The following is a 57,671-nucleotide window of genomic DNA, read 5'->3' on the forward strand; positions in this document are numbered from 1 at the left end:
GCCACCGCATCAGCGTCCTGTTCGCCATGCTCCGCGACGGCACCTTCTACGAACCCAGAACCCCACGCCTCGCTTGACGAAAGACATAGAGGCACCCCCCCCCGTGCGCCTGGCTCGTACGAGCTCCAGCCCTTCGTCGCTCCTCCTGGGCCGTACGGGATCAAGCTCCCAGTTGCAGTCCTTCGGCGGCCTCCTCCACCAGAGCCATGCCGAGCCTGCTGACGCGCACGGAGAACGGCGCTCCGGCCACCCGCAGCCCCGTGAAGCCGATCTCCCCGAGCGGCGCGGTCCGCACCGGCCGCAGGGTGACCGACCTGGCGGGGGCATCGGGCCGGATGCCCGCGAGCGAGGTCAGCAGCAGGACCGCGGCGGCGGCCGCCGTGGCCGAGGGACGGCAGGCCGCAGGATGCGGCACGGGTGCGCTGCCGTCCGTGCGCTGCTCTCCGGCGAACATCTCGGGCAGTCGGTGCCCGAAGGCCTGGGCCGCCGCCAGAACGCCCCGCAGGAGCGCGCCCGCCTCCTTCTCGTGTCCGGCGGCCGCCAGACCCGCTACGGCGACCGCCGTCTCCGCCACCCGCACCGCCCCGGCACGATGCCCGAAAGGGTTGAAGCCCGCCTCCTTGGCGGCCAGTCCCCGCAGTCCCCAGCCCGAGTCCATCGCAGGTCCGCCGAGCAACCGGGCGAGCTGCCCGGTCTGCGCCTCGTCGAGCAGTCCGGGCGCCTGCTCGCCACCGCCCGCCAGCCCCGTGTCGAGGAGATGCACGGCGGAAGCGTCGAGGTGGGTCAGAAGGCGCCCGTCGGGGGTCTTGCCCGCGGCGGGTCTGCCGCCGCTGGGGTCCTCGACCCAGAAACCGCTGCGGAACGCCGAACGCAGCTGCCCGGCCCACTGCCGCAGCTCGGCGGCGCCGGGCCGGCCGAACGCGTCGAGCAGATCGGCACCGAGCACTGCCGCTCGGTGGGCGTACGCCTGGATCTCGCAGCGCACGGGCCGTCCGGGCAGCGGGTCGCACAGGTACGTGCCCTCGCCCACGGCGGTGCGCAGCCAGGTCAGGCAGTCCGCGGCCGCGGGCAGCAGCTCCTCCGTCTCCTGTGCCGGAAGGCCCCATCGGCGGGCTTCCGCGAGGACCACGGGAAAGAGCAGGGTCGCCTCCGTGCCCGTGCACCCGGGCGGAAGGTGCGGGCCGGCGTCCCTGCGCGGACCGGGGATCATGCCGGACTGCGGCCCCGGGCCCGCCCGCTGGGTGCGGGCCAGCGTGCGCAGGGTGCTCGCGGCGAGCCGGGTGCCCAGGGGCAGCACCATGCGGGCGGCGACGAGCGCCTCGGCCGGGGCCAGACCGGAACGCCAGGGCGTGCCTGCCGCGAGGTGGAGGTCGGCGGGGTGTGTCGGGTCGCGCAGCAGGAGAGCATGCAGGTCGTCGATGCCGGCGCGCATCAGTTCCGCGACACCCGGGGTGTCTGCCCTGGCCCGCGCCGGTGCCAGTGGGCTCGTCGCCGCGCGGCCCGCTGCCCGCAGCGGGCCCGCGCCGTCCTGGCGTACCCGCAGTTCCACGCTCGTCGTGCCGCCTGGGGGCAGCTCGAACTCCCAGCGCAGCAGACCGGCGGAGGCGAGCGCTTCGGCGGGTGGCGGGTCCGCGGTGACCGACGCGCTCGTGGCCCCGCTGGACCAGCGCAGACCTGAGCCACGCACGCTCGCGGGCCGCTCGCCGCCCGCGCGGCCCCGGGCGATCTGGCCCAGGTCGGCGAGGTCCGTCCCGAGGGCCACCTCCACGGGGAGTCTCAAGGGGCGCAGCGACGTGCTGCGCAAGGTGATCCGCTCCGTGCCGTCCGCGTCGCGCACGCGTTCCACGAGTACGTCGGGATCGGGCCCGGTGCCCGGTGAAGCGCGCAGGACGCCCACGAAGCGGGCCCGGTCCGCGGCGGTCATCAGTGCCTGGACGGCGAGCGGTTCGCGACCGGCGACCCGGACCTGGCAGCGGGAGAGCAGGCGCCTGCCGGCGCGGTAGAAGCCCTCCAGGCCGCGACCGGTCAGCTGCCCCTGGGCGGTCGAGATCGCCAGCCCGGGGAGGGCGACGCAGATCAGGGCGTCGTGGGTGGGAGGCAGCTCGGAGGAAGGGCGGGGGGCCGGCTGCCGCGCCGCGCCCCGGGAGCCGCCGCGGACGGGCGCGGCGACGCGCGCGGGCGGAGGAGCGGGAACGGACGGGACAAGGCGTGCCTCCCGGACCGTCGTCCCGCGCCACGCCGGCCCGGCCGCCCACGTCTCGGAAGGGAGCACGGCCCCGGTGGGGGCGTCGCCGGTGGGGCAGGGCGGCGTCTGCTGGTGCATGGGACGGCTTCCTCTGCGCTCTGTGGGCCCCGGGCGGGCGGGGCGCCTGGCGTCGGCCCGCAGGGGGCCCGGGAACGGCGGCGGGGTGGCCCGGCCGGGCGCTCCGCCACTCAGGTGAACGCCGGGGAGCCGTCCCGGGTCACGCCCGCGACGGGGGAAGCCGACCGAATGGCGGCTGGGCGGAACCCACCGGCCGACGGGGCCGCCGACGGCCGGCCGCCGATCCTCGTCCTGCGCGAGGCGTGCCGCGCTTTCTGCCGGCGGCAGCGTTCCGGCCGACGAGAGCCGGACCACGCTGCGCCGTCCGCCACCCCGTCCTCCCGCGCCCGTGGGCCGATCGCCCGGTTCACTGTCGCCCGTAGGCCCGTGGCCTGGCTGATCCTGCGGAGCCGACCGACCGTCCAGGCCCGGCTCCCCGCACGTGGCGGGCTTCCCGTGCGCGCCCGGCCGCTTCCGCTCGTCCCGCCTCCCGTGCCGGCCCCGCCCCTCGCGCTCGCCGAGTCTGCCAGGCGGGCCGGAGAGCCGGTGACCGGGCCGGTGACCGGCCGGTTTCCCCTGGGCCGCCGGGCAGGGCTTGAACCACCGCCTCTGGATCGACCGGAGCGGGTTCATACGCCGTCCTCGGGCCTGCCGGCGCGGGGCTTGCCGGTCGGCCGGCATCCGCGGCGGTGGTGTACGTCCCCCTTGGTCCGGGATCCGGCGCGCGGGCGGGTGCGTCCAGGTGACCTGGAGGCCCCGGGGCGCGGGTGACCGCTGTCGGTGCGGGAGGTGGCCGGGCGAGGGCCGTCCGCGCCGCCACCGTCCGGGACGGGTGCGCCGCCTCGCAGTCGGCGCCGACGCCCCGAGGACTCGCCCTTCACCGCCGGTGAGTGACTGCTGTCACCGGCGGTCACCAGCGGCCGCGCCGGGCCTTCCACGGTTTCTGCCCCTTCCGCGTTCTCCGCCTTCGGCACCCCGCCCGCGTCCACGGGGGATTTCGCCTCCCCCACTTCTTCCGCCTCCCCCACGTCTTCCGTCTCACCCGCCCCTTCCGCTGCCGCGTCCGCGACGGCCGCGTCCCGCGGGGCCATGGCGTCCGCTCCCTCCGCGTCCGCGACAGACACTGCCTGCGCAACCGTGTCCCGTCCCGCAGCCGCCTCTTGTCCGGCGTCCTCGCCCGCGCCGAGCGTTTCGGCGTCCGCCGACCACTCCCGTCCCACCCGTTCCGCACGCAGGCAGCGGCGGACCGATTCCGGGTCCAGTTCCTCGTTGCAGGCCTGGTGCAGCAGGCGGGCGAAGAGGTAGTCGGGGTCCGCGCCGAGCGCCATGGCGAGGGCTTCGCGAGCCTCCAGGTCGTCGCCCAGGGACCAGGCGACCCAGCCGGCGAGTGTCAGCGGCGCGGCCGCGTGCTCCCCGTAGGTTCCGACACAGCGGCGGGCCAGCGCCCGCCACAGACGGAGCGCCGGAGCCGCTTCCTCCCCTTCCATCCACTCGGCCGCCCGGTCGCGCGTCGTCCGGTCCTGCAGGCCGAGGATCAGGAAGGCCGCTTCCTCGTCCTCCAGCAGTCGGTCGTCGCGCAGGTCGGAGGGGAGCGCACCGGCGATGCCGGGCGCCTCGGCGAACCGCCACAGGACACGCTCGGCCAGGTCGAGGGTCTCCTCGGCCACCGCGACACGGCTCGCCTCGTCGAGGATCCTGGGCACCAGGGCCCTGCCCGCCTTGTCCAGCGCGGTCTCCTGCGCCCGTGCGGCAGGGGTCTCCCAGGGAAGCAGCCTGGCCCGCAGCTCGCGCAGGCTGCCGCGCACCTGGATGCCCGCGTACGTCGCCGCGGCGGCCAGGACCGATGTGCCGGGCAGTCCCATGGGCCATCCCTCGTCGGGGCAGCACCCGTCGGTCGGACAGCAGTAGGACCAGAAGCGGCCCCCTGAGATGCACAGGGCCTCGATCACGGGGACATCGAGGCGGCCGCACTCCGTGCGCAGTTTCTGCGCCAGCGGCTGCAACCGTCGTACGACGTCGGGCGGCGACTCACCGCTCGCGGGCTCCTGGCAGAGGAAGGCGACCATCTGCTCCGGTTTGGCGCCTCGGCGCTCGCTGCCCGTGATCAGGCCGTGGGCCAGTTGCCGGGCCGCCGACGGCCAGTCGCCCCGGCTCGGCGGAATACCGAGCCTGGCTCGGCCGCCGAACCGGCCCCGGCCGTCCTTGTCGTGCAGGGCGACCAGAACGATGCTGTCGTCCGGCCGGTAGCCGAGCAGATACGGGAGGGCATCGGCCAGCTCGGCCGGAGTACGCAGGGTGACCTGGTGTTCGGGGCCCGGTCCGTCGTAGGTGATGTGGCCGTTTCCGAAGGGTCCGGTCGTTTCGCTGTGGTTCGTCATGCGGCGACGATCTCGCGGAATTGAATCTTCCGGTTTTGCCTGTGGATAACTGCCCTGTGGACAAGTCCGACCAGCGTCACGTCGGCACAAGCCCGGCCGCGGCCCAGGTCCGCGGCCCCGCCGCTCCGGACAGCCCCTGCCTCGTCCGGCCGTCTCCCAGCCCCGGCGGCCTCCCGCTCTCTCCGGTGACCGGCGCCGTCCCGCTGTCTCCGATTGTCAGTGCCGTCCTGTTGTATGGGACGCATGGAGCACACGAGCAACGCGGAACTCCGGGCGGCGGCCGACGCGGTCCTCGCCCGCCTCGTCGGCGACGGCACGGGCACGGCCCGGTTGCGCGAGGACCAGTGGCGGGCGATCGAGGCGCTGGTCGCCGAGGGGCGCCGGGCGCTGGTCGTCCAGCGCACCGGCTGGGGCAAGTCCGCGGTGTACTTCGTGGCCACCTCTCTGCTCCGGGCGCGCGGAAGCGGCCCCACGGTGATCGTCTCCCCGCTGCTGGCGCTGATGCGCAACCAGGTCGAGGCCGCCGCCCGCGCCGGCATCCACGCCCGTACGATCAACTCCGCGAACCCGGAGGAATGGGACACCATCCAGGCGGAGGTCGCACAGGGCGCGGTCGACGTCCTGCTGGTCAGCCCGGAGCGGCTCAACAACCCCGACTTCCGGGACCAGGTCCTGCCGAAGCTCGCCGCCGCCACCGGTCTGCTCGTCGTGGACGAGGCCCACTGCATCTCGGACTGGGGGCACGACTTCCGCCCGGACTACCGGCGGCTTCGGACCATGCTCGGTGAACTCCCGGCGGGTGTCCCGGTGCTGGCCACCACCGCCACCGCCAACGCCCGCGTGACCGCCGACGTCGCCGAGCAGCTGGGGACGGGTGACGCCTCGGGCACGCTGGTGCTCCGCGGGCCCCTGGACCGGGAGAGCCTCAGCATGGGCGTGCTGCGGCTGCCGGACGCCGCACACCGGATGGCCTGGCTGGCGGACCACCTCGACGAGCTGCCCGGCTCCGGGATCGTCTACACGCTCACCGTGGCCGCCGCCGAGGAGGTCACCGCCTTCCTGCGGCACCGCGGGCACGCCGTCGCGTCGTACACCGGCAAGACGGAGAACGCCGACCGGCAGCAGGCCGAGGAGGATCTGCTGGCGAACAAGGTCAAGGCACTGGTGGCCACCTCGGCCCTCGGTATGGGATTCGACAAGCCGGACCTGGGCTTCGTCGTGCACCTCGGTTCCCCGTCGTCGCCGATCGCCTACTACCAGCAGGTGGGCCGGGCCGGCCGCGGTGTCGAGCACGCGGAAGTGCTTCTCCTGCCCGGCAAGGAGGACGAGGCGATCTGGGAGTACTTCGCGTCGCTCGCCTTCCCCTCCGAGGAGCTGGTGCGCAGGACCCTCGACGTGCTCGCCCACGCCCCGGGACCGATGTCGCTGCCGGCTCTGGAGCCGCTGGTCGAGCTGCGCCGTTCGCGCCTGGAGGCCATGCTCAAGGTGCTCGACGTGGACGGGGCGGTCAAGCGGGTCAAGGGCGGATGGATCTCGACGGGGCTGCCGTGGACCTATGACGCGGAGCGCTATGACTGGGTCGCGCGGCAACGGGCGGCCGAACAGCAGTCGATGCGCGAGTACGCGGCGACGACGGGCTGCCGGATGGAGTTCCTGCAGCGCCGGCTGGACGACGAGACCGCCAGGCCGTGCGGCCGCTGCGACAACTGCGCGGGGGCCCGGTTCACCGCCGACACCTCGGCCTCGGCGCTGGACGCCGCGCGCGTGGACCTGGGCCGGGCCGGGGTGGAGGTGGAACCGCGGCGCATGTGGCCGACCGGCCTCGCGGCGATCGGTGTCGCCCTCAAGGGGCGCATCCCGCCCGCCGAGCAGGCCTCCGAAGGGCGGGCCCTGGGGCGTCTGTCGGACATCGGCTGGGGCAACCGGTTGCGGCCCATGCTCGCACCCCACGCGCCGGACGGCCCCCTGCCCGAGGACGTGGCCCGGGCCGTGGTGGGGGTGCTGGCCGACTGGGCGAAGGCACCGGGTGGCTGGGCCACGGGCGCGGCGGACGCGCAGCCGCGCCCGGCCGGTGTCGTCACCGTCGCCTCGCGCACCCGCCCCCGGCTCGTCCAGTCCCTGGGCGCGCACATCTCCCAGGTCGGCCGGCTGCCGCTGCTGGGCACGGTCGAATACGCCGGGGACGCGCGTCCCGTGTCCCGCAGCAACAGTGCGCAGCGGCTCAAGGCCCTCGACGGTGCGCTCACCGTGCCGCCCTCGCTGGCCGCGGCACTCGTCGAGTGTCCGGGGCCGGTGCTCCTGGTGGACGACTGCACCGAGACCGGCTGGACCCTCGCGGTCGCCGCCCGGCTGCTGAGGAAGGCGGGGGCCCAGGGAGTGCTGCCTCTGGTGCTGGCCGTCCAGGGCTGAGCGCACCCCGGCTGCGGCAGCCGGGCGACGGCCGCACCCGTCCGGCGGCCGGGTCCGGGTGCCGGGTCATGCTTCTCACGGTCCGTGGCGCGTGTGTGCCCGCAAGGCGCGGTACATGCTCCCCACCGGCGGTGGAGGCGTGACCGGCCGTGCACTTCCAGGCGTCGCGAGGCCGGTCGCTGGGTAGGGATATAAGGCACGGGTCAGCCGATAACGGTCGGTGACCCCAATTGCTCGTTGCCGCAACCCAGTTCGACAGGAAGAATTGAAGTCCGCTCCCCGCGCGGCCCCGGCCCGGTCCGGTAGGGCTCCGCCGCGGTGTGCACTCCCCTGAATCCGACCCCGCCCGCAGTATGGGCGCGTAGCCGAAGGGAGGAACGTGACCTTCGGATTCGCTCCGTCCTCGGCGGCCTCGTTGTCGACGACCGCCGCCTCGGCCCATCGTGTGCTCGAACCCGCGGAGTGGGCCGCCGCGGGCATTCCCCTGCTGCGCAACCCCCGGGAAGTCGTCAGCGGACTGCACTCCCGGCACCGTCCGGGGCCGGCCACCGCCGTGGTCGCGGTCCTCGATCCGGACGAGCGGCTACGGGCGAGCGCGTCGTTCATCCGCCGCCCCTCGCCCGCCGACGGCTGGATGTTCCGCAACGCGCTGCTCGCCCAGTTGCGCCGCGTCGTACCGCACGATCTGCGGCGCCGTACCCCGGTACGCACCGCGGTGCTGCTTAACTGCCGCGAGGGCGACGGGCGTTGGACGGAGGAGGACGGCGCGTGGATGTGGGGACTGCGTGACGCGTGCACCTTGCACGGGCTGCGCTGCGGGGCGTACATCACGCTGACCAGGGACGGGTGGCAGGTCCTCGGTGAGGGGCGAGGCGGCCGCAGACCGAGCGCCGTCTCGACGCCCGAAGCCCTCGGCACGGCGGAGGCACCGCCGCCGTCACCTCGTACCGGAGGCGCGGCCTCCGAGGTACTGCGCCGCGCAGCGGCCCGCTGACGCCGACGCCGAACCCCGGCACCACCGTTCCGCGCCGCCCGGCGTGCACGGACGTCCGCGACGGCGACCAGCCCGCGCCCGCCCCGCACTGCGTCGTCCCCTGCGCGCGGGCGCAAAAGACCGATGCCGCCGGGCAGGACGGCCGGGCACTCCCGGACCGCCCTCCATGCCGAAACAGCCGCCGCGCGGTGCTCCGCGACGACGGCTGTCACCCCCGGTGCCGGACGGGCAGGGGTCCCGGCCGAGCTGCCGGGAACCCCTCAGACGCCTGCGCCCAGTACCGAGTTGATCTGCTGCGGGTCACCGCAGACGATCAGCAGCGCTCCGGCCCGGGTGTGGGCCAGCGGCAGGGCGGCGGCGACGGCGTCGCCGGTGCCGCCGTTGACGGCGACCACGACCACCGGCCGGGAGGCGGCACGCGAGATTCCGGCGGCGTCCGTGTAGAAGACGTCGTCGCCCGCGTCGTGCTGCGCCCAGTAGGACGGTTCACCGAAGGACAACTCGTGGGCGGCCCAGGGGTGCGGGTCGCCGGTGGTGATCACCAGCACCTCCCCGGGGGCACGACCCGACTCCAGGAGCAGGTCGACCGCTTCCTCGGCGGCGTCGAGGGCACCCTCGGCCGAGGCGGGGATCAGCTGGATCTGCGGAGCCGCCGAGGCGGCAGGGACAGCCGGACCCGAAGGGGCGGGCTTCGTCGCGGCGACGTCCCGCGGCGTACGCTGCGCCGGCGGCGCGGGCCGCACGGGGCCGGGACGACCGGGACGCGACGGAGCCGCGGGACGGGGGCCGGGTACGGGACGGGGGGTCGGCGCGGTGCGGCCGGTGGCCGGAGTGGCGCGGGGACCCTGGGCACTCTCGTGAATCTGAGGCTCCTCGGGAATGAGAGGCATGAGCTGATATTTATCAAACGTTGGTACGGCCCGCGTGAGCGGGGGGCACATCCGGGCAAGCGGCCCCGTCAGAAGTCGAAGCCGAGCTGGCCCTCGATCTGCGGAACGTTTCCCTCCAGCCAGACCCGGGCCTTCTTGAGGTGCTGCCAGCGCGGCAGCGCATCAAGATACGCCCACGACAGCCGGTGGTACGGGGTGGGCCCCCGCTCCTCCAGCGCGGCCTTGTGCACAGGCGACGGATAACCGGCGTTGGCCGCAAATCCGAAGTCTGCATGGTCGGCGCCCAGTTCGGCCATCATTTTGTCGCGGTGCACCTTGGCGATCACCGAGGCCGCCGCGACGGCCACGCACGACCGGTCACCCTTGATGACCGTACGAACCCGCCAGGGAGTGCCGAGGTAGTCGTGCTTGCCGTCGAGGATGACCGCGTCGGGACGGACGGGGAGTCCTTCCAGGGCGCGCACGGCGGCGAGCCGCAGCGCCGCCGTCATCCCCAGCTCGTCGATCTCCTCCGGTGCGGCGTGCCCGAGGGCGTACGCCGTCACCCACTTCTCCAGTTCCACGGCGAGTTCCGTGCGCCGCTTGACGGTGAGCAGCTTGGAGTCGGTGAGCCCCAGGGGAGGCCGGCGCAGTCCGGTGACCGCGGCGCAGACGGTGACGGGACCGGCCCACGCACCCCGCCCCACCTCGTCGACACCTGCGATGACCTTGGCTCCGGTCGTTGCGCGAAGGGAGCGCTCGACGGTGTGAGTGGGTGGTTCGTACGGCATGGCGCCCTTAGCGTACGCCGCCCTGATCCCGATGCGACACCCCGGTTTCCCCCCGCGGTCACAGCGCTGCCGCAGACCCGGTGGTCCGGGTCGCTGCCTTCGCTCATGCACACCTTCGCGCGCGATCCTGCGCAGCTGGTACGGCAGCGAGGGGACCGGGCGTCGGCCGCGCAACTGACCCTTCACCGGCCCGCTCCGGCGTCATTGCGGCACCGTGCGTGACCGATCCCCCTGGAGGAAACGGCTCCGCGGATCCGCTCCACAGGGCTCGGGTCGCATTCGTGAATCGCGCAGCGAAGGGTGTGGGACGCGGCACGGAGCAGAGCTGTCCCGGGGACCCGCCGGGCACAGCGGGCGCGGAAGCGGGTCAGGCCTGGACGGGCAGCCAGTCGGGCAGCGCCTCCGTGGAGCGCACCCATTCGGCGGGCGGACTGCCCGCCTCGCCCCCGGCGAGCACCCCGCCGACGATGGCGCAGGTGGTGTCCACGTCGCCGCCGGCCTGGGCCGTCCTCCAGAAGGCCTCCTCGAAGTCGCCGAGGCACCGGGCGGCCGACCAGAGCGCGAAGGGCACCGTGTCGTGGGCCGTCGTCCGCCGGCCGCAGCCGAGGACGGCCGCGACCGTGCTCGCGTCGCTGTAGTCGAGCATGTCGCGGGCGCGGCGCAGCCCGGCGCCGACGGCGCTGCGGGCGGGCACCAGGGCGATGACGCCGTCCAGGAGCGCTTCGGGGCGCGGCGGCCCGTCAGGGGCCGCAGCGAGGGCGGCGGCCACGGCGACCGCCATGGCGCCCACGACGGCCTCACGGTGCTGATGGGTCGGGTACGCCGAGATCTCGGCCTGGTGGGTGGCCTGCTCGGGATCGTCCGCGTACCAGGCGCCCAAGGGGGCGATCCGCATCGCGGCGCCGTTGCCCCAGGAGCCCTGTCCGTTGAAGAGGGCCGCGGCCAGTTCCCGCCAGTCCCCGCCCTCCCGGACGAGACGCAGCAGGCGGTTCACCGCGGGACCGTACCCCCGGTCGAAGTCGTGGTGGCGGGCGAAGGAGCCGGCCAGGGCGTCCTGGTCGATGCGGTGGTGGGCGACGAGGACGGCCACCACGGAGCAGGCCATCTCGGTGTCGTCGGTCCACTGCCACGGGCCGGGCGGCAGCTCACGGCGGTGAAGGAGGGGGTAGTTCGCCGGCACGAAGAACTGCGAGCCCAGCGCGTCCCCGACCGAGAGTCCGCGCGTGCTGGCCAGGGCGCGCTCCAGGCGCCCGCCGGGAGAGGAGTCTGAGGTCATCGCTCGCCACTCTATCCAGTGATCCCGTACGGTTCCGGGTCCCGCCACCGCGCGAACGGCCGGTCCATGGCGTACCTGCCGTCGTCACCGAGAACGAGCATCCGCATCTCGGCGTTCCCCGGATTCGACAGCGCCTCGAATTCCGCGACGGTCCAGTGGAACCACCGCATGCAGAACAGGCGCATCGCCAGGCCGTGGGTCACGAGGAGGACGTTGGGCGGGTGGTCGGGGGCCTCGAAGCTGCGGAAGAGGCTCTCCAGGAAGCCGCCGACCCGGTCGTAGACGTCGGCGCCGGACTCGCCCTGGGCGAAGCGGTAGAAGAAGTGGCCGTAGGCGTCCCGGTAGGCCTTCTGGAGGCGTACGTCGTCGCGGTCCTGCCAGTTTCCCCAGTCCTGCTCGCGCAGCCGCGGCTCCTCGCGCACCCGGATGAGGCCGGGGTCGAGGTGGAAGGCATGGAGGGTCTCGTGGGTGCGGCGGTAGGGGGAGACGTACACGCTCACGCGTTCGCGTCCGAACAGTTCGCGCAGTTCCTTGCCGGTGTCCTCGGCCTGCTGCCTGCCCCGCTCGGTGAGCGCCAGCGCGTGGTCGGGCTCGCGCTCGTAGACGGAGTCATCGACATTGCCCGTCGACTCGCCGTGCCGGACAAGAACGATGCGCCGTGGTCGTGCCATGCCAAAACACTAGATCGGGCGACGGCCGTTCGGAGAATCGAGCGGCCCTCGTACGGTGTAGGTCACATGTCCGGGCTCATGACCCGTACGGTTCGCGTCCGCGCTCCCGGGCGGGTCGGGTCACACGGTCCAGGTGGGCTCCAGGTCCACGACGGCGCCCGTCATGGCCGCCACATCGGCCTCCGTCTGGGCACGCAGCGCCAGTCGCTCGACACGCTCGGTGCGGTACTTCCCGTGCTCGGCGGAGGACTGCCACATGGACAGGACGAGGAATTCGCTGCCCGGCGCCTCACCGAACAGGCCCCGGACCATGCCGGGCGAGCCGGCCATCGCCGGGTTCCACACCTTCTCCTGCATCAGGGTGAAGTGCTCGGCGCGCTCCTCATGGACCCTGCAGAGCGCGACGCGGACCAGGTCGGCGTCCGTGAAGCGCGGCTGGAACCCCGTCTTCACGTCGAATCTGTGATCGAAAAGCCGGACCTGCGCGTCCTTGAACGTTCCGGCCTGGGCGGCCGCCAGCCGGTCGTGGGAGCGGGCCATGAACGAGTCGTAGAAGGCGCGGCTCTCCCAGAAGGCGAAGACGTGGGCCACCCCGTCCCGTCCCCGGCTCCAGCCACCCCCCTGCCCCCGAAACCCCGGCTCTCCCAGAAGCCCCGCCCACTTCCGCTGCCCCCGCTCGAAGCCCCGGCGGTCCACCACGGTGCAGCGAATCCACTTGACCAGCACCGCGCCATCGTACGGCCCTGGGGCGTGGCGCCGGTCACTCTCCCGAAGACAGCGCCCGCACGGGCGCACCGATCGGCATGGCACGATGGACAACAAACGTTCGCACGCCGGAAGTTGGGCAGGCGGCGCGCCGGAACGGGGCAACGGGAGCACGGGGAAGGGGGAGTCCGGTGAGCGGGCTCAGCAAGGGAATCCGCAAGATCGAGGTGGCGCTCAAGTGGGATCCCAGTCCGGCGGGGCAGCCGCCCACGGACCTGGACATCGTGGCCGGCACCTACCTGGCGGACGATCCGTACGGCGCGGCCGACTATCTGGTGCACTTCGACAGCCGCTCCCCCGACGGCACGATCTACCTCAACCGGGACAGCACCGACGGCAAAGGCTTCGGCTGGGACGAGGTCATGACCCTGGAGCTCGAGCGGCTGTCCGAGCGGTACGCGCGCGTGGTCGTCGGCGTGGTCATCCAGCAGCGTTCCGCCCCGCGCACGTTCTCCGGGGTACTCGACGCGGGGCTGCGCATCCGGGAGGGCTACACCGTGCTCGCCGAGGACGACTTCGGCGGCGTCCCGTCGGCGACGGCGGCCGCCGTGGCCGAGTTCGCCCGCGACGGCTCCGGAAGCTGGCAGTTCCGCCCGGGCGTCCTCGGTTTCGAGGACGACCCGGCGGAGTTCACCCGGACCATGGGCGCCGTGCATCGGCGCTGATCGGCCGGTGGGACGGGTAAGGGGCGTCGGCCATGGCCGACGCCCCTTACTTCATCACATGCCCGTCAGATCAGCTGCAGCCGCTGGTCGAGCCGCAGCCCTCGCAGATGTAGCAGGAACCGGCGCGCTGCATCTTGGTGCCGCAGGAGAAGCAGAGCGGGGCGTCGGCCTGGATGCCCAGCTGCATCTCGACCAGCTCGGCGCTGGTGTGCGCCTCCTTCGGGGCGGGTGCGGCCGCCTCGGCCTCGGCCTTCGGCGTGGCGACGGCCTTCAGGTCGGTCTGGCGGGGCGCCGACTGGGCGAGCCCCTCGACGTCGACCTCCTCGTCGATCGGCTCGTAGGAGCCGGTCTCCAGGTGGCGCTGACGCTCCTCGGCGGAGTGGATGCCGAGCGCGGAGCGCGTCTCGAAGGGCAGGAAGTCCAGCGCCAGACGGCGGAAGATGTAGTCGACGATCGACTGGGCCATCCGCACGTCCGGGTCGTCGGTCATGCCGGCCGGCTCGAAGCGCATGTTGGTGAACTTCGAGACGTACGTCTCCAGCGGCACGCCGTACTGGAGGCCGACGGAGACCGCGATGGAGAAGGCGTCCATCATGCCCGCCAGGGTCGAGCCCTGCTTGGACATCTTCAGGAAGACCTCGCCGAGACCGTCGTCCGGGTAGGAGTTGGCGGTCATGTAGCCCTCGGCGCCGCCGACGGTGAAGGAGGTGGTGATGCCGGGACGGCCCTTCGGGAGACGCTTGCGGACCGGGCGGTACTCGACGACCTTCTCGACCTTCGGCTGCTTCTCCTCGGCGGCCTCGGGCTTCTTGTCGGAGTCCTTGGTCTTGGCGGAGAGCGGCTGGCCGACCTTGCAGTTGTCGCGGTAGATCGCCAGCGCCTTGACGCCCAGCTTCCAGGCCTCGAAGTAGATCTCCTCGACCTCCTCGACGGTCGCCGACTCCGGCATGTTGACCGTCTTGGAGATGGCGCCGGAGATCCACGGCTGGATCGCGGCCATCATGCGGACGTGGCCCATCGGGGAGATGGCGCGCTCGCCCATGGCGCAGTCGAACACCTCGTAGTGCTCCTGCTTGAGACCGGGGGCGTCGATCACATTGCCGTGCTCGGCGATGTGGGCGACGATCGCCTCGATCTGCTCCTCCTGGTAGCCCAGGCGGCGCAGGGCCTGCGGGACGGTGCCGTTGACGATCTGCATCGAGCCGCCGCCGACCAGCTTCTTGAACTTGACCAGCGCGAGGTCGGGCTCGACACCGGTGGTGTCGCAGGACATCGCGAGGCCGATGGTGCCGGTCGGGGCGAGGACGGACGCCTGGGAGTTACGGAAACCGTTCTTCTCACCGAGGCGCAGCACGTCCTGCCAGGCCTCCGTGGCGGCGGCCCACACCGGGGTGTCCAGGTCGTCCATGCGCACGGCGGTGGCGTTGGCGTCGGCGTGCTGCTTCATGACGCGCTGGTGCGGCTGTGCGTTGCGGGCGTAGCCGTCGTACGGTCCGACGACCGCGGCCAGCTCGGCGGAGCGCTTGTAGGCGGTGCCGGTCATCAGGGAGGTGATGGCACCGGCCAGCGCGCGGCCGCCGTCGGAGTCGTAGGCGTGGCCGGTCGCCATCAGCAGGGCGCCGAGGTTGGCGTAGCCGATGCCGAGCTGGCGGAAGGCGCGGGTGTTCTCGCCGATCTTCTGGGTCGGGAAGTCCGCGAAGCAGATCGAGATGTCCATCGCGGTGATGACCAGCTCGACGACCTTGGCGAAGCGCTCGGACTGGAAGGACTGGTTGCCCTTGCCGTCGTCCTTGAGGAACTTCATCAGGTTCAGCGAGGCGAGGTTGCAGGACGTGTTGTCCAGGTGCATGTACTCGCTGCAGGGGTTCGAGCCGTTGATCCGGCCGGACTCCGGGCAGGTGTGCCAGTGGTTGATCGTGTCGTCGTACTGGATGCCCGGGTCGGCGCAGGCCCAGGCGGCCTCGGCCATCTTGCGGAAGAGGGACTTGGCCTCCACCTCCTCGATGACCTCGCCGGTCATCCGGGCGCGCAGACCGAACTTGCCGCCCTGCTCGACCGCCTTCATGAACTCGTCGTTCACCCGGACGGAGTTGTTGGCGTTCTGGTACTGGACGGACGTGATGTCGTCGCCGCCCAGGTCCATGTCGAAGCCCGCGTCGCGCAGGGCGCGGATCTTCTCCTCCTCCTTGACCTTCGTCTCGATGAAGTCCTCCACGTCGGGGTGGTCGACGTCGAGGATGACCATCTTGGCGGCGCGGCGGGTGGCACCACCGGACTTGATGGTGCCGGCGGAGGCGTCGGCGCCGCGCATGAAGGAGACGGGGCCGGAGGCGTTGCCGCCGGAGGAGAGCAGCTCCTTGGAGGAACGGATCCGGGAGAGGTTCAGGCCGGCGCCGGAGCCGCCCTTGAAGATCATGCCCTCTTCCTTGTACCAGTCGAGGATCGACTCCATGGAGTCGTCGACGGACAGGATGAAGCAGGCCGAGACCTGCTGGGGCTGCGGGGTGCCCACGTTGAACCAGACGGGGCTGTTGAAGCTGAAGATCTGGTGCAGGAGGGCGTACGCCAGCTCGTGCTCGAAGATCTCGGCGTCGGCGGGCGAGGCGAAGTACTTGTAGTCCTCACCGGCCTTCCGGTACGTCTTCACGATGCGGTCGATCAGCTGCTTCAGGCTGGTCTCGCGCTGCGGGGTGCCGACGGCACCGCGGAAGTACTTGCTGGTGACGATGTTGACCGCGTTCACCGACCAGAAGTCGGGGAACTCGACGCCACGCTGCTCGAAGTTGACCGAGCCGTCGCGCCAGTTGGTCATGACGACGTCACGGCGCTCCCAGCTCACCTCGTCGTACGGGTGTACGCCGGGGGTGGTGTGGATGCGCTCGATGTGCAGCCCCTTGTTCCCAGCCTTGCCGCCCTTGGCGCGGGAACCTCGTGCCGGACCGCTCGCCGTCTCTGTCATGCCGCCTCCCTGATACGGGCGAAAACGCCCTGAAGTGCCCCGATGTTCCGGGACACGATGTTCTGTCTGGTGCTGCGGGCACCCCTGTCGCTGCCGCCCGCAACCGTCTTCCTCGCCGCCGCACAGCCGGACCCGGACCCGCGGTCCGGACCGGCCCGCCGATCAGTCGGCGGCGCGTGCGGGCAGGGGGACCTCAGCCGTCCCGCCGCGCCCGCGATCGTCTTCCTGGCTCCCCGTGACGGCGCCGTCGCCGTCCTCCTCCTGCGCGCCGGGGCGTCGCGTTCCTTCCCTCAGCTCCGCGATGGCGGCCTCGAAGTCCTCGAGCGAGTCGAACGCCCGGTACACGGACGCGAACCGCAGGTAGGCGACGAGGTCCAGCTCCCGCAGGGGGCCGAGTATGGCGAGCCCCACCTCGTGAGCGGCCACCTCGGCGCTCCCGCTGGCCCGCACCGCTTCCTCGACCCGCTGCCCCAGCTGGGCCAGCGCGTCCTCCGTGACAGGCCGCCCCTGGCACGCCTTGCGCACGCCGTTGATGACCTTGGTGCGGCTGAAGGGCTCGGTGACTCCGGACCGCTTGACCACCATGAGCGAACACGTCTCGACGGTCGTGAACCGGCGAGAGCAGTCAGGGCACTGGCGGCGCCTGCGGATCGACGTGCCGTCGTCCGTCGTACGACTGTCGACGACACGGCTGTCGGGGTGCCTGCAGAAGGGGCAGTGCATGGACTCCAACCCTCCTCACAGCAGACTCAATGGCTACGCAGGACCTCATGGGCCCCGCCGAAGCAGCCCCAAGCATAGGCGATGCCGGGAGGACCGAAGACCCGGGGGAACACAACTTGTGGGCTGCTGTAGCTATCCAACCACTAGATGTAGGGATTGGCCGGTACGTGCCCCACGGGGCAGGCGTGTCGCGGAAGGACGGCCCCGGCCCGTGGAGCCGCCCCGGGCCCGCGCGGCGGAGGAAGACACGCCGACGCCCGCCGGCACCGCCCGAGGGCGTACGGAGATACCGTGAACGCGGCACGGAGGACGCGTAGGACTGTCCGGCAGATGAGCGACCGGCACCCTGTCGACGGGCCGCCGGATGGCAGACTGGGGCAGCGGTCCGAAGGGGCCGCACCCCGGCGGTGAAGAGTACAGCAATGGACCCTTTTGCCTGCCGGGAGCCGCGCCACCTATACACCCAGACACATGATCAAGCCAGACCATTCGCGGTTTTTCACTCGAACGTGTGTTTGGCGCAACCTTTCGAAAGCAACTACCGTTGTGCCGGAGGGAGACCATCGAGAGGGGCCGACGTGACCACCACCGCAGACAGTGCCACCATCACTGCCCAGGACCGCCCCCAGGGCCGACTCGAGCCGGTGCATGCGATGAACGAAGCCGCGAACCCCGAGGGACACAAGCGCTCCCTGCCGGGGCGACCTCCAGGCATCCGGGCCGACAGCTCGGGCCTCACCGATCGCCAGCGCCGGGTGATCGAAGTCATCAGGGACTCGGTGCAGCGGCGGGGCTACCCGCCGTCCATGCGCGAGATCGGCCAGGCCGTGGGGCTGTCCAGCACCTCGTCGGTGGCCCACCAGCTGATGGCGCTGGAGCGCAAGGGCTTCTTGCGTCGCGACCCGCACCGCCCGCGCGCGTACGAGGTCCGCGGCTCCGACCAGGCCGCGACGCTGCAGCCCACGGACACCGTGGGCAAGCCGGCCGCGTCCTACGTCCCGCTCGTCGGGCGGATCGCCGCCGGCGGCCCGATCCTCGCCGAGGAGTCCGTCGAGGACGTCTTCCCGCTCCCCCGGCAGCTGGTCGGCGACGGTGAGCTGTTCGTCCTCAAGGTCGTCGGCGACTCGATGATCGAGGCCGCGATCTGCGACGGCGACTGGGTGACCGTCCGCCGCCAGCAGGTCGCCGAGAACGGCGACATCGTGGCCGCCATGATCGACGGAGAGGCCACGGTCAAGCGCTTCAAGCGCGAGGACGGCCACGTCTGGCTGCTCCCGCACAACGCGGCGTACGAGCCCATCCCCGGTGACGACGCGACCATTCTCGGCAAGGTGGTCGCAGTCCTGCGGCGCGTCTGAGACCAGCGCCGGACGGGCCCACCGACCCGCCCCTGACCGGGCCCCGGAACCCCTGCGCCGGTTCCGGGGCCCTGTGCTGTCCGGCCACCGACAGCCCGCGGCCCCTGGCCCGCATGCCGGCTCCGGGCCGGCTTGGCTCGAGGGCCACGCGCACGACCCCAGGACAGGTGCGGACAGACGTGGACCCGTCGCGGGGTAGCCTGAGCGGCGCCGGGCGCCGCTCAGGCTACCCCGCGATCACTCCCCGACCTGCTCGCCCTCCGCCTGCCGCGCCGCCGCGTCGATGGCCGCGAGCGACTTCCGCACCTGGTTGCGGTCGGTGGTGTACCAGAAGTCCGGCAGCGAGGCCTTCAGATAACTCCCGTAGCGGGCTGTGGCCAGCCGCGGATCCAGGACGGCGACCACCCCCCGGTCCCCCGACGCACGGACGAGGCGCCCGGCGCCCTGGGCCATCAGGAGCGCCGCATGCGTCGCGGCGACGGCCATGAAACCGTTCCCCCCGGCTTCCTCCACCGCCTTCTGGCGGGCGCTCATCAACGGGTCGTCCGGACGCGGGAACGGGATCTTGTCCATCACGACCAGCTGGCAGCTGGGTCCTGGGACGTCGACGCCCTGCCAGAGCGAGAGGGTGCCGAACAGGCAGGTCTTCGGATCGGCCGCGAAGTTCTTGATCAGCTCGCCCAGCGTCTCCTCGCCCTGGAGGAGGATCGGGAACTCCGGGACGCGCGAGCGCAGCTCCTCCGCGGCGAGCTGGGCCGCCCGCATCGACGAGAACAGGCCGAGCGTCCGCCCGCCGGACGCCTGGATCAGCTCCGTCAGCTCGTCGAGCATGTCCCCGCGGTCGCCGTCCCGCGCGGGGCGCGCCAGGTGCTTGGCGACGTACAGGATGCCCTGCCTGCGGTAGTCGAACGGCGAACCGACGTCCACCCCCTTCCACTGCGGCACGTCATCGCCCTGCGTGCCCTCGGGGGCGAGGCCCAGTGAGGCGCCGACGCCGTTGAAGTCGCCGCCGAGCTTCAGGGTCGCGGAGGTGAGCACCACGGAGCGGTCGGTGAAGAGCTTCTCCCGCAGCAGGCCCGACACGGACATGGGGGCGACGCGCAGCGAGGCGCCGAAACGGTCGTGGCGCTCGTACCAGACCACGTCCCATTCGGAGCCGTTGGTGATCCGCTCCGCCACGTCGTGCACGTTCTCCACGGAGGCGAGCGCCTGTTTGCGGACCGCGTCCTCGTCCTGGACCGACTTGTCACGGGTGGCGCCGATGGCCGAGATGACGGTGCGGGAGGCGTCCCGCAACGCCATCAGCGCATAGCCGAGATCCTCCGGGATCTCCTCCAGACGACCGGGAAGGGCCAGTTCCATCAGCCGCTCGAAGCCCTCGGCGGCCGTCTGCAGCTGGTCGGCGGCCTTCTCGTCGACCAGCTTCGCGGCGCGGCGCACGGCGCGGTTGACCTGCCCCGGGGTCAGCTCACCGGTGGCCACGCCGGTCACCCGCGAGACCAGCTCGTGGGCCTCGTCGACGATCAGTACCTCATGCTGCGGAAGGACCGGCGCGCCCTCGATGGCGTCGATCGCGAGCAGCGCGTGATTGGTGACGACCACCTCGGCGAGCTTGGCGCGCTCGCGGGCCATTTCGGCGAAGCACTCCGCCCCGTAGGCGCACTTCGAGGCGCCCAGGCACTCGCGGGAGGAGACCGAGACCTGCGCCCAGGCCCGGTCCGAGACGCCCGGTGTGAGGTCGTCGCGGTCCCCGGTCTCCGTCTCGTCCGACCAGTCGCGCAGCCGCAGCAGGTCCTGCCCCAGCCTGCTGGTGGGAGCTGCCGCCTCGAACTGGTCGAACAGGCCCTCCTCCTCGTCCTGCGGCACACCTTCGTGCAGGCGGTGCAGGCACAGGTAGTTCGACCGGCCCTTGAGCATCGCGAACTCCGGGCGGCGGCGCAGCAGGGGGTGCAGGGCGTCGACCGTGCGCGGCAGGTCCCGCTCGACCAACTGGCGCTGCAGGGCCAGCGTGGCCGTCGCCACCACGACCCGGCCTCCGTGTGCGAGCGCCGGCACGAGGTAGCCGAGCGACTTTCCGGTGCCGGTGCCGGCCTGGACCAGCAGGTGCGAACCGTCGTCGATCGCGTCGGAGACGGTCTGGGCCATGGTCACCTGGCCGGGGCGCTCCGTGCCGCCGACGGCGGCGACGGCGGCATGCAGGAGTTCGGGGAGAGAGGGCTTCGTCATAGCGCGACCACCCTACGGCTCCGGACTGACAAACGGGTCCCGGACGCCGGGACGGGCGACGGTGCACCGGTACGTGGGACCCCCGGTCCGGCATCGGTGCGCGGGACCCCCGGTCGGGAATCGGGACGCGGGACCCCGGGTCCGGTATCGAGGCCCGGTCCTTCCCGCCCGGGGCGCGGGACGGAGCCGGAGGAGGGCGGCCCGGGGCGGGACCGTGGAAGGGGTGACCGGTTCGCGTCGGCCGGTGCACCAGAAGTGACAAGGACATGGCGGACTGTCACAGCGGCCTGCGGGAGGTCCGGTCGCGCAGCATGAGGGCGGCCCGTTTGCCGGGGAGGTCCACCTCGGCGGAGAGCCGGAAGCCGGCGGCGCGGAAGGCGGAGAGGGAGGGTGCGTTGCGAAGGTCGGGCTCGGCGACCACGCGGGAACACGCGGGACGCTCGGCGAGTACGAGGCCGGCCACCGCTCTCAGCAGGGCGCTGCCGACGCCCCGGCCGCGGTCGGCGGCACTGCCGATGAGGAGGTGGACACCGGTGTCGTGCGGACGTGAGTGGTAGTGCCGGGCCAGGGGATCGAGGTCGGCCCGGTAGATCTCCCAGTAGCTCATCGGCATGCCGTCCAGCAGTCCGATGCAGGGAACGCTGCGCCCGTCGCCGTCCACCTGCGCGCGCAGGTGCTCCTCGGTCACGCTCGGTGGCCCGGCCAGGTGCCAGAACTCGGCGACCGCGGGCTCGTTCATCCAGCGGCTGACGACCGGCAGGTCCCGCTCGATCAGGACGGTGACCAACTGGAAGGTGCCGACGGGCGTGGCGGTGGGTCCCCAGGATCCGACGCCGTCGAGGAGGTCGGCCCGGTCGGCGGTGCGCGCTCGGGCCGGCTCGGCGAAGCGCGCGACGAAGTCGTCGGGCAGACGCAGGTCGAGCGTGTCCTCGGCGTCGGCGCACTCCTCGGCGGTCCGGGGACGTGAGACGGGACCGGTCGTGCCCGGGCCGGTGTCGCGGAGGGCCGTGAGGCCGGGGTCCGTTCCGGCGGGGGACGGGGTGGCGGGGACGTGGCAGGCGGCGGCGCCGGCCTCGATGGGAGACATGGGGCGCTCCTCTCGGGAAGGCGGTGGCGGGACCGAGGTGAGGCACGGTCCTCGGTGACGTGCGGCGTGTGGCGTGGGGCGTGTGGCGTCCGGCGAGTGGCGTGGCTGAGCGGGGCCGATCGGAGGTGGGGGCGGCGAGGCCGGCGCCGGGGCCGGTCCGTGGCACCGGCGGCGCCGGTCGCGGGACGGCGGTGGCGTTCAGGAGTGGAGGGGGTTGGTGACGGTGACGTAGACGGACTGGGTGTCGACCGGACCGACGAGTTCGTCCAGGCCGTGCAGCCGGGTCAGCAGGTTGGCCTTGCAGGGCAGGACCGGTGAGTCGAGCAGCCGGGCGGGCAGTGTGGAGCGCATGCGTCCCGGACCGGTGGCGGCATCGGCGAGGAAGCGGCGGAAGGCGGCCAGGAGCAGGCTCTCGTCGGCGAGGCGCTGGGAGCCGAAGGCGCCGATGAGCCCGAACACGTTGTTGAAGCCGAGGTAGTAGACGAAGCGGTCGTCGGTGACCTCGTCGGAGACGAAGGTGTCGCTCCGGGCGCCGATGCCGGGCAGCCGGGCGTCGAGTTCCGCGCGCCGCGAGGCGCGGAAGTAGTAGCCCTGGTTGTCGCGGTAGCGACCGCCTGCGGGCCAGCCGTCGGCGTCGAGCAGGAGCAGCGTGTTCTGCTGGTGGGCTTCGAGGGCGATCCCCGCCTCGCCGTCCAGCCACAGCACGGGCCTGATCACCTGTTCGAGGTAGCGCAGGAACCACTCGGCGGCGACGGCTCCCCGCGGACGTCCGGTTCGGGCGGTGAGACGCATGATGACCTCGGCGAGCCGGGAGCGCATTGCCTGACCCGCGGCCGGCCGGGACCGGTCCCCCGCCGGCGGCGGGCACGGCGCGTTCCAGGGGGAGGGCCTGGGGGCGACGAGCCCGGCGACACAGGAGACGTCGTCCGCCGGGCCGAACGGATTGTGACGGATCATCACGTCCAGTCCGGGCACGGGAGCGCCGTCCTGGCCGTCGACGGCCAGCCAGGCCGGGTCGCGCACGATGTCGAAGCCGGGGTGGGCCGCCCGCCACTGCTGGGAGAGACCACTGCGCAGCAGTCGGTGGACCTCGACGCCGCGGTGCAGTTCCTTCCGGAGGTTCTCCCGCCGGGAGTTGGTGATGCGAAGGCCCAGGGAGAGCTTGAGCATGGCGGGCGCGCCACCGCGGTGGACGGTACGTACGGAGGACGTCGGATGCCAGTCGGGTCCATGGGGTCCGAGGTCGCGCAGCAGGCGCGCGTCGAGGAGTGCCCTCGCCTCGGGGCGATGCAGCACCTCGCGTACTTGCCAGGGGTGCAGGGGAAGGAGGGCGTGGCCGTCGGGCACCTTCGGTCCGTCTCCGGCGAGCCGAGCGGTGATGCGGTGGGCGGGCACGGGTCGCCCGGACTCGGTCCAGGCCGAGTCGGCGGCGAGGACGGCGGGTGCCACTGCCATCCAGTGCAGGGCGAAGGATCCCCGTGACTCGGGTGAGTAGTGCCGTGCCTCGGCTTCCGAGAGTCCCTCGCGGCCCTTGGGCGCCGGGTGCAGCGGATGTCCGAACAGGAGGGCCTGTTCGGCGGAGAGGAAGCGGTCGGGTCCGTCGTCCGGGTGGGCGCGACGGTCGGCGAGGAAGAGGGCGGTACGACGGACGGAGTCGGCGACGCGGGCCACCAGATCGACCGCCTCTGCCTGCGGTCCCATGGCGGAGGAAGCTGCCGGCGCCTGTGGGGTCAGGGGTGGAGCGGCCGGATCGGCCGCTTCCCGGGCGAGCAGCGCGGCGACCGTGACGGCATCGGCCGGTGCGGCGCCCTGGGGAGCGCCGGCCAGGCGGGGCGGTCCGAAGCGGTGCCAGCCGGCCGGTGACCAGTGGCGGACCGGCACCAGCAGCGCGGTTCCACTGGCCGGGAGGGGGATGCGCAGGAAGCCGTCCTGGGGATCGCGGACACCGGTCTCACGGACCCAGCAGCGCAGCAGGTTCTCGACGCCTGCGGCCTGGGCGGCTGTGAACGGGTCGGGGTGGTCCAGCAGGTCGTCCGGGACGTCCGGGCCGGCAGCGGCCGTCGCCCGCGGCGGCCGGTGAGGGGAGGGAGTGCCGGGCTGACGAGGGACTGTGTCGTTCGTTTCCGGGGGAGGTACGGAGTGGCCGCGGTGTGTGGGGGTGGTGTTCAAGGCGGTTCCTCGGTGTCGGGGGCCGTCCGTGCCGCACGCGCTGCCTGCGTCGGCAAGGTGGGCCGCGTCGTCTGTGTGGTCTGCGTGGCCTGCGTGGTCTTGTGCGCCGTCTGCGCCGTCTGCGCCGTCCGGGGTTCTCCGCTGTCTGTCCGTGCGCGCCTGGGGACAGGGCGGCGTGGTGGACCGCCGGGAACCGGCAGTTGGCGTCAGCCCGTTCCGTCCGGGCCGGTGGTGGACGGCGGTCGCCGTCGGAGCGGGTGGACCTGTCCGCCCGCGCGCCCGGGCCGGCTCCGGGCTGCCGCTTCGACCGCGTCGCTCAACCGGTCGAGCACCGCCGCCGCCTGCTCGTCGGTGAGGGTGAGCGGGGGCAGGAGCCGGACCACACTGCCGTGACGGCCGCCGAGTTCGACGATCAGACCCCGTCGCAGGCACTCCCTCTGCACGGCGGCGGCGATCCCCGGCGCGGCGGGGGGCCGGCGCACCGCGGGTTCGGGGAGCGCGACGGACCCTCGGGTGCCGTCGCCCGCAGCGGGAACCTCCGCCGGACCAGCGGTGGCCACACCGCTGCCCCGCTGCGCCGCGACGGCCGCCCTCTCCCCCGGCTCCATGGCCGCTTCCGACTCCGCCTCGGGGTCGACCAGTTCGAGGCCGAGCATCAGCCCGCGGCCCCGCACGTCACCGACGCAGGCATGGCGCCCGGCCAGTTCCCGCAGTCGGGAGAGCATGCGGGAACCGAGGACGGCGGCGCGTTCGGCGAGACGGTTCTCGCGGACGTGGGCGAGGGTCGCGGTGCCCGCAGCCATGGCGAGCTGGTTGCCGCGGAAGGTTCCCGCGTGGGCTCCCGGTTCCCAGACGTCGAGGTCGTCGCGGTAGACGACGACGGCCAGCGGCAGGCTCCCGCCGATGGCCTTCGACAGCACCATCACGTCCGGCGTCACCCCGCTGTGGTCCACCGCCCAGAAGGCGCCCGTGCGGCCGACTCCGGTCTGGATCTCGTCAGCGATCAGGGGCACGGACCGCTCCTCGGTGAGCTGCCGGATGCGGCGCATCCAGGCGTCCGGCGCGGGGATCACCCCGCCCTCGCCCTGCACGGGTTCGAGGATCATCCCGGCGGGCAGCGGGACCCCGGACTGGGGGTCGTCCAGTACGGACTCCGTCCAGCGGGCGGCGAGTTCGGCCCCGCGGGAGCCGCCGAGCCCGAAGGGACCGCGGTAGTCCTGCGGGTAGGGGAGCCGGGCGACCCGTACGTCGCGAGCGTGGCCGGACGCGGCGAGCGCGGCCTCGGTCATCCCGTGGTAGGCGCCGGTGAAGGCCATGATGCCGCCGCGTCCGGTGGCCGTCCGGACGAGTTTGAACGCGGCCTCCACCGCGTCCGTCCCCGCCGGCCCGCAGAACTGCACGCGGGCCCGGTCCGCGAGACCGGCCGGCAGGGTGCGGAACAGCTCGGTGACGAAGGCGTCCTTGACGGGGGTGGCCAGGTCGAGGGCGTGCAGGGGCGCGCCGGAGTCGAGGACCCTGCGGACGGCTTCCAGGACGACGGGGTGGTTGTGCCCGAGGGCCAGGGTGCCCGCGCCCGACAGGCAGTCCAGGTAGCGCCGGCCGTCCGCTGCCTCGATGGTGAGCCCGCGCGCCCTGACCGGCACGATCGGCAGGACGCGCGCGTAGGTGCGGGCCGCCGACTCACGCGCGGACTGGCGCCGCAGGATCCCGTCGTGCAGGAGGCGCGCGTCGTCCGACGCGCACCTCTCGTGCGCAGACTCCGTCACGGTCACGGCTCCCTGTCCTCCGCTGTCCCAGGACACCGGTCTCCGCCATGGGCGGCGGGCCGGACTCCGGGTCCCGCTGCCGCACGGCACCGAGCGCCTGCGGCCCCTCGGCCGGGTGGCGTGGATGTCGCGTCCGCGCCGAGGGCCGTACCCCCGGCGCGGACGCGGGCACCGGCGGCGACGGCGTCTTCGGCGGTGCGGCGTTCGAGGGCGCGTGGGTCTGGTCGTGGACAGCGGGAACCCCACCGCTATAACCGCGGACGGTCCGTGCGGTTACGGGCCGGCTCGGGATCACGGTCAGGCGGGCGCGGGACCCGGTTCACGGAGCGGCACGGCTCAGGTCAGGGACGCCTGCGACTCGACGACGACGCCGTAGAGGTCTCCGATCGTCGCCAGGGCGCCGTGGTGGATCTGCCGGGCGTCCAGCCAGGTGCCCACCGCCTGGAGCGGGCGCGTCGCGCACGCGTCGGCGACCACCGTGGGCCGGTTGCCGCGCAGGAAGGCGCCCTCGGCGGTGAACAGCACGCACATGTGCGTCATGAATCCGATGACGATGACGTCCTCGTTGCCGGCGGCGTCGACGTGCTTGCCGAGTTCGGTGTCGACGAAGGCGTTGGGCGCCTTCTTCACGACCACGGGCTCCCCCTCGGCCGGCGCGACGCTCGGGTGGATCGCGCCGGTCTCCGCGCTGAGGTCGTACGGAGTGCCTTCGCCGCCGTCGTGGACGACGTGGACGACCTTCGCGCCCGCCTGCCGGGCCCGGGCCAGCAGGGCGGCGGCGGAGTCGAGCGCGGCCTGCCAGCCTTCCAGCTCCATCACTCCGCCGACGTAGGTGTTCTGGTAGTCGACCAGGATCAGGGTCGAGTGCGCGAGCGAAGCCGGCGTCGCGTCGAGGCCGTTGAGTTCGCGGAGAGTCGTCGTCGTCATGGAAGTACCCCTCAGCCGATGCACCGAGCAGCCGAAGCCGCTCGGGTTCCTGGAACGCGGCCGTCCGTGCGGGGACCGGCCACGCACATGAACCTACGAGCCGCCGCCGCGTGTCGGCAATGTCGCCTAACCTGCAGATCCAGACATCAGTCCGGACCCAGGTTCCGGGGTGCGGCAGCGGACATGGTTCCGCCGAACGGACGGAGATCCCGTGAGCGTCGTGGAACGACTCGTCGTCATCGTTCTCTTCGAGGGGGTCGACCTGCTCGACGTCACCGGTCCGCCCGAGGTGTTCTCCCTGGTGCGGCGCGAGATGCCGGAGCCGACGGGCTACCGGGTGGTCCTCGCCGCCGAGACGACGGACCCCGTCACCACGTCCGCCGGCGTGCGCCTGCTGCCCGACACCACCTTCGACGAGGTGGCACGAGGCGGCGTCGACACCCTCATCGTGCCCGGTTCCGTCGAGGCGGACGGCCGGCACGGCGTACGCGCCCGCACCGACCCCGCGGTGGTCGACCGGGTGAGGACGCTCGCCGGCCGGGCGCGGAGGGTCGCCTCCGTCTGTGTCGGGGCGCACCTGCTGGCCGCCGCGGGACTCCTCGACGGCAAACGCGCCACCACCCACTGGTCGACCGCCCGGCAACTCGCCGACGAACACCCCGCGGTGCGGGTCGACGCCGATCCGATCTTCATCCGGGAGGGGGACACCTGGACCGGCGCGGGGATCAGCGCCTGCCTCGACCTGTCGCTCGCCCTCGTCGCCGACGACTTCGGCGAGACGGTCGCGCTGCGCGTCGCCCGCCAGCTGGTGATGTACCTGAAACGGCCCAGCGGGCAGAGCCAGTTCAGCGTTCCGCTGGAACCCGTGTCGCGGACGCGGCGCGTGGAGGACCTCCGCCACCACATCCTGCGGCACCTCGGGGAACAGCTCACCGTGGCGGACCTGGCCGAGCACGCCCGTCTCGGCGAGCGGCAGTTGACCCGGGTCTTCAAGGCCGAGCTGGGCATGACGCCGAGCGCGTACGTGGAAGCGGCCCGCGTGGAGGCGGCGCGCGGTCAGCTGGAGTCCACCGACGCCACCCTCGAACGCATCGTGTCGGTGTGCGGGTTCGGGACGACGGACACGCTGGTGCGGGCGTTCCGCCGCCGGCTCGGCACGACGCCCACCGAGTACCGGCGCCGTTTCCGCTCCCCCTTCGGCGAACCGGCGCCGAACGGGGAGATCTCCGGCTGATCGGCCAGGTCAGACGGCTTGTAGCCGAACCGTTGCCGTTCCGTGGGCAGTGGCCCACAGCGACCGCATAGGGTGTGGTGCCGTTCCGGCCGCCGTGGCCGAGGTCCGTGTCCCACCCGGGACCGGTGTGCCGGCCCGGCGGTATCAGCATGTCCGTTCACAGCAGGGGGAGTCGAAACATGCGACCCATACGCCCATCCGTCACCGTTCGCCGGGGAGGGCGCGCCCGGCGCTCGCCGTTCCCCTCGCTGGCCGCCGTCGCACTGGTCTCGACCCTCGCGCTCACCGCCACCGGCTGCAACTCGGACGACACCGACGCGGCCGGCCGGCCCTCCGCCTCCGCGGCCGCCGGTGACTCGGGGGCCAAGGGCGACGGCAGGATCACGATCCCGGACGACATCCGCAAGAAGCTCAAGGAGCACGGGATCGACATCGACAAGTGGAAGAACGGCGCCTGGAAGAACTGGAACAAGGACGACTGGCTGCGCGAGGCGAACGACTTCGTCAACCCGATCATCCAGGGCCTGTGGGACCCGGACCGGATGCGCCGGGCCAACGACCCGGACAAGCGCGTGGACCCCGACGACATCTCCGGTGACCAGGGCGTCACGGACCCGACTCCGGCGCCCGTGCAGGCACAGAAGGTGGCGCCGCCCTACCACACCAACGCGGCGACGGCGGGCAAGGTCTTCTTCGACTCCCCCGAGGGCACGATGGTCTGTTCGGCCACGGTCGTCGAGGACCCGGCCCACCCCGGCAAGTCCGACCTGGTGTGGACGGCGGGGCACTGCGTGCACGCCGGCAAGAAGGGCGGCTGGTACCGCAACATCGCCTTCGTGCCGTCGTACAACGACACGGGCCGCAGCACCGCCCAGCTGCAGGGCGCCACACGGGAGCAGGTCGCCCCGTACGGGGTGTGGTGGGGCGACTGGGCGCAGACCTCCGACCAGTGGATCAAGCAGGGCGGCGCGACCGGCGGGCAGGGCGCGAGCTACGACTTCGCCGTCATCCACGTCACTCCGGAGAAGGGCGGCAACGGCAAGTCGCTGGAGGAGACGGTCGGTTCGGCGCTTCCGGTGAACTTCAACGCGCCGGCCGTACCCAAGGTGCAGAGCATCACCGCGACCGGCTACCCGGCCGCGCCGCCGTACGACGGGCAGTCGCTGTACCAGTGCCAGGACAAGCCGGGACGCCTGTCGGTCGCGGCCCCCGACCCGACGATGTACCGCATCGGCTGCACCATGACCGGCGGTTCCTCCGGCGGCGGCTGGGTCGAGAAGGGCACGGACGGCAAGCCCGCGCTGGTGTCCAACACCTCGATCGGCCCGGTGACGACGGGCTGGCTGGCCGGTCCGCGGCTGGGCACGGTGGCCAGGGGCGTCTACGACTCGGTCAGCAAGAAGTTCGCCGGGCAGTGAGCACGGCCGCAGGCCGGTGACCCGGCCACGGCGGCGGGGCGTCCCACGGAGATCTTCCCCACCCCGCCGCCGTCCGTACCCGTCCCCGCCTGCGGGGTGGGGCAGCACACACACGAACCAACGGGGGTTCCTCACATCATGCGTTCCACACGTACGTCCGCAGTGCCCCGGCGCGCGCGCCGGGGCACTGTCCTCGCCGCCACCGGTCTCGTCGCGGCGCTGACGCTCACCGCCACGGCCTGCGACGGCTCGGGCGACGACGCGAGCGGCAAGCCCGGCACCAGCGGTTCGCAGACCGCGGGCGGCTCCCGGGCCACCGGCAGCGGCGACGGCAGGGCCCACCTCCCGGCCGACCTGGCGAAGAGGCTCGAGGAGCACGGGATCGACGTCGACCGGTGGAAGAACGGCGGCTGGAAGAACTGGGACAAGGACAAGTGGCTCAGCGCCGCCGCGGACTTCGTCAACCCGGTGATCAAGGGGCTATGGAAGCCTGAGCGGATGAAGTCCGCCAAGGAGGCCGGCAAGACGGTGTCCACCCAGGACGCCGCCGCCGGCCAGGGCGTCAGCGACCCGGCGCCGCGGCCCGTCCAGGCCCAGCCCGAGAAGACCCCCTACCACCAGCACGCGGCCCCGGTCGGCAAGGTCTTCTTCGACTCGCCCCGGGGTTCGATGGTCTGCTCCGGCACGGTCGTCAAGGACGTCAACCACCCGGGCAGGTCGAACCTGGTGTGGACGGCGGGGCACTGCGTCCACGCCGGCCAGGGCGGCGGCTGGTACCGCAACATCGCCTTCGTGCCCGCCTACAACGACCTCGGCCGGTCCGCGTCGCAGCTGAGCGACGCCGGTGCGGCCGAGGTCGCCCCGTACGGCGCCTGGTGGGCCGACTGGGCGTCCACCTCGGGCCAGTGGATCAAGGGCGGCTCGGAGACGGGCGGTGCCGGTGCCGCGTACGACTACGCCGTGCTGCACGTGAAGCCGGAGACCGGCGCGAAGTCGCTGGAGGAGACGGTCGGGGCCGCCCTCGACGTGGACTTCTCCGCCCCGCAGGCACAGCAGGTCGCCACGATGGGTGCCTGGGGGTACCCGGCCGCGCCGCCCTACAACGGTCTGACGATGTTCCGCTGCCTGGACCGGCCGGGGCGGCTGTCGCTGAGCCCGTCCCTGCCGACGATGTACCGGATCGGCTGCACCATGACCGGCGGGTCCTCCGGCGGCGGCTGGTTCCGCGTGGTGGACGGGAAGACCGCCCTGGTCTCCAACACCTCCATCGGTCCGTCCGACAACACCTGGCTCGCGGGCCCGCAGCTGGGCGAGGGCGCCGAGGCGCTGTACCAGAACATGAGCCGGACCTACGGCGGCCGGTGACAGCGGCATGACGCGGGCCCGCCCCCCCTTCCGTCGAAGGGGGGCGGGCCCGTGTGCTGCTTGCCCCGGCGGTGGCCGCCGAGCGGATCAGAGCGCGGGAACCGGCGTGTACGGCGTCAGGTCCGCGGCCAGCTCCTCGTGCACCAGTGCCTTGAGCAGGGTGCCCTCCGCGGTGTGCTCCTCGGAGATCACCTCGCCCTCGGTGTGAGCCCGGGCGACCAGCTTGCCGTGCGTGTAGGGCACGAGCGCCTCGATCTCCACGGAGGGCCGCGGCAGCTCGTCGTCGATCATGGCGAGCAGCTCCGCGATGCCGCGGCCGGTGCGCGCCGAGACCGCGATCGCGTGCTTCTCCACCCGCAGCAGCCGCTGCAGCACCAGCGGGTCGGCCGCGTCCGCCTTGTTCACCACGACGATCTCGGGTACGTCGGTGGCGCCGACGTCCCTGATCACCTCGCGCACGGCGGCCAGCTGCTCCTCCGGGTCCGGGTGCGAGCCGTCGACCACGTGCAGGATCAGGTCGGAGTCGCCGACCTCCTCCATGGTGGAGCGGAACGCCTCGACCAGGTGGTGCGGCAGGTGCCGGACGAAGCCGACCGTGTCGGCCAGCGTGTACAGCCGCCCGCTCGGCGTCTCGGCCCGGCGCACGGTCGGGTCCAGGGTCGCGAACAGCGCGTTCTCGACCAGGACGCCGGCGCCGGTGAGGCGGTTGAGCAGGGAGGACTTGCCGGCGTTGGTGTAGCCCGCGATGGCCACGGACGGCACCTTGTTGCGGCGCCGCTCCTGGCGCTTGATCTCACGGCCGGTCTTCATGGCCGCGATCTCCCGGCGCATCTTGGCCATCTTCTCGCGGATCCGCCGCCGGTCCGTCTCGATCTTGGTCTCACCGGGACCGCGGGTGGCGAGACCGCCGCCCTTGCCGCCGCCCATCTGCCGGGACAGCGACTGACCCCAGCCGCGCAGCCGCGGCAGCATGTACTGCATCTGCGCGAGCGCGACCTGCGCCTTGCCCTCGCGGGACTTGGCGTGCTGGGCGAAGATATCCAGGATCAGCGCCGTACGGTCGATGACCTTGACCTTGACGACGTCCTCGAGGTGGATCAGCTGGCCCGGGCTCAGCTCACCGTCGCAGACGACGGTGTCCGCGCCCGTCTCCAGGACGATGTCACGCAGCTCGCCGGCCTTGCCGGAGCCGATGTAGGTGGCCGCGTCCGGCTTGTCGCGGCGCTGGATCACACCGTCGAGGACGAGGGCGCCCGCGGTCTCCGCGAGGGCGGCCAGCTCGGCGAGGGAGTTCTCCGCGTCGTGCACGGTCCCCGAGGTCCAGACGCCGACGAGCACCACGCGCTCCAGACGGAGCTGCCGGTACTCGACCTCGGTGACGTCCTCCAGCTCGGTGGAGAGACCCACGACACGGCGCAGGGCCGCGCGCTCGGAGCGGTCGAACTGGTCGCCGTCCCGCTCTCCGTCGATCTCGTGGCTCCAGGCGACGTCCTCTTCCATCAGGGCATCGGCCCGGAGACCTTCGGGATAGGTGTGCGCGAGACGCTCGGCGGCCTGGGAAGAGGAAGAAGAGGAGGTCATTGGGTCCTTACGTCGTTGGGAATCCGTGGTGCGGCGACGGGCTCGCGGTCCGGGGCGAGGCGCCTCGGCAGCTGTTCCGTCACCTGACACAACGCGCGGGTGCCCCGGGAGATTCCCGGGCGCCGTGCCGTGCCGACCCGACGATCGTCGCACGGCACGGCCCGTCTCGTCACGGCGTTATTCCGGGCTGCCCGGCTGTCCGCCTCGCCGCTTCGTCCGCTCACTGCTCCGGGTGGGCGCCGCGCGCCCACCCGGCCTTCGTCACCGTCCTCGCCGGTGCCGCTTTCGCCCCTGCGGCCGTCTTCGCCGGGTGCGCCGCCTTCGCCGGCGCGGTCCTGGGCGGCGGCGTCTGCTTCCAGTCCGGGTGACCCGGCATGGGCGGCGTCTTCACACCGTAGAGCCAGGCCTTGAAGAAGCCGCCGAGGTCCCGTCCGGCGACGGCCGAGGCCAGGCGTTCGAAGTCCGCCGTGTCCGCCGTCGAGTCCCGGTGCTCGCGCACCCAGGCGCGCTCCAGCCGTTCGAAGGCCGGCCTGCCGATCTCCTGGCGCAGGGCGTAGAGGACGAGAGCCGCGCCGTCGTAGACGTTCGCGCGGAAGATGCCGATCTTCTGGCCTGCCTTCGGCGGCTTGGGCAGCGCGGGCGGCCCTCCGGCCTCACGCCAGCGGTCGGAGGCCCCGTAGGCGGCCTTCATCCGGGCCTCCATGGACTTGTGCGCCTTCTCGTCGGCGTACAGGGCCTCGTACCAGGTCGCGTGTCCCTCGTTGAGCCACAGGTCGGACCAGCTGCGCGGACTGACGCTGTCGCCGAACCACTGGTGGGACAGTTCGTGCACCATCACCGACTCCACGTACCACTGGGGCCAGGCGGGATCGGTGAACAGCTCCTTCTCGAAGAGGGAGAGGGTCTGCGTCTCCAGTTCGAAACCGGTGGTGGCGGACGCCATGAGCAGGCCGTACGTCTCGAACGGGTAGCGTCCGACCTTGCTCTCCATCCAGGCGATCTGGTCGGGGGTCCTGGCCAGCCAGGGTTCGAGCGCCTCGCGGTCCCCGGTGGGGACGACGTCGCGCACGGGCAGGCCGTGCGGGCCGGTGCGGTGCAGGACGGTGGAGCGGCCGATGGAGACCTGCGCCAGTTCGGTGGCCATGGGGTGCCGGGTGCGGTACGTCCACGTGATCTGTCCGCCCCTTCGGGCGGTACCGGCGGGCAGGCCGTTGGCGACGGCCGTGTACCCCTCGGGGACGGTGACGTGGAAGGTGAACCTCGCCTTGTCGGAGGGGTGGTCGTTGCACGGGAACACCAGGTGGGCGACATCGGCCTGGTTGGCCATGGCGAGCCCGTCCGCGGTGCGCACCCAGCCACCGTCGCGGCCCTTCTCGGAGACCGGGTCACTGGTGTGGTGCACCGTGATGCGCGCCCAGCCGTGCCCGGTCAGCGGGACCTGCGGGGTGACGACCAGGTCCTCCCCCGCGGCGGCGAAGCGGGCCGGGAGTCCGTCGACCTCCACGGAGTCGACCTCGCCGTGCGTGAAGTCGAGGTTCAGGCGGTCGAGGTCCTCGGTCGGCCGGACGTCGATGGTGGTGACGGCCCGCAGCGGCTTGCTGTTGTCCCCGGTGTAGGTGAAGGAGAGGTCGTACGACGTCACGTCGTATCCGGGGTTGCCCAGCTGCGGGAAGAGCCGGTCGCCCACACCGAGCGCGGTGGGCGGGGCGCTCGCGGCGAGGAGACAGGCGCAGGCGCCGGACGCGGCGGACGCGAGGAGGGTCGCCTTGAGGGTTCTGAGGCGACGCGGGACACGGGGTCGGAGGGTGCGCGGCATGCACCACGGCTATCAGCGCGCGGCCCCGCTGCGGCGGCGACGCGCGCCCTTCCCACTCGAACGGGGCCGTCGGGAGTGCGTGCGGCCCGCGCCGGCGCGCGGGGCGTTCCGCAGGTGCGCGGAGTGCACAGAGTGCACGCTGGGCGCCCGGCGGAGGCTCGCGCTGAAGTGCGCGGGACGCTCACGCCGGCCAGGGTGCGCCGGGCGCGCCGCCCGCCCCGGGGCGGCGCAGGACGCTCGCGGCGGGCGCGGGACGCTCGCGCCAGGGTGCGCCGCCCGCGCCGCGCCGGGGCTGTCGGGTCCTGGCTCAGTCCCCCGGCGGCTGCGACTGGGCGCGGCTCACGTCGTAGACGCCGGGGACGTTGCGCATCGCCCGCATGAGGGCGGGCAGACGCGCGGCGTCGGGAAGCTGGAGGGTGTACGTGTGGTGGACGCGCTGCTGGGCCGGCGGGGCCACGGTGGCCGAGACGATCTCGACGCCTTCCAGGGCGATGGCCTCGGTCAGATCGGCGAGCAGGTGCGGGCGGCCGAACGATTCGGCGAGCAGGGTCACGCGGCAGGCGGCGGTGTCGCCCCAGCGCACGCCGATCTCCGCGCGCCCCGCGCTCTTCATGCGCGCGACCGTGGCGCATTCCACGCGGTGCACCGTCACCGCGCCCCCGCGCACGGCGAAGGCGGTGATCCGGTCGGGCGGCACGGGCGTACAGCAGCCCGCGAGCCGTACGGGGGCGCGGGGCAGGTCGGCGACGACCACGGTGGCCGTGCCGGGGCGCTCGTCCCGCGCGGGCGGCGCCGCTGCGCCGGCCCCGTCCGCCGTCCGGAGCCCATCGGCCTGTGCGGGGCGGTCGGCTCCGCCGGCCGGGAGCGCGCCCGGTCCGTGCACCCCGGTGAGGCCGTCGAGGCCCCCTGGGGTGTCCGCGGCTCCCGGGGAGGCGTCCTCGCGGGTCCCGGGGGTGCCCTCCGGGGCGTCGGCCGGGACGGGATGGGCGGCGAGCCACCGCTGGATGGCGATGCGGGCGGCGGGGGTGTGGGCGTGCTCCAGCCACTCACGGGAGGGCTCGGACGCGGGGTCCTGGCCCATCAGGAGCTGTACGGTGTCGCCGTCCTGCAGGACGGTGCTCAGCCTGGCCAGACGTCCGTTGACGCGGGCGCCGATGCACGCGTGCGCGTCCTCGCCGTACTGGGCGTAGGCGGCGTCGACACAGCTGGCGCCGGCGGGGAGGCCGAGCGTGCCGCCGTCGGGGCGGAAGACGGTGATCTCGCGGTCCTGGGCCAGGTCCTCGCGCAGTGTGGACCAGAAGGTGTCCGGGTCGGGGGCCGCCTCCTGCCAGTCGAGCAGCCGGGAGAGCCAGCCGGGGCGTGTCGGGTCGACGCGCTCGCCGTCGCCCGCCGGCTGGTCCTCCGCGGGCGGCGCGTAGGGGTTGCCGAGCGCGACGACCCCGGCCTCGGCGGTCTTGTGCATCTGGTGGGTGCGGATGAGGACCTCGACGACCTGGCCGTCCGTGGCCGCCCGCTCGGTTCCGTCCGGGCGGGACGGCGGGAGGGCGACGGCGGTGTGCAGCGACTGGTACAGGTTGAACTTGGGTACGGCGATGAAGTCCTTGAACTCGGCGACGACCGGTGTCATACAGGTGTGCAGTTCACCGAGGACGGCGTAGCAGTCGGCGTCCTCGTTCACCAGGACGAGCAGCCGGCCGAAGTCGCAGCCGCGCAGCCGGCCGCGTTTGCGGGCCACGCGGTGCAGGGAGACGAAGTGCCGTGGCCTGACCAGGACTTCCGCGGTGATGCCGGCCTCGCGCAGCACGCCCCGGACCTGCTCGGCCACCTCGGTGAGCGGGTCGTGCGGGCGGCTCGCGTTCTCCGCGATCAGTTCGCGGGTGTGCGCGTACTCCTCGGGGTGGAGGATGGCGAAGACCAGGTCCTCGAGTTCCGTCTTGAGCGCCTGCACACCGAGCCGTTCGGCGAGCGGGATGAGCACGTCCCTGGTCACCTTGGCGATGCGGGCCTGTTTCTCGGGGCGCATGACGCCGAGGGTGCGCATGTTGTGCAGCCGGTCGGCGAGTTTGATCGACATCACGCGGACGTCGTTGCCGGTGGCGACGAGCATCTTGCGGAAGGTCTCGGGTTCGGCTGCGGCGCCGTAGTCGACCTTCTCCAGTTTGGTGACGCCGTCGACGAGGTAGCGGACCTCCGCGCCGAACTGGTCGCCGACCTGGTCGAGCGTCACGTCGGTGTCCTCGACCGTGTCGTGCAGCAGGGAGGCCGTCAACGTGGTGGTCTCGGCGCCGAGTTCGGCGAGGATGAGGGTGACGGCGAGCGGGTGTGTGATGTAGGGCTCGCCGCTCTTGCGCATCTGGCCGCGGTGCGAGGACTCGGCCAGCAGGTAGGCGTGGCGCAGGGGTTCGAGGTCGGCGTCGGGGAAGTGGGCGCGGTGCGCCTCGGCGACGTGCCCGATGGCGTCCGGGAGGCGGTCGCGGGCGGTGGGGCCGAGCAGGGCGGCCCGGCCCAGTCGGCGCAGGTCGATCCGCGGGCGGGCCCGCCTCCGGGGCGCCGACGGCGCCACCGGGCCCGGGGCCGCAGGGTTTGTGGCATCCGCACTCATGGGCACCTCCGGCTGCGTGGACCGGCGGACGGGATGCCCCAGGGCGTACGCGGCTCAGGGGTTGGCGTCGGATCCCCCGTCCGGGCCGGTGCTTGATGCTATCGAGCCCAGGACCCTCAGCCGACCGCCTCTCGGAGAGCGTGAAACGGATCACCCATTCGAGCGATGGCTCGGGAGGTTTACGGTTTTCGGTCAGATGACAAGGGGGCACCCGTGGATTTCCCCCGGGGCCCGCCCCCGCCGCCTGGGTCCTGCCCGGCGAGGCGGGCTCCGGCCCTGCGATCTCCGGCCGGGTCCCGGGTCAGCCGACCGCTGTTTCCAGCCATTCCGTGTCGATCTCGCCCTCGGCCACGAGCACGGCGGGGCCGGTCATCTCGATCTCGCCGTCCGGCCGCTCGGTGATGACCAGGGTGCCGCCGGGCACGTCGACGCGGTACGTCACCGGCGTGCCCGCGGCGGCGGGGTCGGCGCCGTCACGGCGGGCGGCGGCCACGGCGACGGCGCACGCGCCGGTGCCGCAGGAGCGGGTCTCGCCGGAACCGCGTTCGTGCACGCGCATCGCGACGTGGCGGGGGCCGCGGTCGACGACGAACTCGACGTTGACCCCGTCGGGGTAGGCGGCGGCCGGGCGGAACGGGGGCGGGGAGAGCAGGTCCCCGGCGTCCGCGAGGTCGTCGACGAAGGCGACCGCGTGCGGGTTGCCCATGTTGACGTTGCGCGCGGGCCACTCGCGCTCGCCGACGCGCACGGTGACGTCGCCCTCGGGGAGCCGGGCCCTGCCCATGCCCACCGTGATGTCACCGTCCTTGGCGATGTGCACCGTCTTCAGGCCCCCGCGGGTGGCGAGGGTGAGGTCGCCCTCCGTCGCGTGCCCGGCGTGCTGGAGGTAGCGCGCGAACACGCGTACGCCGTTGCCGCACATCTCCGCGACGGAACCGTCGCCGTTGCGGTAGTCCATGAACCACTCCGCCTCGGCCGCCATCTCCCGGGCCTCCGGGTGCGCGGCGGCACGCACGACGTGCAGCACGCCGTCGCCGCCGATGCCCGCGCGGCGGTCGCAGAGGGCGGCGACGGCGGCCGGGGACAGCTCCACGGCGTTCTCCGGGTCGGGGATGATCACGAAGTCGTTCTCCGTGCCGTGTCCCTTGAGGAAGGCGATACGGGTGCTCATGCCTCGATCGTACGGGGTGGGTACGACAACCCCGTGAGCACGGCCGCCCGCCGGGCCTTCTCACCGGCAGGGGGCGCAAAGGCCGCCGGAGGAGGCGCTGGACCGGCTGAGGAGGCCCTTGGAGGAGCGGCGGCCGCTGGGGCGGGGCCGGGGGACGACGGCCGGTGCGTGGGGCGCGGTGGGTGCGCAGGGTGCTCAGCGCAGGCCCGCGACGCGCCACACCGCCAGGGTGACGACCACGGCGACCATCAGGACGTACACGCCGATCATGCGCCAGTCGGGCCGCCGGCCGGTGTCGCGCGGCGGCAGCCCCGGCCAGGTGTACCCGACGCGGCGGGCGGCCATCGTGCCCCAGCCTGCCGCGCAGAGGCAGATCAGCAGCCCCAGCATGGCGATCATCGCGCCGCTGTCGCCGTCGAAGGCCAGCGGGAAGGCGAACATCAGCGAACCGACGGCCGCCAGGCCCACGATGGGCGCGAGCTGCCAGATGCGCAGCCGCCGCTGCGGGCGCAGCTCGACCTCGACCTCGGGTCCGGCGAACATCTCCTCGGGCTCCGGACCGTCGTCCGTGACACCGCCCTGCGTCTCGTCCGGGCCGTCGGGGCTCAGCGAGTCCTCGTCCTGGTCGTCACCGGCGCGTTCCACGGTGATGCGCTCGGGGCCTCGCGCGGTGAGGCGCTCGGTGTCCGGAGCGGTGATGCGCTCCGTGCTCTGTGCGGTGTCGCGAGGGCCGGCCTCCATCGCCACGCGCCCTCCCAACCAGGACTCATCTGTCGATCGAAACTTGATGATGGCACGGCGCCGGAGGCCTGGATGACGGCCTGGGCTTCCCGATGCCATCACGTGATCAGGCTGTAACCGGTCGTTCCACCAACGCCATGGCCAGGTGCGGAAGTTCCCGGAGATCGGCGGCGGCCCCGCTCAGCCAGTGCACGCGCGGGTCGCGCCGGAACCAGGAGTCCTGGCGGCGCGCGAAGCGTTTGGTGGCGCGCACGGTCTCCGCGCGCGCTTCCTCCAGCGTGCACTCCCCCGCGAGCGCCGCGAGGACCTGCTGGTACCCGAGTGCGCGGGAGGCCGTGCGCCCCGCGCGCAGGCCCTGCGCCTCCAGCGCGCGGACCTCCTCCACGAGCCCTGCGTCCCACATGCGGTCGACCCGGCGTGTGATGCGCTCGTCCAGCTCGGGCCGCGCCACGTCCACGCCGATCTGCACGGTGTCGTAGACCGAGTCGTGCCCGGGGAGGTTGGCCGTGAAGGGCCGGCCGGTGATCTCGATGACCTCCAGCGCGCGCACGATACGGCGTCCGTTGCCGGGCAGGATCGCGCGTGCGGCCTCCGGGTCGGCGGCGGCGAGCCGCGCGTGCAGGGCGCCCGGGCCGCGCAGCGTCAGCTCCTCCTCCAGCCGGGCCCGCACCTCGGGATCGGTCCCGGGGAACTGCAGGTTGTCGATGGCTCCTCGGACGTACAGCCCGGAGCCGCCGACCAGGACCGGCCAGCGCCCTTCGGCGAGCAGGGCGTCGATGTGTTCCCGGGCGAGCCGCTGGTACTCGGCGACCGAGGCGGTGACGCTCACGTCCCAGACGTCCAGGAGGTGGTGCGGTACGCCGCCGCGCTCCTCGGGCGTCAGCTTGGCGGTGCCGATGTCCATCCCTCGGTAGAGCTGCATGGAGTCGGCGTTGACGACCTCGCCGCCCAGGCGCTGGGCCAGGAACACGCCGAGATCGGACTTTCCGGCCGCGGTGGGGCCGACGACGGCGATGACGCGGGGGGCGGGGGGTGCGCTGCTCACCGCACCAGTCTCGCAAACCTTCGGCGGGCTCCTCGAACGAGTTACGTGACGGCACGCGAACGGGGTCGTTGCCCGTTGCGAGGTTCCCGCGGCCGGATCCCGGCGGGCGGTGGTCCGGGCATCACGCACGGACGCACCGGGCTACGCGGGATGCCGCCCGCACGAGTAACGTATGGAGTTGATATGGGCGTTTTTGCAAGGATTTTCCGGAGGTCGAAGGCGGCTGAGGAGGTGCCGGGCGCCGAGGAGCCGGCCGGCGCGGTGGCGAGTGGCGCGGCGGCGGCCGGGTCCGAGGCGGACGGCGGTGCCGCGACCGAGGGCGCCGGGGGCGGTACGGCGGACGTGGTGAAGGCCGCACGGACGCCCGACGACGGCGGCGACACCGCGGGCACGGAGGAGGACAGCGCCGCCGGGAGCGCCGTCGCCGAGGGCGTGGACATCCCCAAGCAGCAGTCCGCCGACGAGGCGGCAGGGCACGGAGCCGGAGAGGGCGCCCGCAGGTAGCTCTCCCGCCAGGGAAGGTGAACCATGGGTCTGCTGGACAACATGAAGGCCAGGCTGGGCCCGGCCAGGGACAAGGTGTCTGACCTCGCGCAGCGCCACGGCGGCTCGATCGAGCACGGGCTCGACAAGGCCGCGAGGATGGTCGACGAGAAGACCAAGGGCAAGTACAGCGACAAGATCCACGCGGGCACGGGCAAGGCCAAGGAGGCCGTGGACCGGCTCGCGCACCGGGAGGGGCCGGGCCCGGACGGGACCGCCGGCGCACCCGCGGAGACCGCGGGGGGCGCGGCGCCGGGTGGACCGGCCACGGGCGGCGGTCCGGACACGGGCGGCGCGGCTACGGGTGGCCCGGGCACGGCCCCGGGTGGCGACGCCGGGCGTACGGCTCCGCCCCCGCAGGAACCTCCGCAGGGGCCGCCCCCCGTGTCATGAGCGCGGTGCCCGTGGCGTGAGCGGCGGAGGTCGGCGGACGGCCGGGAGCAGCACGTGGTGGTGTCCCGGCCGTCCGCCGACCTCCGTCCCCGCCCCCCCGACCTCCGTGCATCACCCCGTCCGTCAGCCTCCGTCGGTCGTCCACCGTCCGTCGGCCCCGTCCGCCACCGCCGTGGTCCGGCGGCGGACCGCGCTCTCCGCCGGAACCCGGCGCGCGCGCCGTCAGCCCCCCGCTCCTCGGGGCCCTCTCGGCGTCAGGACCAGGCGGCCACCAGGTAGCCCACGCCGTACGGTGCCTCGTCGTAGAGGAGCGCCCCGGAGAGGTCAGCGCCCTCGGCCGCGCCCGCGAGCACCTGCCACGGGGCCCGGCCCGACACCTTGAGTTCGTACGCCAGTTCCGCGTCGAGCGCGGTGAGGGCCGCGACGTCCGCGGCGCCGAGTGCCCGGGCGGCCTCGGTGTCGAAGGGCTCGGCCCGCTCGTCGAGGTATCCCGGCGCCTTCAGCGACCGGCAGGCGCTGCCGTCGCCCATCACCAGCATCGCCACCCGTTCCGGCCGTGCGGCGATGTCCCGGCCCGCCGCCACGCACCGGTCCGCCGCCAGGGACTCACCGACGCCGAGCCCTTCGACGGGGGCGGCCGACCAGCCGGTCCGTTCGAGCAGCCACGCGGCGACGGCGAGCGAGGGCGGCAGCGGGCGCTCGGGGGCGCTGCCCGTGGCGGGACCCAGCCGTACGTCCAGGTCCACGCCGAAGCCGCGGAACGACCCCGGGGCTCCCTGCGGGTGCGGGCCGCGCCCGGACCGCTCGGCGGGGCCCACGACCAGGAGCCGGTCCGGCCGGGCGGCGGCGAGCACTCCCAGGGCGTCCGTGCACGCGGCGCGCGCCGCGTCCAGCTCGGGCGCGGCGCCCTGGGCGACCGCGGGCACGAGAAGGGGCGGGCAGGGGCAGACTGCGGCGGCGACAAGCATGATCGGCAGACTAGCCCGGAACGCCGGCCGACGACGGGCCTCCCCCTCCGTCCGGGCCGCCTCGCCCCCCGGCCCTCCATCGGCTCGCATCCGGGCCACGACCGGCCCGGATCCGGCCCCCCAACGAACTCGGACCCGGCTCACCGCCTCAAAGCCGGCCCCGCCCGACGGACGCCCGGCCACCGGCGCACCTCCGGCCGTGGGTGACCCGCACCCGGCCACCGGCGCACATCCGGCCCGTGACCGCCCCGCAGCCGGCCCAGGAAGGTCCGGCGCCCCGCCCACGGCCGGCCGCGCCCACGGCCGGCCGATTCGCACCCACCGCCGGTCGGCCGCCTCCGGGCCGGCCGCTGACGGACCGGCGCCGGAAGCGGCCACGCGAGCACCGTCCGCGAGCGCCGTCGGAGCAGTCCGCGACCGCGGCACGCTCCCGGCGGGCCGGACGAGAGCGGGTCAGTCGCAGCCGCAGCCGCTGTTCGCCGCGACCGGCAGCGGCTCCGGGACGCCGATCTTCGGCAGGCCCAGCATGACGCCGGCGGGCTTGGCCGCCTCGGCCGCGGTGCGCTTCTCCCAGGCGTCGCCCGCGCGCGTACGGCGCACCTCCAGCACCGGGCCCTCGGCGAGGAGGTGGTGCGGGGCGGCGTAGGTGACCTCGACGGTGGCCACGTCGCCGGGGCGGACGTCCTGGCCGGGCTTGGTGAAGTGGACCAGGCGGTTGTCGGGGGCGCGGCCGGAGAGGCGGTGGGTGGCGCCGTCCTTGCGGCCCTCGCCCTCGGCGACCATCAGTTCCACCGTGCGGCCGACCTGCTTCTTGTTCTCGTCCCAGGAGATCTCCTCCTGGAGGGCGACGAGCCGCTCGTAGCGCGCCTGGACGACCTCCTTGGGGATCTGGTCGTCCATCTCGGCGGCCGGGGTGCCGGGACGCTTGGAGTACTGGAAGGTGAACGCCTGCGCGAACCGCGCCTCGCGCACCACGTGCAGCGTCTGTTCGAAGTCCTCCTCGGTCTCGCCGGGGAAGCCCACGATGATGTCGGTGGTGATCGCGGCGTGCGGGATGGCGGCGCGCACCTTCTCGATGATCCCGAGGTAGCGCTCCTGGCGGTAGGAGCGGCGCATCGCCTTCAGGACCGTGTCGGAGCCGGACTGCAGGGGCATGTGCAGCTGCGGCATCACGTTCGGCGTCTCGGCCATGGCGGCGATCACGTCGTCGGTGAAGTCCCGCGGGTGCGGCGAGGTGAAGCGGACGCGCTCCAGGCCGTCGATCGTCCCGCAGGCGCGCAGCAGCTTGCTGAACGCCTCCCGGTCGCCGATGTCGGAGCCGTAGGCGTTGACGTTCTGGCCGAGCAGCGTGATCTCGGAGACGCCCTCGCCGACCAGGGCCTCGACCTCGGCGAGGATGTCGCCCGGGCGGCGGTCCTTCTCCTTGCCGCGCAGCGCCGGGACGATGCAGAAGGTGCACGTGTTGTTGCAGCCGACCGAGATGGACACCCACGCCGCGTACGCGCTCTCGCGCCGCGTCGGCAGCGTGGAGGGGAACGCCTCCAGCGACTCGGCGATCTCGACCTGCGCCTCCTCCTGGACGCGGGCGCGCTCCAGCAGGACGGGCAGCTTGCCGATGTTGTGCGTGCCGAAGACGACGTCGACCCAGGGCGCCTTCTTGACGATGGTGTCGCGGTCCTTCTGGGCCAGGCAGCCGCCGACCGCGATCTGCATCCCGGGCCGCTTCGCCTTCTTGGGGGCGAGGTGGCCGAGGTTGCCGTAGAGCCGGTTGTCGGCGTTCTCCCGGACGGCGCAGGTGTTGAAGACGACGACGTCCGCGTCACCGTCGGAGCCCTCCGGGGCCCGTACGTAACCCGCGTCCTCGAGCAGCCCGGCCAGCCGCTCGGAGTCGTGGACGTTCATCTGGCACCCGTAGGTGCGGATCTCGTAGCTGCGCGTGACGCCCACTTCTCGGCTCCGGTCGATGCTGCTCATGCCCATAAGGGTAGGCGCTCGCGGAAGTGCACCCGGACGGCCCAGCCACCGCCGCCCGACGACCGGACCGCCGCAGCCCGGCAGCCACCGAAGGGCCGCGCCCCAGCCCGCCCGGCGACCCGGCCCCCACCGCCCGCTCACCCTCGCCCGCCCCGGGCCACACCACCGCACGACGGCACGACGGCACAGCGCCGCGAGGCCGCGACACGCCACGGACGAGCGGTGGTTGGCTCCGGGGACGGGGCGCCGCCCCCAGAATGGGGCGTACCCGCCCAGAAGCGTTGTTTCCCGCTCACGGCAGCCCCTCCCGGACAGGTACGTGTGATGCAGCTACGTGACGCCCTGCGGGCCTCCGCCCCGGACGTGGCCCCGGCCGCCGCGCTGCGCGGCTGGCTGCTGCGCCCGGCCGGAGCGGCCTGGGTCGCCCTGCTCGCCGCCGTCCTGGTGGCGCGCACCGCGCACGTGGCGGTCGTGTACGCCCAGGGCGGCATGGACAACGCCTTCGTCGTCCGCGCGGGGCAGACGTGGCTGCACGGCGGTGCCCCGTACGCCGACCGACGGTTCCTGTACCTTCCGAGCGCCGTGCTGTTCGCTGCGGGGCAGGCGGCGCTGCCTGCGGTCGTGCTGAGGGTCGTCGCGCCCGTGGTGTGCGTGGGACTGGTCGTGGCCGGCTGGTGGTGCGCCGTGCGGCTGTTCCGGGTGCCGGCGCGCAGCCGGTTCGCGGTGCTGGGGCTGCTCGCCCTGGTGCTGTGCTGGGCGCCCGTCGGGCATCTGATCGACCTGGGCAACTGGACCGCGGTCAGTGCCCTGGCGCTGCCCCTGGCGCTGCTGCTGGCCGACCGCGGGCGCTGGGGCGCGGCCGGGGTGGTCCTGGGGCTGTCCGTCGCGGTCAAGCCGCTGCTCGTGCCCGTCGCCGTGCTGCTGCTCCTGGCCCGGCAGTGGCGCGCCCTGGCCTGGATGGTGGCGCTGCCGCTGGCGCTGTCCGCCGGGATGGCGCTGGTCATGCCGGACCCGGGCGGGTTCTTCACGCGCACGCTGCCGTTCCTGCTCAGGGGCGGCGACGCCCTGATGCGGCCGTTCGACTGCTCGCTGCCCGCCGTGCTGCCGCGGCTCGGGGTGCCGCCGGTCCTCGCCGAGGCGGTGGCACTCGCGGCGGCGGCGGCCGGTGTGGTGTGCGCGTGGCGGCGCTGGCGGCGCGCCGACCCCGGTCCGGCGCGGCTCGCGGACACGGCCGCCATGCTCATGCTCGCTTCGTACCTGCTGGCCCGGCCCTCCTACGAGCACTACCTGGTCGTCGTGGTGCCCCTGCTGGTCGCCGGGGCGTTCGAGGCCGGGTCGGTGACGCGCTCACCGTGGTTCTGGGCCGTGCTGGTGCCGCAGGTGCCGGAGTTCGCGTTCCCGCACCTGGAGGCGTCGACGCGGCGGGCGTTCAAGGACGCCGTCGCGCTGTGCGGGCTCGCGCTGGTCCTCGGGCTCGGGTGCGTGCGGCAGCGACCGCCCCGGGCGCCCTCCCGGCGGCCCGCCGATCCGGTGCCGGAGCTGTCCGGTCCGGTGCGCTGAGGGACGCGGGGCCCGTCAGGGGCTGTCGGGCTGCCAGCCCTGGCGGCGCAGCACCGCCGCCACGTCCGGTGCCTCGTAGTGATCTCCCTTGAGCACCTTGCCGTCGGCGCGGCGGGCGACCTGGCCGTCGGGGCCGAGCTTGGTCATGTTCGAACGGTGGATCTCGGCGATCACCTGGTCCAGGTCGATGCCGTGCACCAGGGCGGTGCCGTACGCCACGTACACCACGTCGGCCAGTTCGTGCGCCAGCCGGTCGAGCGGGCCGTCGACCGAGACCTCGGCCACTTCGGCCGCCTCCTCGGCCAGCAGCTCCCCCCGGTGCGCCGCCAGCTCGGGCGGCACCCGTACCGGTGTGCTGCGGACGTCGAGCCCGAAGGCCCGGTGGAACTGACGGACGAGGTCGGCGGGCGAGGAACTCATACGGCGACTCTAACCGCCGCCCGTGACACTGCCGCACCGCCCGAGCGCCCGGCCTGCCACCACTCCCCGCCCCCCGTGGCCCACCCGCTCCGCCTCCACTCACCGCCCTCCGTCACCCTCCCCATCGCCCCACGGCCGCCTCCCTCCGGGCCCCGTCGCCCCACGGCCGCCTCCCTCCGGCCCCCCGCCCCCCGGCCCCGGCCCCGCCCGCCCCTGGCCAGTTCCGCACCCCGGCTGGCAGGATCGCGCGCATGTCCAAGCTGTTCCGTTCCGTCGGCAGGCGCCGTGGTCTGCAGGGCGCGGCCGTCCTCGCCGTCGTCCTCGGGCTGCTGCTGTGGTGGCTGCTGCCGCTGGGCGACCCTCCACCGAGGGGGACGATCGCCTTCAGCACCGGGACCACGCGCGGGGTCTACCACGAGTACGGCGTGCGGCTGCGCACCGCGTTCGCCAAGGACATGCCGGACCTGAAGGTGCGGTTGCTGACCAGCGACGGTTCGCAGGAGAACGTCGCGCGGGTGGCGACCCGCAAGGCCGACTTCACGATCGCCGCGGCCGACGCGGTGGAGACGTACGTACTGGACCACGGGCCGGGCGCGTCCCGGCTGCGCGGGGTCGCCCGCCTCTACGACGACTACGTGCAGCTCGTCGTGGCGCGTGACTCGCCGATCCACTCGGTGGCGGACCTGCGCGGCAGGCGGGTGGCGGTCGGCCCGCCGGAGTCGGGCGTCCGGCTGATCGCGGAACGGGTGCTCGAGGCCGCCGGGATCGACCCGCACACGGGCATCCGGCCCATGGCCGACGGGATCGACACCGGGCCGGGCCGGCTGCGTACGCACGCGATCGACGCGTTCTTCTGGTCGGGCGGGCTGCCCACGGACGGGCTGACCCAGCTCGCCTCGAAGTTCGCCTTCCGGTTCGTGCCGATCGACACCGACCTGGTCGCCAGGCTGCACGCCGAGGGCGGCGCCACCCGCTACTACCGCGCGACCAACATGCCGGAGTCGGCGTACCCGGCGGTGCAGGACGGCTCGACGGTGCCCACCATCGCCGTCTCCAACCTGCTGATGACCCGCGAGGACGTGGACCCGAGGCTCACCGAGTGGCTGACCCGGGCGGTGATCAAGAGCCGCGACCAGATCGGCGCCCACGTCCACTCCGCCCAGCTGGTCGACCTGCGCACCGCGATCTACACCGACCCGCTGGTCCTGCACGAGGGCGCCCGCCGCTACTACCGGTCCGTCAAACCGTAGGCGGCGCGGCGCCACCCGCCACTCGCTACCCGTCCCGGCCCGCGCCCGCAGCCCCACCGGCGCACACCCCGTACGCGCCGGCGCCTCGTCAGGCCACCGGTGCGCCGGCCGGCGGACCGGGGCGCGGGTCCGTCCTCGGGACGGTCACCGTCACCTTCAGCCCGCGCGGCTCCTCGGCGCGGTGGGCGGCGTACGAGAGGGAGCCGCCGCCCGCGGCGAGCAGCGCGCGGGAGATGGACAGGCCGAGTCCGGAGCCGTTGACGTTCTGGTGGCGGCCGCTGCGCCAGAACCGGTCGCCGACGCGGGCCAGTTCGTCGTCGGTGAGGCCGGGGCCGTGGTCGGCGACCACGACCGTGGAGGTGTCGCCGCCGCCGGAGACCGTCACCTCGACGCGTTCGCCCGCCGGCGTGAACTTCACCGCGTTGTCGATCACCGCGTCCAGGGCGGAGGAGAGCGCCACCGGATCGGCCCAGGCCGTGGTGGCCGGGCACTCCCCGACCAGGCGCACCCCCTTGGCCTCGGCGGCGGGCGACCAGGCGGCCACCCGCTCCTCGGTCAGCTCGCCGATGTCGATGAGCTGGAGGTCGGCCTCCGCGTGCTCGGCGAGCGCCAGGTCCAGCAGGTCGTCCAGGACCTGCGCGAGCCGCTTGCCCTCGGTGCGGACGGAGGCGATCTCCTCGTTGCCCTCGGGCAGTTCCAGGGCGAGCAGTTCGATGCGCAGCAGGAGCGCGGCCAGCGGGTTGCGCAACTGGTGGGAGGCGTCGGCGACGAAGGCGCGCTGCTGCTCCAGGACGTCCTCGACGTTGCCCGCCATCTCGTTGAACGACCGGGCGAGCCGTCTGAGTTCCGGCGGGCCGCCGGCCACCGCGACCCGGGACTTCAGGCGTCCGGTGGCGATGTCGTGGGTGGTCGCGTCGAGCACCCGGACGGGTCGCAGCACCCAGCCGGTCAGGCGCAGGGCCGCCCCGACGGCGACCAGCATGGCGACGGTCTCGCCCGCGCCGAGGATCAGCCAGTCCTGCAGCGTCCGGGCGCGCATCTGCCCGGTCGGTGAGTCGGTGACGACGACCGCGACGACGTCACCGTCCCGGATGACGGGCGAGGCGACGACCAGCCGGTACCGCTGCCAGGGCCAGACCTGTTCGGGGTCGTGGCTGCGGCGGCTCAGTTTGGCCTCGCCGAAGGCCTCGTGCACCTCTCCCTCGGCGGGCAGCGCCCAGTCGGCCGGGGCGCTGGCCATGGGGACGCCGGTGCGGTAGAAGACGCCGGCCCGGATGCCGTACACCTCGTGGTAGCTCGCGAGTTCGCGTCTGAGCGTCTCCAGCCGCTCGTCGGGGACGGTACGGCGCGAGCCCATGGGCCGGTCGGTGACGAACTGGGCGAGGGCGGCGAAGCGTGCCGTGTCGTCGATGCGGTCGACGACGACCTTCTGCTGTTCGCCCGCGGCGAGGCTGACGGCGAGCGGGAACCCGAGGGCGAGCAGGACCGCCGCCATCAGGACGATCAGCAGCGGCAGCAGACGTGTGCGCACCCGGACCCGCTACGTGGCCGGGGCGACGAGGCGGTAGCCGACGCCGCGGACGGTCTCGATCAGCGCCGGCATCCGCAGTTTGGAGCGCAGGGAGGCGACGTGCACCTCCAGGGTGCGGCCGGTGCCCTCCCAGCTGGTGCGCCACACCTCGCTGATGATCTGTTCCCGCCGGAAGACCACTCCGGGACGCTGGGCGAGCAGGGCGAGCAGGTCGAACTCCTTGCGGGTCAGCTGGACGGACGTGCCGTCCACGCTCACCTGCCGGGTGGGCAGTTCGATGTGGACCGGACCGAGCCGCAGGCCGCCCTCGGCGGCCCCGCCCGGGTCCTCGTGGACGGTGCGGCGGCTGACGGCGTGGATCCGGGCGAGCAGCTCACCGGTGTCGTACGGCTTGACGACGTAGTCGTCGGCGCCGAGGTTGAGGCCATGGATGCGCGAGCGGACGTCGGCCCGCGCGGTGACCATGATCACCGGCGTGCTGGTGCGCTTGCGGATCTTGCCGCAGACCTCGTAACCGTCCTGGTCGGGCAGACCGAGGTCGAGCAGGACCACGCCGAAGCATGCCCCCTCCGGGACGAGTGCCTGGAGCGCCTCCTCCCCGCTGCGGGCGTGGGTGACGTCGAAACCGTGCCGGGCCAGGATCGCGGACAGTGCGGCGGCGACGTGGTTGTCGTCCTCGACCAGGAGCAGTCTCAACCCGGGCCCCTCCCGTTCATCGTCATGTCGTCGTACGCCGGGCGCGGCGAAGCGGTGCGCACGCGCGTGGGTGCACCATGGCAGTCACGCCGATGGACGAGGACGCCGTCAAGAGGCTGCCGGTTGCGCGCCCGCTGTCGTTATCCAGCCGGTACGCGCGTTTGTGTGACGCGCTACGACGGGTGTCCGATTGCTATCGGATCGTGATGCTCAGATGTACCTCAGATGTACTGACGCTGGTCGCGCGGCGTGGCTACTGTCCTGCGAAACCGATGAGGACGGAGCCTGAAAGCGATGACCGAAGTATCGGTGGCCAAGGAAGACGTGGCCTCGACCGGCGATCTGGTCGTTCTGAAGAGCGTCAACAAGCACTTCGGCGCGTTGCACGTGCTCCAGGACATCGAGCTGACGATCTCCCGCGGCGAGGTCGTCGTGGTCATCGGGCCCTCCGGGTCCGGGAAGTCCACCCTGTGCCGCACCATCAACCGTCTGGAGACCATCGACTCCGGCACGATCACGATCGACGGCCGTCCGCTGCCCCCGGAGGGCAAGGAGCTGGCCCGGTTGCGTGCCGACGTCGGGATGGTCTTCCAGTCCTTCAACCTCTTCGCGCACAAGACCGTGCTGGAGAACGTGACGCTGGGCCAGATCAAGGTCCGCCGCACGGACAAACAGGCGGCCGAGGAGCGGGCCCGGGCCCTGCTCGACCGGGTCGGCGTGGGCGCGCAGGCGGACAAGTACCCGGCGCAGCTCTCCGGCGGCCAGCAGCAGCGCGTGGCGATCGCACGGGCGCTGGCGATGGAGCCGAAGGTCATGCTCTTCGACGAGCCGACCTCCGCGCTGGACCCCGAGATGATCAACGAGGTGCTGGAGGTCATGCAGCAGCTCGCGCGGGACGGCATGACGATGATCGTCGTCACCCATGAGATGGGATTCGCCCGGTCGGCTGCCAACCGGGTGGTCTTCATGGCGGACGGCCGCATCATCGAGCAGGCTGCGCCCGACCAGTTCTTCAGCAATCCGCGCAGCGACCGGGCCAAGGACTTCCTGTCGAAGATCCTGCACCACTGACGAACGCTCCGGCCGCGGGCGCCGCGCACGGCCTGCGTCCGGCCCGGCCCGGCCGGCCGGACGGCGCACCGCCCACCGGCCGCCGCCCCACCGACCGGGCCGCGGCCACCGGCCGGCCACGTACGACGCCCGCCGGACGGACCACGCACCACCAGCCGGACCACGCACCACCAGCCGGTCCGCGCCACCGCAGGACGGTGGACCGGCGGCCGCCCACCGGCGGCGCGGGGCGGCGTCCGGCCCCTTCCGGCACCCGTGCCGGCCTCCGTACCCGCCCCCACGGCGCCGTCACCCCCGCAGGGTCCCGGCTCCCGACCGGGCCTTTGAGCCTTTCAGCAAAGGAAGTTCAGCATGAAGCTCCGCAAGGTCACCGCCGCCTCGGCCGTCGTGCTCGCCCTCGCCGTCTCGGCGACGGCGTGCGGTTCGGACAAGAAGGACGGCGGGTCGTCGGGTGGCGGCAAGAAGATCGCCATCGGCATCAAGTACGACCAGCCCGGCCTCGGCCAGAAGACGCCGCAGGGCTACTCCGGCTTCGACGTGGACGTGGCCAAGTACGTCGCCAAGAAGCTCGGTTACAACGAGGACCAGATCGAGTGGAAGGAGTCGAAGAGCGCCGACCGCGAGACCATGCTGGCCCGCGGTGACGTGCAGTTCATCGCCGCCACCTACTCGATCACCCCGGAGCGCGAGAAGAAGGTCGACTTCGCCGGCCCGTACCTGCTCGCCCACCAGGACGTCCTGGTCCGCGCCGACGAGGACTCGATCAAGTCGGCGGGCGACCTGAACAGCAAGAAGCTGTGTTCGGTCACCGGTTCGACCTCGGCGCAGAACGTCAAGGAGAAGCTGGCCCCCAAGGCGAACCTGCTGAAGTACCCGACGTACTCGGCCTGCCTCAACGGCCTGCAGAACAAGGCGATCGACGCCCTGACGACGGACGACTCGATCCTCGCCGGTTACGCCTCCCAGCCCCAGTTCAAGGGCAAGTTCAAGCTGGGCGGCCTGAAGATGACCAACGAGAACTACGGCATCGGCGTCAAGAAGGGCAGCGACCTCAAGGACAAGATCAACAAGGCGCTGACGGACATGGTCTCCGACGGTTCCTGGGAGAAGGCCGTGAAGGCCAACTTCGGTCCGGCGAACTACCAGTACGAGCAGGCGCCGAAGATCGGCGACGTCAAGAGCTGAGTCAGCGCCCGCCGGGTGCGCCGCTCCCCAGGGGGCGGCGCACCGGGGCCCACCACACGCGGAAGCGCGGGAGATCGTGTTCGACTTTCTTGAAGGCTACGACCTGCTGGGAGCCTTCTGGGTGACGGTGCAGCTCACCCTGCTCTCGGCCGTCGGTTCCCTGGTCTGGGGCACCCTGCTGGCCGCCATGCGCGTCGGCCCGGTGCCGCTCATGCGCGGTTTCGGCACCGCGTACGTCAACGTCGTGCGGAACATTCCGCTGACGGTGATCATCCTGTTCACCTCGCTGGGCCTGAACCAGACCCTCGGCGTGCGCCTCGGCTCGGAGAACTTCGACACCATCAACTTCCGGCTGGCCGTGCTCGGTCTGATCGCCTACACCTCGGCGTTCGTCTGCGAGGCCATCCGCTCCGGCATCAACACGGTGCCGGTCGGCCAGGCGGAGGCGGCCCGCGCGCTCGGGCTGAACTTCACCCAGGTGCTGACCCTGGTGGTGCTGCCGCAGGCGTTCCGCTCGGTCGTCGGCCCCCTCACCAACGTCCTGATCGCGCTCACCAAGAACACCACGGTGGCCGCCGCGATCGGTGTGGCCGAGGCGGCCCTGCTGATGAAGGACATCCTGGAGAACGAGGCACAGCTCCTGCTGACCGCGGCGGTCTTCGCGTTCGGCTTCGTGTGCCTGACGCTGCCGACCGGCCTGGTCCTCGGCTGGGTCAGCAAGAAGGTGGCGGTGAAGCGATGAGTTCCTCGGTGCTGTACGACGCGCAGGGGCCCAGGGCCAAACGGCGCAACGTCGTCTACTCGATCGTGTTCGTTCTCGCGCTCGCGGCCCTCCTGTGGTGGGTCTACCAGGGCCTGAGTGACAAGGGGCAGCTGGACTGGGAGAAGTGGAAGCCGTTCTTCGCCGGTTCCGAGGCGTGGACGACGTACATCCTGCCGGGGCTGAAGAACACGCTGATCGCCGCCGCCCTGTCGATGGTCATCGCCTTGCCGCTGGGTGCGGTCTTCGGCATCGCGCGGCTCTCCGACCACGCCTGGATCCGGGTGCCGGCCGCCGTGATCGTGGAGTTCTTCCGCGCCATCCCGGTGCTGATGCTGATGATCTTCGGTCTGGCGCTGTTCGCCCAGTACACGAACGTCGGTTCGGACGACCGCCCGCTGTACGCCGTCGTCACCGGCCTGGTGCTCTACAACGCCTCGGTCCTGGCGGAGATCGTCCGGGCGGGCATCCTGTCGCTGCCCAAGGGGCAGGCCGAGGCGGGGCAGGCCATCGGTCTGCGCAAGACCCAGGTCATGACGTCGATCCTGCTGCCGCAGGCGGTCACCGCGATGCTGCCGGCCATCGTGAGCCAGCTCGTGGTGATCGTGAAGGACACCGCGCTGGGCGGCGCGATCCTCACCTTCCCCGAACTGCTCGCGTCGGTCTCCCCGATGAGTTCGTACTACGGTGCGAACACCATCGCCAGCTTCACCATCGTCGCCGTCATCTACATCGTGCTGAACTTCAGCCTCACCAGCTTCGCGAGCTGGCTGGAACGCCGGCTGCGGCGGGCCAAGAAGTCCACCGGCGCGGTGCTCGCGCCGACGGCGGTGGCGGACGCCGAGTCGACGAGCGCCGCCGTCTGACGGCACGTCACCCGGCAGGCGCCGCACGGGGGCAGCGGAGTGATCACCGCTGCCCCCGTCACTTGACGCAAGCAGCGGCAATGGGTTGCATACGTTCTGTGATCGTGCACCTTGCTCCAGCCGTCTGTTCACGTCTGTCCGTCAGGACACCGCTGCGGGCAGGGGGCGCCGCGCCGTGGATCCGGTGATCGTCGTCGGAGCGGGGCCCGTCGGGCTCACGCTCGCCCTGGCGCTGGCACGTCAGGAAGTGCCGTCCGTCGTGCTCGACGAGACACCGGGCACGGAGCCGGTACGGGCGGCGCGCACCGTCGTCCTGCGCGAGGACACCGCCGCCCTCGTGGAGCGGCTGGCCGGTACCCCGCTCGGCCGGGCCGGACTGCGCTGGGCCGGGTGGTGGTCCATGCGGCGCAAACAGGTGACCGGCGAAGTCGCCTTCGACGCGGCCGATCCGGCGCCGCTGCACATCGCCCAGCACGACCTCACCGGCGCCCTGCGCGCCGCCGTGGCCCGCGAGCCGCTGATCGAACTGGCCACCGACAGCCGGCTCGACGCCCTGGAGCAGGAGTCGGCGGGCGTGAGCGCGCACACCCGGGGGGCCGCCGGCACCTGGTGGCGCGGCAGTCACCTCGTCGGCTGCGACGGGCCGCGCTCGACCGTGCGCAAACTCCAGGACATCCGGTTTCCCGGCCGCACCGCCGTCGAGCGGTACGCCGTGGCCGCGCTGCGCACCGCACTCCCCCGGCCCGAGGAAGCGTTCCTCCACCGGAACCCGTCGTGGCGGACGTCCGGGCCCTCGGCCGGTGAGATCACGGCGCGGCCGCTGCCGGACGACGTGTGGCGCCTCGACTGGCTGCTGCCGCCCGGCAAGGACCTGGTCACCCCCGAACTGCTGCTCGCCCGCATCCGCGAGACCCTCACCGGCTGGACCGGCGAGAGCGCACCGGCGTACGAACTGCTGGACACCGGCGTGCACACGGTGCACCACCGGGTGGCCCGCCGCTGGCGCAACGGACGCGTCCTCCTGGCCGGGGACGCGGCGCACCTGCTGGGCGCGTTCGGCACCCAGGGACTGGACGAAGGACTGCGGGACGCCGACAACCTCGCCTGGAAACTGGCCCTCACCTGGCACCACGGCCCGCACGAGGCACTGCTCGACAGCTACCAGACGGAGCGGCGGGCGGTCGTCGCCTCCCGGCTGCGCGCCGCCGACCAGCTGCTGCCCGTGCTGCGCGGGGGCGGCGGACTGCGGTCCTACGTCCCCGGGACCGCTCGCGGACACGACGCGTCGCTGATGGACGGCCACCTGGGGCGCGGAACCCTGGGTGCGCCGGGGGAGTACGCGGACTCGCCGCTCGCACCCCCGCGCTTCGACGCGGAGGCACCCGTGGCCACGCCCCCGGGAGCGGCGGTCGCGGACGTGGTGGTGACGGCGGAGGACGGCTCGTTCGTCCCGCTGCGGGACCGGCTCGGCCGCGGGGCGCTGCTGGTCGTGCTGGTGGCGCCGGGCACGGTGGTGTGGGAGCGCCGGCACTGGGTGAGCGCCGGGATCATGCCCCGGCTGGCCGCCGCGGTGGCCGCGCTGCCGCACCCCGCCGAACTGCTGGTGGCCGAGAGCTACCCGGGCGCGGCGCCGCACACCGTGCTCCTGGTGCGCCCCGACGGGCACCTGGTCACCGCGCTGAGCGGGGTCCGCCCGGCCGACCTGTACACCGCGGCCGAGGCGACCCTGGGCGGCGCGACGCCCGCCGATGCCCGGGCGGAGGCCGGCGCCCACTGAGACACCCGGCCGGGCGAGCGGACAGGCCGTACCCGGCCAGGACCGGTCCGGGGCGGCGTGGCTTGAGCGGGCTGGAGGTTCTGGGGGCCTGAGAGGGGGGGGCGGCCTGGGCGTCCTGGGGGGGAGCTGGGGAGCCTGGAGGGGGTGGACTGGGCGTCCTGGGGGTGGCTCGGGACCAGGGCTCGCTCGGGGGTCTGCCTGGTGTGGCTGGGGACCTGGGGTGGCCCGGGGGTCTGTCTTGTGTGGCTCGGGACCTGGGGTCGCTCGCGGTCTTGGGGGTGGCTCGGGGATCTGCCATGTGTGGCTCGGGACCGGGGGTCGCTCGGGGCCTTGGGAGTGGCTCGGGGGCCGGGTGGCGCGGGGGCTCGACGGCTGGGCACCCTCGGGGCCGGCCTCTGGACGGCCACTCACCGTGACCGTCGTCCGCATGGTGACAGTGTGTTGACCGCTTCCGTCCCCCATGGTGTACTCCGGATCGTGACCGACACCGATGTGCGCCTGTGGCGGAGGGTCCATATGGACCTCCTCCGCTATGCGGGCTGCGTGTGTCGCCCGTCCCGCTGAATTCGCGCCCCCTTCTCCTTCTCTCTTCCGCGCGCGACGCCGACGCCTGCGCAGCGCTGTGCACGCACTGTGTTCAGGTGCCGTGGCTCCACGGCTGTTCCCTCACCACGCTGTTCCGCGCAAGGGTGCCGTCGCGCGCGTTCCGCGAACCCACTTCAGGACGGTGTGCATGTCTGTCTCCTCCTCCCCGTCGGCCCCCGCCCCCACCACCTCGCTTCCCGCCGCGCCCGCCGCGGAGCCGCCCACGCAGGCGGAACTCCTCGACTTCGCCGAACGCGCCGCCGCCGACGCGGAGCTGATCGCCTCGCTGCCGCTCGACCCCGAGGGCCGCACCTGGGTCCGTCTGGACGGCCCCCGTGGCAGTGAGGCCTGGCTGATCGGCTGGCCACCCCGCACCGGTACGGGCTGGCACGACCACGCCGACTCGGTCGGTGCCTTCGTCACCGCCACCGGCGAACTCACGGAGAACTCGCTCGCCGCACGGCTGCCCACCGACGGCTGGAAGACCCTGGAACTCACCGAGGGCGTCGACCGCGAACGACGGCTGCCGGCCGGTCGGGGCCGTGCCTTCGGCCGACACCACGTCCACGAGGTGCTGAACGAGTCGAGCGACCGGCACGCTGTGTCTGTGCACGCCTACTACCCGCCGCTGCCCCGGATCCGCCGTTACAGCCGCTCCGGACCGGTGCTGCGCCTGGAACAGGTCGAGCGCCCCGAGGACTGGCAGTGAGCAGCGATGCGACAGACGCGAAAGGACCGGCAGTGAGCGACGTGAACGAAGAGCAGACCGGGATCGACGAGTTGCTGGAACAGGTGCGCCGCACCTACGTGCGTGTCGAACCGCACGAGGCGTACGCCGCCGCCCGGGCCGGCGAGGCCCTGCTGGTCGACATCCGCTACGCCGCGCTGCGGGAGCGGGACGGACTGGTGCCCGGTGCTCTGGTCGTCGAGCGCAACGAACTGGAGTGGCGGCTTGATCCCCAGGGCAGCCATCGCCTCCCCGAGGCCACCGGTCACGACCTGCGCGTCGTCGTCATCTGCAACGAGGGCTATGCGTCGAGCCTCGCGGCGGTCTCCCTGCACCAGCTCGGTCTGCGCCGGGCGACCGACCTGACCGGCGGCTTCCAGGCGTGGCGATCGGCCGGTCTTCCGGTCCTGGCCCCGGCCCTCCCCTGAGACCCCGGGCCTGATTCTCGGGGCCCCGGGCCCGGAGGTCACATTCCGGCCTGGGGCTCTGGGCTCCGGTGTCGCGCTCCGCGCTCCAGCCTCGGATCCCGGACGGCTCGGACGCCACGTTCCGGCTTCGGGCCCTGGCCACCGGCGTCACGCTCCCGCACCAGCCCCGGCTCCCGGGCCCGGGCCCGGGCCCGGGCGTCGCGCTGCGGAAATCGCCTCTCCGGCTGGAGCCTGGGCCGGGGCAGCGGCCTCACCTGTCGGCCGCGGGCGGTCGGCCCCGCTCCCGTCTCGGGGCTCCCGCCACAGTGCTCCTCCGGGGGCCGCCTCAGTACCCCTCCTCCCCGAGGAACTCGGTGTCCTCGCCCTCCTCCTCCAGTGCCTGGCGCACCACCCGCAGGGCCAGGCCCTGGGAGTAGCCCTTGCGGGCGAGCATGCCCGCCAGACGGCGCAGCCGTTTGTCACGGTCCAGGCCCCGGGTGGAGCGCAGCTTGCGAGCGACCAGGTCCCGCGCGGTGGCTTCCTCCTGCTCGGCGTCGAGCCGCCCGACGGCCTCCTCGATCAGCGCTCCCTCGACCCCCTTGGTACGCAGTTCCTGGGCGAGCGCGCGACGGGACAGTCCGCGCCCGTGGTGCCGGGACTCCACCCAGGCGTCCGCGAACGCGCTGTCGTCGATCAGCCCGACCTCCTCGAAACGGGACAGCACCTCCTGCGCCGCGTCGTCCGGGATCTCCCGCTTGCGCAGGGCGTCCGCCAGTTGCTTGCGGGTACGCGGGGTCCCGGTGAGCAGGCGCAGACAGATCGCCCGTGCCCGCTCCACCGGGTCCCCCGGAGACTCCCCCTGTCCGGCCCTCGGCGAGGAAGGGATGTCTCCGTCCACCGCGGACGCCTCGCCGGTGTCCCGCCGACGACGCCCGCGCCCGCCGTACGGCCCGCCGTCACGCGAGCCGCCCCGGCGTGCGCCACCTGTGCCGGAGCCGGACACGCCCCGTGACCCGCCCTGGGCCCGCCGTCGCCCGCCGCCGCGCCCCTCGCCTCCGTACGCGTCGGCGTCGTGGTGGGGGTCGTGAGGGTCGTGTCCGTGGACATCTCCCCCGTGGACGTCGTCCCCGTGGACTCCCGGACCGGTGGACGCGCCGGCACCGAGGCGGTCTCCGGTGCCCCTCCCCCGTGGGGCACCGAAGGCCGGGGCCGCGTACCCGTCCTCGTCCTCGGGCCAGTCCGTTCGTCGTGTCACGGTCAGCTCTTGGCGGTGGCGGCCTTGGGCTTGGTGGCCTTGGCGGCCGCCGGGGCGGGCACCGTCTTGGCCGCGTCACCCGTGGCGGTGGCTGCCATCGCGTCCGCCTCCGGCTCGGCGGCGGGCTCCTCCGGACGCACGCCGACGCCCAGCTTCACCTTGATCTTCTTCTCGATCTCGTCGGCCAGGTCGGGGTTGTCCTTCAGGAAGTTGCGCGCGTTCTCCTTGCCCTGGCCGAGCTGGTCGCCCTCGTACGTGTACCAGGCACCGGCCTTGCGGACGAAGCCGTGCTCCACGCCCATGTCGATCAGGCCGCCCTCACGGCTGATGCCCTGGCCGTAGAGGATGTCGAACTCCGCCTGCTTGAAGGGCGGCGCGACCTTGTTCTTGACGAC

Annotated in this window: 46 protein-coding genes (1 of these 46 running past the window's edge); 19 read left to right on the top strand and 27 right to left on the bottom strand. The window is 73.1% G+C overall.

The window, feature by feature from the left end; translation table 11 throughout:
* Positions 1-160: 160 nt before the first annotated feature.
* Both ABZ719_RS24010 and ABZ719_RS24015 read right to left on the bottom strand, forming a co-directional pair.
* The gene (locus tag ABZ719_RS24010) at positions 161-2,323 is read right to left on the bottom strand and encodes a glycogen debranching N-terminal domain-containing protein (RefSeq protein WP_366727237.1); all 2,163 of its coding nucleotides are present in this window, start codon (positions 2,321-2,323) and stop codon (positions 161-163) included.
* Positions 2,324-2,931: 608 nt separating this feature from the next.
* Positions 2,932-4,680 (bottom strand): DUF4192 domain-containing protein, encoded by a 1,749-nt coding sequence (locus ABZ719_RS24015; protein ID WP_366727238.1) that lies wholly within the window; start codon positions 4,678-4,680, stop codon positions 2,932-2,934.
* 243 nt (positions 4,681-4,923) lie between these two features.
* Between ABZ719_RS24015 and ABZ719_RS24020 the strand changes: the two genes are divergently transcribed.
* A complete protein-coding gene (locus ABZ719_RS24020) occupies positions 4,924-7,089 on the top strand; it encodes a RecQ family ATP-dependent DNA helicase (protein ID WP_366727239.1) in 2,166 nt (721 codons plus the stop codon).
* 379 nt (positions 7,090-7,468) lie between these two features.
* Positions 7,469-8,083: a hypothetical protein gene (locus ABZ719_RS24025; protein ID WP_366727240.1), complete on the top strand. Its 615-nt coding sequence runs from the start codon at positions 7,469-7,471 to the stop codon at positions 8,081-8,083.
* 260 nt (positions 8,084-8,343) lie between these two features.
* On the opposite strand, the gene ABZ719_RS24030 is transcribed toward ABZ719_RS24025, so the two are convergent.
* The 5 genes from ABZ719_RS24030 to ABZ719_RS24050 all read right to left on the bottom strand — a co-directional run bounded on the left by ABZ719_RS24030 (position 8,344) and on the right by ABZ719_RS24050 (position 12,416).
* Positions 8,344-8,973 carry a hypothetical protein gene (locus tag ABZ719_RS24030; protein WP_366727241.1) on the bottom strand — a complete coding sequence of 210 codons (630 nt, stop codon included), beginning with the start codon at positions 8,971-8,973 and terminating at the stop codon, positions 8,344-8,346.
* Positions 8,974-9,041: 68 nt separating this feature from the next.
* Positions 9,042-9,743, bottom strand: coding sequence for a ribonuclease HII (locus ABZ719_RS24035; protein WP_366727242.1), 702 nt, complete (start codon positions 9,741-9,743; stop codon positions 9,042-9,044).
* Between the two features lie 367 nt (positions 9,744-10,110).
* Positions 10,111-11,019 carry an ADP-ribosylglycohydrolase family protein gene (locus ABZ719_RS24040; protein ID WP_366727243.1) on the bottom strand — a complete coding sequence of 303 codons (909 nt, stop codon included), beginning with the start codon at positions 11,017-11,019 and terminating at the stop codon, positions 10,111-10,113.
* Between the two features lie 11 nt (positions 11,020-11,030).
* Positions 11,031-11,690, bottom strand: a complete 660-nt coding sequence (locus ABZ719_RS24045) for a histidine phosphatase family protein (RefSeq protein WP_366727244.1) — start codon at positions 11,688-11,690, stop codon at positions 11,031-11,033.
* A 120-nt stretch (positions 11,691-11,810) separates the two neighbouring features.
* Positions 11,811-12,416 (bottom strand): YdbC family protein, encoded by a 606-nt coding sequence (locus tag ABZ719_RS24050; RefSeq protein WP_366727245.1) that lies wholly within the window; start codon positions 12,414-12,416, stop codon positions 11,811-11,813.
* Between the two features lie 170 nt (positions 12,417-12,586).
* On the opposite strand from ABZ719_RS24050, the gene ABZ719_RS24055 reads away from it, so the two are divergent.
* Positions 12,587-13,120, top strand: a complete 534-nt coding sequence (locus tag ABZ719_RS24055) for a TerD family protein (RefSeq protein ID WP_366727246.1) — start codon at positions 12,587-12,589, stop codon at positions 13,118-13,120.
* A 70-nt stretch (positions 13,121-13,190) separates the two neighbouring features.
* On the opposite strand, the gene ABZ719_RS24060 is transcribed toward ABZ719_RS24055, so the two are convergent.
* Both ABZ719_RS24060 and nrdR read right to left on the bottom strand, forming a co-directional pair.
* Positions 13,191-16,079, bottom strand: a complete 2,889-nt coding sequence (locus ABZ719_RS24060) for a vitamin B12-dependent ribonucleotide reductase (protein ID WP_366727247.1) — start codon at positions 16,077-16,079, stop codon at positions 13,191-13,193.
* A 162-nt stretch (positions 16,080-16,241) separates the two neighbouring features.
* Positions 16,242-16,802 carry a transcriptional regulator NrdR gene (gene nrdR, locus ABZ719_RS24065; protein ID WP_366727248.1) on the bottom strand — a complete coding sequence of 187 codons (561 nt, stop codon included), beginning with the start codon at positions 16,800-16,802 and terminating at the stop codon, positions 16,242-16,244.
* A gap of 578 nt (positions 16,803-17,380) precedes the next feature.
* On the opposite strand from nrdR, the gene lexA reads away from it, so the two are divergent.
* On the top strand, positions 17,381-18,160 hold the full coding sequence (gene lexA, locus ABZ719_RS24070) for a transcriptional repressor LexA (RefSeq protein WP_037856788.1): 780 nt from the start codon (positions 17,381-17,383) through the stop codon (positions 18,158-18,160).
* A gap of 237 nt (positions 18,161-18,397) precedes the next feature.
* On the opposite strand, the gene ABZ719_RS24075 is transcribed toward lexA, so the two are convergent.
* From ABZ719_RS24075 to ABZ719_RS24095, 5 genes are all read right to left on the bottom strand, one after another.
* Positions 18,398-20,386 carry an ATP-dependent DNA helicase gene (locus tag ABZ719_RS24075; RefSeq protein WP_366727249.1) on the bottom strand — a complete coding sequence of 663 codons (1,989 nt, stop codon included), beginning with the start codon at positions 20,384-20,386 and terminating at the stop codon, positions 18,398-18,400.
* A gap of 277 nt (positions 20,387-20,663) precedes the next feature.
* On the bottom strand, positions 20,664-21,473 hold the full coding sequence (locus ABZ719_RS24080; protein ID WP_366727250.1) for a GNAT family N-acetyltransferase: 810 nt from the start codon (positions 21,471-21,473) through the stop codon (positions 20,664-20,666).
* Between the two features lie 198 nt (positions 21,474-21,671).
* Complete coding sequence (locus ABZ719_RS24085; protein WP_366727291.1) at positions 21,672-23,501, bottom strand: IucA/IucC family protein; 1,830 nt, start codon at positions 23,499-23,501, stop codon at positions 21,672-21,674.
* 347 nt (positions 23,502-23,848) lie between these two features.
* Entirely contained in the window at positions 23,849-25,414 is a 1,566-nt protein-coding gene (locus ABZ719_RS24090) for a diaminobutyrate--2-oxoglutarate transaminase family protein (RefSeq protein ID WP_366727251.1), read from the bottom strand.
* A 330-nt stretch (positions 25,415-25,744) separates the two neighbouring features.
* The gene (locus ABZ719_RS24095; RefSeq protein WP_366727252.1) at positions 25,745-26,335 is read right to left on the bottom strand and encodes a cysteine hydrolase family protein; all 591 of its coding nucleotides are present in this window, start codon (positions 26,333-26,335) and stop codon (positions 25,745-25,747) included.
* A gap of 211 nt (positions 26,336-26,546) precedes the next feature.
* On the opposite strand from ABZ719_RS24095, the gene ABZ719_RS24100 reads away from it, so the two are divergent.
* From ABZ719_RS24100 to ABZ719_RS24110, 3 genes are all read left to right on the top strand, one after another.
* Positions 26,547-27,569, top strand: coding sequence for a DJ-1/PfpI family protein (locus ABZ719_RS24100; RefSeq protein ID WP_366727253.1), 1,023 nt, complete (start codon positions 26,547-26,549; stop codon positions 27,567-27,569).
* 179 nt (positions 27,570-27,748) lie between these two features.
* Positions 27,749-28,987, top strand: a complete 1,239-nt coding sequence (locus ABZ719_RS24105; protein WP_366727254.1) for a hypothetical protein — start codon at positions 27,749-27,751, stop codon at positions 28,985-28,987.
* A gap of 138 nt (positions 28,988-29,125) precedes the next feature.
* Positions 29,126-30,352, top strand: a complete 1,227-nt coding sequence (locus ABZ719_RS24110) for a hypothetical protein (RefSeq protein WP_366727255.1) — start codon at positions 29,126-29,128, stop codon at positions 30,350-30,352.
* A gap of 87 nt (positions 30,353-30,439) precedes the next feature.
* Here ABZ719_RS24110 and hflX read toward each other — a convergent pair whose 3' ends face one another.
* The 6 genes from hflX to miaA all read right to left on the bottom strand — a co-directional run bounded on the left by hflX (position 30,440) and on the right by miaA (position 39,308).
* Positions 30,440-31,933: a GTPase HflX gene (hflX, locus tag ABZ719_RS24115; RefSeq protein WP_366727256.1), complete on the bottom strand. Its 1,494-nt coding sequence runs from the start codon at positions 31,931-31,933 to the stop codon at positions 30,440-30,442.
* A 220-nt stretch (positions 31,934-32,153) separates the two neighbouring features.
* Positions 32,154-33,749 carry a M1 family metallopeptidase gene (locus ABZ719_RS24120; protein ID WP_366727257.1) on the bottom strand — a complete coding sequence of 532 codons (1,596 nt, stop codon included), beginning with the start codon at positions 33,747-33,749 and terminating at the stop codon, positions 32,154-32,156.
* 307 nt (positions 33,750-34,056) lie between these two features.
* Entirely contained in the window at positions 34,057-36,351 is a 2,295-nt protein-coding gene (locus ABZ719_RS24125; RefSeq protein WP_366727258.1) for an HD domain-containing protein, read from the bottom strand.
* A 301-nt stretch (positions 36,352-36,652) separates the two neighbouring features.
* Positions 36,653-37,522, bottom strand: a complete 870-nt coding sequence (dapF, locus tag ABZ719_RS24130; RefSeq protein WP_366727259.1) for a diaminopimelate epimerase — start codon at positions 37,520-37,522, stop codon at positions 36,653-36,655.
* 195 nt (positions 37,523-37,717) lie between these two features.
* The gene (locus tag ABZ719_RS24135) at positions 37,718-38,263 is read right to left on the bottom strand and encodes a hypothetical protein (protein WP_366727292.1); all 546 of its coding nucleotides are present in this window, start codon (positions 38,261-38,263) and stop codon (positions 37,718-37,720) included.
* Positions 38,264-38,369: 106 nt separating this feature from the next.
* Entirely contained in the window at positions 38,370-39,308 is a 939-nt protein-coding gene (gene miaA / locus ABZ719_RS24140; RefSeq protein ID WP_366727260.1) for a tRNA (adenosine(37)-N6)-dimethylallyltransferase MiaA, read from the bottom strand.
* 231 nt (positions 39,309-39,539) lie between these two features.
* Here miaA and ABZ719_RS24145 point away from each other — a divergent pair, with 231 nt between their 5' ends.
* Positions 39,540-39,812: a hypothetical protein gene (locus ABZ719_RS24145; RefSeq protein ID WP_366727261.1), complete on the top strand. Its 273-nt coding sequence runs from the start codon at positions 39,540-39,542 to the stop codon at positions 39,810-39,812.
* Positions 39,813-39,836: 24 nt separating this feature from the next.
* Positions 39,837-40,244: an antitoxin gene (locus ABZ719_RS24150; protein WP_366727262.1), complete on the top strand. Its 408-nt coding sequence runs from the start codon at positions 39,837-39,839 to the stop codon at positions 40,242-40,244.
* Between the two features lie 254 nt (positions 40,245-40,498).
* Here the strand turns inward: ABZ719_RS24150 and ABZ719_RS24155 are convergent, their stop codons facing one another.
* A complete protein-coding gene (locus tag ABZ719_RS24155) occupies positions 40,499-41,212 on the bottom strand; it encodes a class III extradiol dioxygenase subunit B-like domain-containing protein (protein ID WP_366727263.1) in 714 nt (237 codons plus the stop codon).
* A 453-nt stretch (positions 41,213-41,665) separates the two neighbouring features.
* Complete coding sequence (miaB, locus tag ABZ719_RS24160; RefSeq protein ID WP_366727264.1) at positions 41,666-43,186, bottom strand: tRNA (N6-isopentenyl adenosine(37)-C2)-methylthiotransferase MiaB; 1,521 nt, start codon at positions 43,184-43,186, stop codon at positions 41,666-41,668.
* Positions 43,187-43,510: 324 nt separating this feature from the next.
* On the opposite strand from miaB, the gene ABZ719_RS24165 reads away from it, so the two are divergent.
* A complete protein-coding gene (locus ABZ719_RS24165) occupies positions 43,511-44,746 on the top strand; it encodes a glycosyltransferase family 87 protein (RefSeq protein WP_366727265.1) in 1,236 nt (411 codons plus the stop codon).
* Positions 44,747-44,761: 15 nt separating this feature from the next.
* Here the strand turns inward: ABZ719_RS24165 and ABZ719_RS24170 are convergent, their stop codons facing one another.
* The gene (locus ABZ719_RS24170; protein ID WP_366727266.1) at positions 44,762-45,166 is read right to left on the bottom strand and encodes a MazG nucleotide pyrophosphohydrolase domain-containing protein; all 405 of its coding nucleotides are present in this window, start codon (positions 45,164-45,166) and stop codon (positions 44,762-44,764) included.
* Positions 45,167-45,417: 251 nt separating this feature from the next.
* Here ABZ719_RS24170 and ABZ719_RS24175 point away from each other — a divergent pair, with 251 nt between their 5' ends.
* On the top strand, positions 45,418-46,416 hold the full coding sequence (locus ABZ719_RS24175; RefSeq protein WP_366727267.1) for a TAXI family TRAP transporter solute-binding subunit: 999 nt from the start codon (positions 45,418-45,420) through the stop codon (positions 46,414-46,416).
* A gap of 88 nt (positions 46,417-46,504) precedes the next feature.
* Here the strand turns inward: ABZ719_RS24175 and ABZ719_RS24180 are convergent, their stop codons facing one another.
* Positions 46,505-47,947 (bottom strand): HAMP domain-containing sensor histidine kinase, encoded by a 1,443-nt coding sequence (locus ABZ719_RS24180; RefSeq protein ID WP_366727268.1) that lies wholly within the window; start codon positions 47,945-47,947, stop codon positions 46,505-46,507.
* 9 nt (positions 47,948-47,956) lie between these two features.
* Entirely contained in the window at positions 47,957-48,643 is a 687-nt protein-coding gene (locus ABZ719_RS24185; RefSeq protein ID WP_366727269.1) for a response regulator transcription factor, read from the bottom strand.
* 294 nt (positions 48,644-48,937) lie between these two features.
* Between ABZ719_RS24185 and ABZ719_RS24190 the strand changes: the two genes are divergently transcribed.
* From ABZ719_RS24190 to ABZ719_RS24225, 8 genes are all read left to right on the top strand, one after another.
* Complete coding sequence (locus ABZ719_RS24190) at positions 48,938-49,714, top strand: amino acid ABC transporter ATP-binding protein (RefSeq protein ID WP_366727270.1); 777 nt, start codon at positions 48,938-48,940, stop codon at positions 49,712-49,714.
* A 351-nt stretch (positions 49,715-50,065) separates the two neighbouring features.
* On the top strand, positions 50,066-50,899 hold the full coding sequence (locus ABZ719_RS24195) for a glutamate ABC transporter substrate-binding protein (protein ID WP_366727271.1): 834 nt from the start codon (positions 50,066-50,068) through the stop codon (positions 50,897-50,899).
* A 76-nt stretch (positions 50,900-50,975) separates the two neighbouring features.
* Positions 50,976-51,641 carry an amino acid ABC transporter permease gene (locus ABZ719_RS24200; protein WP_037856832.1) on the top strand — a complete coding sequence of 222 codons (666 nt, stop codon included), beginning with the start codon at positions 50,976-50,978 and terminating at the stop codon, positions 51,639-51,641.
* Positions 51,638-52,525 carry an amino acid ABC transporter permease gene (locus tag ABZ719_RS24205; protein ID WP_366727272.1) on the top strand — a complete coding sequence of 296 codons (888 nt, stop codon included), beginning with the start codon at positions 51,638-51,640 and terminating at the stop codon, positions 52,523-52,525. The genes ABZ719_RS24200 and ABZ719_RS24205 overlap by 4 nt, the downstream gene beginning before the upstream one ends.
* A 175-nt stretch (positions 52,526-52,700) precedes the next feature.
* Entirely contained in the window at positions 52,701-54,302 is a 1,602-nt protein-coding gene (locus ABZ719_RS24210; protein WP_366727273.1) for an FAD-dependent monooxygenase, read from the top strand.
* A 492-nt stretch (positions 54,303-54,794) separates the two neighbouring features.
* Positions 54,795-54,866: a putative leader peptide gene (locus ABZ719_RS24215; protein ID WP_324609579.1), complete on the top strand. Its 72-nt coding sequence runs from the start codon at positions 54,795-54,797 to the stop codon at positions 54,864-54,866.
* Between the two features lie 169 nt (positions 54,867-55,035).
* Positions 55,036-55,596 (top strand): cysteine dioxygenase, encoded by a 561-nt coding sequence (locus ABZ719_RS24220; protein WP_366727274.1) that lies wholly within the window; start codon positions 55,036-55,038, stop codon positions 55,594-55,596.
* 41 nt (positions 55,597-55,637) lie between these two features.
* Positions 55,638-56,042, top strand: a complete 405-nt coding sequence (locus ABZ719_RS24225) for a rhodanese-like domain-containing protein (RefSeq protein ID WP_366727293.1) — start codon at positions 55,638-55,640, stop codon at positions 56,040-56,042.
* 325 nt (positions 56,043-56,367) lie between these two features.
* Here the strand turns inward: ABZ719_RS24225 and recX are convergent, their stop codons facing one another.
* Together recX and recA are read right to left on the bottom strand one after the other, a co-directional pair.
* Positions 56,368-57,276, bottom strand: a complete 909-nt coding sequence (gene recX, locus ABZ719_RS24230) for a recombination regulator RecX (RefSeq protein WP_366727275.1) — start codon at positions 57,274-57,276, stop codon at positions 56,368-56,370.
* 2 nt (positions 57,277-57,278) lie between these two features.
* On the bottom strand, positions 57,279-57,671 hold the end of the coding sequence (recA, locus tag ABZ719_RS24235; RefSeq protein ID WP_366727276.1) for a recombinase RecA. The gene runs 735 nt beyond the window's last position; only the last 393 of its 1,128 coding nucleotides appear in the window; the start codon falls outside the window, past its right edge; its stop codon occupies positions 57,279-57,281.

Origin of the sequence: Streptomyces sp. NPDC006743, assembly GCF_040703815.1 — a bacterium.
Lineage (GTDB): Bacteria > Actinomycetota > Actinomycetes > Streptomycetales > Streptomycetaceae > Streptomyces.

What these genes read in the sequence shown, in the direction of transcription:
- ABZ719_RS24010 (WP_366727237.1), bottom strand. Translation starts at nt 2,323, where the DNA reads ATGCACCAGCAGACGCCGCCCTGCCCCACCGGCGACGCCCCCACCGGG.
- ABZ719_RS24015 (WP_366727238.1), bottom strand. Translation starts at nt 4,680, where the DNA reads ATGACGAACCACAGCGAAACGACCGGACCCTTCGGAAACGGCCACATC.
- ABZ719_RS24020 (WP_366727239.1), top strand. Translation starts at nt 4,924, where the DNA reads ATGGAGCACACGAGCAACGCGGAACTCCGGGCGGCGGCCGACGCGGTC.
- ABZ719_RS24030 (WP_366727241.1), bottom strand. Translation starts at nt 8,973, where the DNA reads ATGCCTCTCATTCCCGAGGAGCCTCAGATTCACGAGAGTGCCCAGGGT.
- ABZ719_RS24035 (WP_366727242.1), bottom strand. Translation starts at nt 9,743, where the DNA reads ATGCCGTACGAACCACCCACTCACACCGTCGAGCGCTCCCTTCGCGCA.
- ABZ719_RS24040 (WP_366727243.1), bottom strand. Translation starts at nt 11,019, where the DNA reads ATGACCTCAGACTCCTCTCCCGGCGGGCGCCTGGAGCGCGCCCTGGCC.
- ABZ719_RS24045 (WP_366727244.1), bottom strand. Translation starts at nt 11,690, where the DNA reads ATGGCACGACCACGGCGCATCGTTCTTGTCCGGCACGGCGAGTCGACG.
- ABZ719_RS24060 (WP_366727247.1), bottom strand. Translation starts at nt 16,079, where the DNA reads ATGACAGAGACGGCGAGCGGTCCGGCACGAGGTTCCCGCGCCAAGGGC.
- nrdR (WP_366727248.1), bottom strand. Translation starts at nt 16,802, where the DNA reads ATGCACTGCCCCTTCTGCAGGCACCCCGACAGCCGTGTCGTCGACAGT.
- ABZ719_RS24075 (WP_366727249.1), bottom strand. Translation starts at nt 20,386, where the DNA reads ATGACGAAGCCCTCTCTCCCCGAACTCCTGCATGCCGCCGTCGCCGCC.
- ABZ719_RS24080 (WP_366727250.1), bottom strand. Translation starts at nt 21,473, where the DNA reads ATGTCTCCCATCGAGGCCGGCGCCGCCGCCTGCCACGTCCCCGCCACC.
- ABZ719_RS24095 (WP_366727252.1), bottom strand. Translation starts at nt 26,335, where the DNA reads ATGACGACGACGACTCTCCGCGAACTCAACGGCCTCGACGCGACGCCG.
- ABZ719_RS24105 (WP_366727254.1), top strand. Translation starts at nt 27,749, where the DNA reads ATGCGACCCATACGCCCATCCGTCACCGTTCGCCGGGGAGGGCGCGCC.
- ABZ719_RS24110 (WP_366727255.1), top strand. Translation starts at nt 29,126, where the DNA reads ATGCGTTCCACACGTACGTCCGCAGTGCCCCGGCGCGCGCGCCGGGGC.
- hflX (WP_366727256.1), bottom strand. Translation starts at nt 31,933, where the DNA reads ATGACCTCCTCTTCTTCCTCTTCCCAGGCCGCCGAGCGTCTCGCGCAC.
- ABZ719_RS24120 (WP_366727257.1), bottom strand. Translation starts at nt 33,749, where the DNA reads ATGCCGCGCACCCTCCGACCCCGTGTCCCGCGTCGCCTCAGAACCCTC.
- ABZ719_RS24125 (WP_366727258.1), bottom strand. Translation starts at nt 36,351, where the DNA reads ATGAGTGCGGATGCCACAAACCCTGCGGCCCCGGGCCCGGTGGCGCCG.
- dapF (WP_366727259.1), bottom strand. Translation starts at nt 37,522, where the DNA reads ATGAGCACCCGTATCGCCTTCCTCAAGGGACACGGCACGGAGAACGAC.
- ABZ719_RS24135 (WP_366727292.1), bottom strand. Translation starts at nt 38,263, where the DNA reads ATGGAGGCCGGCCCTCGCGACACCGCACAGAGCACGGAGCGCATCACC.
- ABZ719_RS24150 (WP_366727262.1), top strand. Translation starts at nt 39,837, where the DNA reads ATGGGTCTGCTGGACAACATGAAGGCCAGGCTGGGCCCGGCCAGGGAC.
- ABZ719_RS24155 (WP_366727263.1), bottom strand. Translation starts at nt 41,212, where the DNA reads ATGCTTGTCGCCGCCGCAGTCTGCCCCTGCCCGCCCCTTCTCGTGCCC.
- miaB (WP_366727264.1), bottom strand. Translation starts at nt 43,186, where the DNA reads ATGAGCAGCATCGACCGGAGCCGAGAAGTGGGCGTCACGCGCAGCTAC.
- ABZ719_RS24165 (WP_366727265.1), top strand. Translation starts at nt 43,511, where the DNA reads ATGCAGCTACGTGACGCCCTGCGGGCCTCCGCCCCGGACGTGGCCCCG.
- ABZ719_RS24170 (WP_366727266.1), bottom strand. Translation starts at nt 45,166, where the DNA reads ATGAGTTCCTCGCCCGCCGACCTCGTCCGTCAGTTCCACCGGGCCTTC.
- ABZ719_RS24175 (WP_366727267.1), top strand. Translation starts at nt 45,418, where the DNA reads ATGTCCAAGCTGTTCCGTTCCGTCGGCAGGCGCCGTGGTCTGCAGGGC.
- ABZ719_RS24190 (WP_366727270.1), top strand. Translation starts at nt 48,938, where the DNA reads ATGACCGAAGTATCGGTGGCCAAGGAAGACGTGGCCTCGACCGGCGAT.
- ABZ719_RS24195 (WP_366727271.1), top strand. Translation starts at nt 50,066, where the DNA reads ATGAAGCTCCGCAAGGTCACCGCCGCCTCGGCCGTCGTGCTCGCCCTC.
- ABZ719_RS24205 (WP_366727272.1), top strand. Translation starts at nt 51,638, where the DNA reads ATGAGTTCCTCGGTGCTGTACGACGCGCAGGGGCCCAGGGCCAAACGG.
- ABZ719_RS24220 (WP_366727274.1), top strand. Translation starts at nt 55,036, where the DNA reads ATGTCTGTCTCCTCCTCCCCGTCGGCCCCCGCCCCCACCACCTCGCTT.